Here is a 54413-nt window from a genome sequence, read left to right as displayed (position 1 = left end):
CCTCGTCACCTCGCCGGCCGTCACACGCGTCCGCGAGTGCGCCGGCCCGCGCTGCGGGGCGCTGTTCCTGGACGGCTCACGGCCCGGCACCCGCCGCTGGTGCTCGATGGGGACGTGCGGCAACCGCGCGAAGAAGACGAGCCTGCGCGCGCGGCGAACGGGGTCCGAAGCCGAGGTTTGACCTCCTTCCTCCGGGAGATCACTTGGGCGTCTCGGGGGACGGGATCAACCTCAGGAGGCACTCATCATGTTGGCCATCGTCGCGGCGATCTGCTTCGCGGTCGCTCTCATCGCCGACTGGCTCGGAGCCAGCTCGGACTTCTTCAACTACCCCACGCTCGACACGCTCGGGCTGCTGCTCCTCGCGCTGCACTTCGCCGGGTTCGGCGCCGGGTACGACTGGCGGGCGCGCGGCCGGTCCTGGCGGGGCAGGCGCCGCTGAGTTCACTCCCTTCCGGCACGGCGTCCATGACGCCGTGCCGGGCTCGTCCCAGGAGCCCCGTACGACGCAGATCGGCCGCCGCACCCCACAAAAAAGGCAAAGGCCGGCCGGTGCGGCACTAAACTGCATGGGGTGATCTTCAAGGCAGTAGGCGAGGGGCGCCCCTACCCGGAGCACCGGTTCAGCTCCCGGGACTGGGCGAACGTTCCCCCGCGCCAGGTCCGCCTCGACCAGTTGATCACCACCAAGGCCATCCTCGACCTGAACTCCCTGCTGGCGGAGGACTCCACCTTCTACGGCGACCTGTTCCCCCACGTCGTCCAGTGGCGCGGCCAGCTCTACCTCGAGGACGGCCTGCACCGGGCGCTGCGGGCGGCCCTGCACCAGCGTCTCGTCCTCCACGCCCGCGTCCTGGACATGGACGAGGGAACGGCTCAGTAGCAGGTCGCGCGGCCGGGGGTCCGCGTGCACGGCACCGCGCTCCACAGCCGCGGCGTCGCCCACATGAACATCTTCGGGAACGCCTCCCGCCAGGCCCCGTAGTTGTGCTGACCGCCCTTGACGATCAGGAACGGCACGTCCGGCTGGTACCGCTTCACCAGGTCGACGAACGCCTGCGCCTGCACCAGGTCGACCTGCACCCCGTTGCCGGTCATCACCCAGAAGTGCGGCAGCCGGCGGCCGACGCCGGGCTTGGCCAGCACCTTCAGCGGGGAGTTCGCGTCCCGCAGCGCCTTGTCACCGCCGAACGGGTCCACCGGCTGCGGCAGCCTGTTGTGCCGCAGCGGCTCGTAGTAGCCGCTCAGTGAGGCCGCGATGCCGTACCGGTCGGGATGGCGCAGCGCGAGGTTGGCCGCGCAGTACCCGCCTTCGGAGAACCCGGCGATCGCCCACGCGGGACCGGGCGGCTGCACGCGCAGCCGGGCGGCGACGAGATCGGGGACGTCATAGGCGGTGTACGTCTCGTCCTGCTCGCCGCGCACCGTGTCCAGGCACTGCGTGGCCCGGTCCCGGCCGCCGCCGACGTCGGGGATGACGAGCACCGCGGGCTTGGCCTTCCCGGCCGCGATCAGCCCGCGGAACATGCCGGAGATCTTCAACCGGCCCTCGTAGTCACCCGGGTTGCCGGGGGCGCCGTGGATCAGCTCGATGACGGGGAACCGCTCCGCGGCGTACTGCCGCTGGAAGTACTGGGGCGGCAGGTAGATCATGCCCTGGCGGACGATGTGACTCTTCGCGCCGGTCAGCACGGTCTCCATGGCGAAGCCGTTCTTGCGCGCCTGCCGCTTCTTCACCGCCTCGCCGAGCACCTGGTCCAGGCGGTCGCCGAGGTCGGGCACCCGCGCGACGCTCGCCGGGGCCTGGTTGGTGAGGTCCCGCCACGCGTCGTCCCAGCTCTGGTAGTAGCCGTAGAACTTGTTCACCAGCGCCACGCCGAACAGCATCGCCGGGGCGAACGCGACCGCTCCGGCGACCATCTTCAGGGCGAGCATCCTGGTCTTGACCAGCCAGTAGAGCGCACCCATGAAGCCGATCACGAGCACGGTGAAGGTCAGGAAGCCTTGCGGACCGAACACGCCCCTCCCTACCCGTGGCCACCTCTCCAGGCCGGATGTCTCCGGTCAGTAAGCATGACGTCTGCGGCAACGCGATAGATCCCGCTGGAGGCGGGCCGAACACCAAGTTTCCTTTACCCGCTCACCGTCGGCTCAGCCGCGCGTGGCCGATCTCCGCCACACTCCCGGCCGCGGGCGGTCCCGCCCTCAGGACGTCACCCGGGCGGCGAGCAGGCCCAGCACGCCCTTGACGGCGTCCTCGAACGGCTCGACGGAGGCGGCCGCCCGGGCGAGCACATAGCCGCCCTGCAGCGTGGCGACGATCGCCGCCGCCGTGGCCACGGGATCGAGGTCGCTCGCCAGCTCGCCCCGCTCCCGCCCCTCCGCGAGAACCCGGCCCAGCCGTCGCCGCAGCCAGTCGAAGGTCTCCTCCAGCGGCTGCCGGAGCACCGCATCGGTGATCACGTCCGGATCCTGGGTCAGGCGCCCGACCGGGCACCCGCGCAGCACTTCCCGTTCGCGGAGCAGGTAGGCCTCGATGCGCTCGTACGCGGTGCCCGGCCCGGACAGCTCGCCCTCCGCCTTGTCCCGCATGTCCTCGGCGGTACGGCGCACGGCCACCAGCGCGAGGGCCGGCTTGCCGGTGAAGTGGTGGTACATGCTGCCCTGACCGACGCCGGCCCGCTGCTGGATCGCCCGCGGGCTCGTCCCGACGTACCCGCGCTCCCACAGCAACTCACGCGTGCTCTCGATCAGACGCTCCCGGGTGTTGTCCATGCGGCCATCGTACAAACCAGTAGGTACAGCGGCTTCCGATCGAGCCTCATGGCTGATAGATCTGCTCCAGGTAGGTGATCCGCCCGTCCGCGCCGACCCGGATCTGAAAGCCGATGCTCGGCAGTTGGCTCTTGTTCCGCGCCAGAGCGGCCACGAAGGTCGCCGGGGTCACCGAATCGGCGGTCGGGTCGAGCCCGTGGAGCGGCACCCGCAGCAGGATCCGGGCATCAGGCCGCAGTTCGAGGGTCGTCGGCGGCCCGGTGACCGTGACCTTGAAGTACTCGGAGTAATCGTCCACGACGTGCCTGACCTTGGCCGGTCGATACGTCACCCGCGTGCGCCCGGCCGCACTGTCCGCCCCCACCATCACCCCGGTAAGGCTCCTCGGTCGCGCCGTGGGCGAGGTCCGGGTGGCCGACGGACCGACCGCGGGCCGATGACCGGGCCGGTCGTGGCCGCAGCCACCGCACAGGACACCGGCGACCGCCACGAACGCCGCGAACCGGAGACGGATGACGCGCACGCTCCCCCTCGATCGTCCGGGTGATCCCCGGGGAGACCCTGAGGGCCCCGGCCGCTTCCACAACCTGGATCACGATCGAATCACGCGCACGACTCGGGCTGCCAGCCCAGAAGGAATCCCGAAGCCCCGTAAAGGGACCACCGAACCCCGCGGAGCGCGCGGCGAAGCCGCGCACCGGGGGGTCCGGGGGGGTCGTCCCCCCGGAAGGAAGCAGAAAAACGGGAAGGTGGCCCCCGAAGGGGGCCACCGAACATGGCGGTGGAGGTGGGATTTGAACCCACGGATGAGTTGCCCCATCACACGCTTTCGAGGCGTGCGCCCTCGGCCACTAGGCGACTCCACCAAGAGGGCAGCCTACCGGAACTCGGACGGTCCTCGGTCACGTCGGGCGGTGAAGAACTCGGTGAGCAGTGCGGCGCACTCGTCGGCGAGGACGCCGGAGACGACCTCGGGACGGTGGTTGAGCCGCCGGTCGCGTACGACGTCCCAGAGTGAGCCGACAGCGCCGACCTTGGGATCGTGGGCGCCGAAGACGATCCGGTCCAGTCTGGCGAGGACGGCGGCTCCGGCGCACATGGTGCAGGGCTCGAGGGTGACGACGAGGGTGCAGCCGGACAGGCGCCACTCGCCTCGGCGCGCGGCGGCCTGGCGGATGGCGACGATCTCCGCGTGCGCGGTGGGGTCGCCGGTGCGCTCCCGCTCGTTGTGGCCGGCGCCGATGACCTGACCGTCGGGCGCGAGCACGATGGCGCCGACGGGCACGTCGGCGGCGGCCCGCCTCGCCTCCTTGAGCGCGAGCCTCATGGCCGCGGCCTCGTCCATCGTCGGGCCTCCGGCGTCCGTCCCGGCCGTGGTCACCGCAGCCGGTCGTACTCCTCGGCGAACCCGGCCCCTTCGGCGATGACCGACAGCGCGTCGCCCGGAAGGGTGCGCTCGCCGAGTGCGGTCAGGGCCGCGGGGGTGGTTCCGAGGTCGGCGAGGAGCTCCGGGTCGCCGATCGGCTCCTCGCTCGTCGTCTCCGCGGGGGCGTCGAGCTGCTCGCTGAGCATCTCGGCCAGCTCGCTGCCCTGGGGTGCCCTGCCGTCGGAGAGGAAGACGCGGGGGTCCTCGCCGTCGTCGAGGCGGACGACGGCGAACCACTCGTCCTCCTGCTCGACGAGGAGGACGACCGTGTCGGCCGCCGTCTCGACGCCGGTCTCCCGCATGATGTCGGCGATGTCGTCAAGGCCGGTGACCTCGGTGAGGTCCGGCTCGGTCCCGATCCATCCGGCGTCGCTGCGCGCGAACACCCCGCAGAAGTACGGCACGGTTCCATTCTCTCCCGAAACCGGCGCTACTCGATCGCCCGCTCGAAGGCCACGGCGAAGCCGAGTCGTTTGGCGATGCTCGACAGCATCTCGTCGGGATACAGGTCGAGGTCGCCGGAGAGGGCGCCGAGCTCCATCTCGTCCAGGCCCAGGTCCGCGAAGATCGACATGTCGCCCGCCGGGAGGACCTGGTCGAGTTCCTCGTCGTCGGGGATGTCGAGCTCGAGGAACTCGACGATCTGCCTCGCCAGCTCCCAGTCCACGGACGCGGTGACGTCGGACAGGAAGACGATCACCTCGTCGCCCAGCACCCGTAGTGCCGCGAAGAAGTCGTCGCCGACCGCGACGAGCCCGATGGTGCCGCCCAGGCTGGGCTGTTGTCGGAGGGCGTGGATCAGCCCCTCGAGGTCTTCCGTCAGTGCGATGGGAAGCTGCTCCACCTCCCACGCGTCGTCCTCGCGATAGACCACGACAGCGAAGTCCGCCGTGTCCAGTTCAGTCATCTTCCACCCCACCCGCGCGCGTCCTGCTCGGGCATCTTGGCAGATGCGGGGGCCGAAGGATCGCGGCACGGGAAAACCCGGGTTCGGTCAGTTGGCTCGGAAGGTGCGCATGCGGACCGCCTCGCGAACGCGTTCATGGCGTGCTCGGCGCGGGGTCACGCGCTTGCGGAGCTCCCGCGCCTCGGCCAGCTCGCGGAGGAAGACCGCCCTGCGGCGCAGTCGGTCACGGATCTCCTCGGGGCTCATTCGGTCGTCGGGGTTCGTCCCTTCGCTCATGGCCGGGTACGTTCCCAATGCTCAGACATCCATTCAGATACCGTTTCGGACATGAAGACCCTCGTCGTCGATCACCCCCTCGTCGCGCACAAGCTCACGACGCTCCGCGACGCGACCACCGACTCCCCCACCTTCCGCCGGCTCGCCGACGAGCTCGTCACCCTGCTCGCGTACGAGGCGACCCGTGACGTCCGCGTCGCCGATGTGACAGTCACCACACCCGTCGCCCAGGCCGAAGGCGTACGGCTGACGCGCCCGCAGCCGCTGGTCGTGCCGATCCTGCGCGCGGGCCTCGGGATGCTGGACGGGATGACGCGGCTGCTGCCGACCGCCGAGGTCGGTTTCCTCGGCATGGTCCGGAACGAGGGCACGCTCCAGGCGACGACGTACGCCACGCGGTTGCCGGACGACCTGTCGGGCCGGCAGTGCTACGTCCTGGACCCGATGCTGGCCACCGGCGGCACATTGGCCGCCGCGATCCGGCTCCTCATGGGCCGGGGCGCCGACGACGTCACCGCGATCTGTCTGCTGGCGGCCCCGGAGGGCATCGCGCACATGGAGGAGAAGCTCGCGGACTGTCCCGTTCCGGTCCGTGTCGTCACCGCCGCGATCGACTCCCACCTGAACGAGAAGGGCTTCATCGTGCCGGGCCTCGGCGACGCCGGGGACCGCCTGTACGGCGTGGTGTGAGCTCTCGACAGGCTCTCGACAGGCTCTCGACGCGCGGCTCTTTGCTACTGGATCGCTGCGTGGTGTACAAATTTAATGGGTCAGTGTGTCGGCCTTCGGGAGGCGGGGTTTCCTTGAAGAAGTACCTCACTCGGACGGGCGGGGCCTTGACGGGCCCGTGCTCGCCGAAGTCCCATGATGCGCCGCAGCTCCCTCGGAACGCACACGGCGGCCCCGCGTCGGCGGGCGTTTCGGTGGCCGAATTCGTGACCGCGCCATGAGACTGGTGACGCCGGGCGATTCGGCGCCCGCATCCATCCACCGCTACCTCCTGCCGCACGAGCATCAAGTGATCACCGTTCGGCGCCATCCCGCGGTGCTGATGACCCCCATCGGCTTCGTGCTCGGCGGCCTCATCATCGCCGGCGTCCTCAGCAACCTGCTGGCGAAGCAGGGCGGGGCCGTCGTCAGCTGGATCTGGTGGGCCTGGCTCCTGCTGCTCGCCTGGTTCGTCCTGAAGGTCGCCGAGTGGTCCGTCGACTACTTCGTGATAACGAACCAGCGCATGCTCCTGACCACGGGCCTGGTGACGCGTAAGGTGGCGATGATGCCGCTGTCCAAGGTCACCGACATGAGCTTCCAGCGGTCCATCACCGGGCGGATGCTCGGCTACGGGGAGTTCGTCCTGGAGTCCGCGGGGCAGGACCAGGCGTTCCGCGTCGTCAGCTTCCTCCCGTACCCCGAACAGCTCTACCTCGAGGTCTGCAGCATGATCTTTCCGAGCAAGGACGACGCTGACGACTGATTCGACCCACACCTTGACCAAAACTTATCCATGTTGTCCTTGTTGTTTGGGTTACTCTCCATGTGTGAGGTAGTGCACCCCACAAACAAGACGTAACCCATTACGGGTGAAGCCCTTCGGTAAGTGAGTCGAGATGCCGGGTCAAGGAAGCGTCGGGGAGCGGGTCCGTAACCTACGCCTGAGTAAACACCTCTCTCAGGCGCAGCTTGCCGGGACAGAGCTGTCCGACAGTTACATCTCATTGATCGAGTCGGGGAAGCGCACCCCGACGCCCGCCGTGGTCCGGCTGCTCGCGAGCCGACTGGGCTGCCTCCCCGAGTACCTCTCCGAGGGCATCGAGCCGGAGGAGCGCCTCCACCTGCAGGTGCGCGTACGCCACGCGGAGCTCGCCCTGCTGGCCGGAGACGCCGACCAGGCGCTCAGCTTGTTCACGGACATCCTCTCCGCCATCGACAACGACCCCGACCTGGCCAAGCGCGCCCGCTGGGGACAGGCCCGCGCGCTGGAGGCCCGGGGCGACGGCGAAGACGCGATCAAGGCGCTGGAGGAGCTTCGCGAGGAGGCCGCGCGCGACCGCGGCCGGGCGGGCTGGCTGCCGGTGATCGTCGTCCTCGCCCGGTGCTACCGCGCCGCCGGCGACCTCGGCCGTACGATCGCGCTCGGCGAGTCCGCGCTCGAGCGGCTCGCGGAGCTGGGTCTGTTCGGCGGGGAGGAGGCGGCCGAGGTCGGGCGCACGCTCATCGCCACCTACCTCGACCGCGGTGACACGGCGCAGGCGCAGGCGCTCTCCGACCGTCTGCTCGCCGCGTCCGAGTCGGACCCCAACGTCATGATCACCGCGTACCGCAAGGCCAGCCAGCGCGCGCTGGAGGAGGGCGCGGGCGGGGAGTCCCTCTACCTCGCCGACCAGGCCCTCGCGCTGCACGCGGGCGAGACCCTGGCCAGGGCGCAGGCCCGGCTCCGGGTGGCGTCGGCGCGCAGCCTGCTGCCCGGCGACGCCTCGGCGGAGTCCGCCGCCAAGGCGCTGGAGCTCCTGCGCGCGGCGGAGGAGTCGCTCAGCGGCGTCGACGCCGCCGAGTGCCTCATCGAGACCGCCCGGTCGAAGATGGTGCTCGGCGAACCCGGTGCGGCGGTCACGATCGCCCAGCGGGTCCTGACCGAGCTGAGCGCCCACCCCGGCGGCTCGGTGACCGGCATCCGGGCCCGGCTCATGCTCGCCCAGGCGTTCGTGGCCACCGGGGACCGCGAGGAGGCGCTGACCGCGCTGCGCGCCACCGGGGACCAGCTCCGCATGCTCACCCCGTCGCGCGCGACGGCACGGGTGTGGCGCGAGCTGGGCGACCTGTTCGGCGCCGCCGGCGACAGCGAGGCGATGATGGACTCCTACCGGACGGCGCTCGAGTCCGCCGGTCTGCGTTCCAGCCCGCAGCACTCCAGCGTCGTCGCCAACCTCGGCAGTCACTGACCCGGCGGGCCGGCCGACTCCGAACGGCCGGCCCTTCGGAGTCAGCCGGTGGTGACGAGGCCGACGCCGACGACCGCGATGAACAGGCCCACGCGCTGGACGCGCCGCAGCCGCTCCCCGTACACCACGCGGGCGAGCAGCACGGTGCTGGCCGGGTAGAGGGAGCTGAGGACGCCGGCGACGCTGAGCGTGCCGGCCCGGGCGGCGAAGACGTACAGCGTGTTGCCGAGCATGTCGAGGCCGCCGGCCAGCAGGGCGATGCCGAACGTCCCGCGGTCCCGGATCAGCGCGCGGGGACCACGGCGGTTCACGGCGGCGACGATGACGACGACCAGCAGGCCCGACACCTTGGAAGCCGCCAGCGGCCAGAGGGTGCCGTCGTCGCCCAGCTTGAGGATCACGAAGAACAGGCCGAAGCTCGTCCCCGCGAGGGCCGCGAGGACCGGACCGCCGGTCAGCCGGACCGGCCCGGACCCGCGCTCGACGCTGACGAAGCAGATGGCGACGAGGCACAGGACGATCCCGGCGACCGTCGTGAGGCTGAGCCGGTCGCCGCGGGCCACCCCGACGGCCGCCGGGACGACCGCGGCCATCAGCCCGGACACCGGCGCGACGACGCTCATCGGCCCCATCGCCAGCGCGCGGTAGAAGACCAGCAGTCCGCTGCCGCCGGCGAGTCCGGCGGCCGCGCCCCAGGCGGCCTGTACGGCGTGCCAGTGCCCGGAGAAGACGGCCACGGGCAGCAGCAGGCACAGTCCGGCCGGGAGGCTGGCCAGCAGGACCCTCAGGTCGTCGGAACGACGTGTCGCCGATCCTCCGCAGAAGTCACCGGCGCCGAACGCGATCGCGGAGGCGAGGGCCAGGAGGATGGTCACGGTTCGAGCAGGCGCGTGCGGATGACGACGTCGGGGGAGATCTCGGCGAGCATGCCGCTCAGCGCCTCGCCGGCCGCGCGCAGGCGGTCCAGCGGGTACGGCTCCAGCCGCTCCAGGATGAACAGGGCGTTCTTCGTGTCCTCGGTGATGCGGGTGCGGGTGCACTGGCGCCAGTTCCAGCGGCGGCAGGTCACGCCCGTGTCGTCCCGCCAGATGACCTCGCCGGGCTCGGGGTGCTCGACGACGGCCTCGCCGTTCTTCACCGTGTCGAAGGGCTCGTCCCCGGTCGCGCGCACGAGCCGGGCCGGCCCGTCGTACGCGTCGAGGTCCTCGCCGCCGATGGGCAGCTCGAACCGCACGCTGACCACGTTGTAGGCGTCCACGACCCGGTTGATCTCCGGCAGGTCGCCGCGGCGCAGCAGGGCGTCCACCGACGGCCGGGCCCGCTTGGGATTGACGCCGAACCCGCGATAGGCCTCACGCCAGGCCTCCACGTGGCCGCCGGCCACGCCGTCCGCCTCCGGCGTGACGTCACCGGTACGGCCGTCCGAGGGCCCGTTCGCGAGCCCCTCCGCGGTCAGCAGCAGGACCGCGAAGTCGGGACGCAGGGCCTGAACCGCCTCATCGATGACGATCTGGTCGAGCATCGGACAACTCCCTCTCCTCATCGGTCGGTTCAGCATACCGTGCGGTGCAATGTAATGACCCTCTAGGGTGTCCTCCGTGACGGACAAGGTCGGCGACGCGGTCGCCCGCACCGTACGCTCCCTCCGCGCGGCCCACGGCTGGAGCCTCGATCAGCTCGCCGCACGAGCGGGGGTGAGCAAGGGTGTCCTCGTCGCGCTCGAACAGGCCCGCGGCAACCCCAACCTCGGCACGCTCATCCGCGTGTCCGAGGCGCTCGGCGTCCCCCTCACCAGGCTCGTGCAGGTGGAGGAGGAGCCGCCGATCCAGTTCTTCCCGGCCGCCCGTCAGGTCGTCCTGTGGCAGGGCCCGTCCGGCGGCACCGGCACACTGCTCGCGGGCAGCGACCCACGCCCCTCGGTGGAGCTCTGGCGCTGGGTGCTGCGCCCGGGCGAGTGCCGCGACAGCGAACCGCACACTCCCGGCACCCGCGAGATCGTGACGGTGGACTCCGGGCGGCTCGCCCTGACCGTCGACGCCAGCCGTACGGAGATCGGGGCGGGCGACACCGCCGTCTTCCACGGCGACCGGCCGCACTCGTACGCCAACGAGGGCGACAACGACGTCCGGTTCGTCCTCGCCGTCATGGACCTGTGAGCGCGGCGGACGCTCAGCAGCGGCCGCCGACCGGCGGGGGCAGGGCGTCGAGGTCGGCCAGGTCCTCCTCGGTGAGGTCCACACCGGCCGCCCGGGTGTTCTCGTACAGGTAGCGCTGCCGCCGCGTCCCCGGGATGGGGATGACGTGGCCGCCCTGGGCGAGCGTCCAGGCGATCGCGACCTGCGCCGGGGTGACCGCGTGCCGCGCGGCGACCTTGCGTACGACGTCGACGATGCGCAGGTTCTGCCGGAGCGCGGTCGGCTGGAAGCGCGGAAGCCTCCGGCGCAGGTCGCTCTCCTCGAACTCGGCCGTCGCGACGGCGCCGGTGAGGAAGCCCCGGCCGAGCGGCGCGAACGGCACGAACGCCGCGCCGTTGGCGGCGCACCAGCCGACGACGTTCCCCTGGCCGTCCGCGCCGAGCGCGTCCCGGGTCCACAGCGACAGCTCCGACTGGATCGCCGCCACGGGGTGGAGGCGGTGCGCCTCCTCGGCCTGCGCGACGGTCACCTCCGACAGGCCGAGGTACCGGACCTTGCCCTCGGCGACCAGGTCGGCCATGGCCCCCCACGTCTCGGCCAGCGGCACGTCCGGGTCGACGCGGTGCAGGTAGTACAGGTCGATGGCGTCGACGTTCAGGCGCCGCAGGCTCGCGGCGGCGCCCGCGCGAATGTGCTCCGGCGTACCGTCACGGGCCGCCCGGCGCGTCTCCGGGTCCACGACCAGGCCCACTTTGGTGCCCACCACGACGAGGTCCCGGATCCCGCGCAGGGCCCGACCAACGAGCGTCTCGCCCCGCCCGGCGCCGTAGACGTCGGCGGTGTCCAGGAACGTCACGCCCAGGTCCACGGCCTCCCTGATCAGCCCGACCGATCGGCGATCGTCCCGCTCGGACTCGGTGTACGCCCCGCTCATCCCCATGCAGCCGAGCCCGACCGCGCCCACCTTGCGGTCCGCGAATCTCCTCATCCCGGGTCCCTCCTGGGGTCAGGCCACGGCCTCCCGCACGGGCACGGCCGCATCGGGCGCAGGGAGTCTCGGTATACCCGGGGCGCGCGGATTCGACGCCGAGAGCCACGCCGAGCGGGAGGTCCGCCGGACGGAAGCCCGCCGAGCGAGAGACCCGCCGGACGGGAGGCCCGGCCGTTACCTCCCACGTAATCGATCTTCTGCCGTCGCACCGGCATTGTTGGGGCCATCGGATCCGACGGGGGTCGGATCCACGAGGGAGAGGGAACACCATGAGCGACATCAACGAGCTGGTCGGCCGCTACATCGACACCTGGAACGAGAAGGACCCCGCCGCCCGCCGCGCCGCGGTCGAGGGCCTCTGGACGGAGGACGGCACCTACGTGGACCCGCTGGCCGACGTCGCGGGCCACGACGGCATCGACGCGGTCATCGGCGCGGTGCAGGGGCAGTTCCCCGACTTCGTCTTCCGGCTCGGCCCGACGGTCGACGCCCACCACAACCTGGCGCGCTTCACCTGGGAGCTCGGCCCGGAGGGCGCCGAGGCGGTCGTGATCGGCTTCGACGTGGCGGTCATCGCCGAGGACGGCCGGATCCAGCACGTCCACGGCTTCCTGGACAAGGTCCCCGCCGTCTGACCCGTGAACCGTGACAGGGTGGCCGGTGCCGACGCGTCCGACGCGCATGCCATGGGCGGCCTGCGGATCGCCTACGCTTCTCGAACATGCGCATTCTCGTGACCGGCGGCGCCGGCTTCATCGGCTCTCACCTGACGGACGCCTTCCTCGCGAACGGTGACGAGGTCGCCGTTCTCGACGACCTGTCCCGGGGCCGGCCGGGGCGTCTCGACCCGTCGATCACCCTCCACAAGGTGAACATCACGGACGCTCCGGCGCTGCGAGCGGTCGTCGAGAGCGTACGGCCCGAGCTGATCTGCCATCTCGCCGCGCAGATCGACGTCCGGGTCTCGGTGGACGCGCCGGCCGACGACGCGGTCGTCAACGTCGTCGGCACCGTCAACGTGCTGGAGGCCGCCCGCGCGGTCGGCGCTCGGGTGCTGTTCGCCAGCACCGGTGGCGCGATCTACGGCGTGGACGCACCGGTGCCGACGTCCGAAGACGTCCTGCCGGGTCCCGAAGCGCCGTACGGCACCGCGAAGTACTGCGCCGAGCAGTACCTCGGCCTGTACAACCGGCTGTACGGCACCCGGCACGCGGCGCTGCGGCTCGCCAACGTCTACGGACCCCGGCAGGACCCGGCGGGCGAGGCGGGCGTCGTCGGCATCTTCTGCGGGCGCGCGTTCCGCGGCGAGCGGCCGACGGTCTTCGGCGACGGCCACCAGACCCGCGACTACGTGTACGTCGGCGACGTCGCCGACGCGTTCGTCGCGGCCGCGCGTACGGACCGGCCGGGCGTCTGGAACGTCGGGACGGGCCACGAGACCAGCGTCCGCGAGCTGATCGACCTGCTCGGCCGCGCCTCGGGCCGGGACCTGGACCCGGAGTACGCGCCGGCCCGCCCCGGCGAGCTCCAGCGCAGCGCGCTGGCGAACGACAGCGCGGCGCGAGACCTGGGCTGGACGCCCCGCACGACGGTCGCCGACGGCCTCGCGGCCGTCTACGCCTGGGTGGCGGACGGCTCCCCCGACCGCGCCGGCCGCTGACCGGTCAGGGGGCGTCGCCAGGACGAAGATCCACCAGGCGCCCCTAGGGTGCGATCCGGTAGTGGTAGCCGTACGACCGGGTGAACCCGGCCTTCTCGTAGAGCCGCCGGGCCGCGTCGTTGTCCATCTCGACCTGGAGATACATCCGGTGCGCGCCCTGGCGGGCGGCCCAGCGGGCGCCCGCCCCGAGGATGGCGGCGCCGAGGCCCTCGCGCCGCCGCTCCGGATGGACGGCCATGCAGAAGGCGCCGGCCCAGCCGGTGTCGGCCACGAACAGGCCCATGCCGGCGGGCCTTCCGTCCCGCACCGCGGCCGCGAACCCGGCCGGTGCGGCGATGCGCGAGATCACCTGCCGGCCGACCGCCGCCGAGTCGGCGTGGTCGTCGAGTTCGGCGAAGACCGGGAGCCACGTCTCGGGGCTCTCGTCGATCCGGACCCGCGCCGCGGCGTCCTCCGTCGCGGCGACCACGTCCTCGGTGAACGCCGTGAGCACGGCCACCGGCGCCTCGCGTCGGTACCCGCGATGGTCGAGCAGGGCGTCGACGCTCTCAAAGCCGGTGGGGATCTGCACGATGACCGGCCGGGAGCGTTCCCGGTAGAAGCGCTCGACGTCGCGGACGGCCGGCTCCGCGTCGGCCCGCGGCGGCACGGCCGAGTTCGAGCGGCGCCGCCGGACATCCGACGTGTGCCGTAGCAGCCAGCCCGCGCGTTCCTCGACGAACTCGGCCGGCCAGGCCGCGCGGGCCCGGCGTTCGACCAGGTCGACGACGGACGAGCGGCAGGCGTCCGCGATCGGCCCGACCAGGCCGGCGAGGAGGTCCTGATCCTCCGGCCGCGCGGGCTCGTACTCGGTGATGCCGAGACCGGCCACCTCGAACCGCCGGGCGAGGGCGCGCACCATCGCGAGCAGCCGGTCGGGGGTCAGCCCTCCTGGGGTGGGCAGGCCGACGGAGCGGAAGACCGACGGGTCGAGGACGTCGAGGTCGATGTGCACGTACACGGCCGACGCGTCGCCGACCGCCTCGACGAGCGCCTCCGGGTCGTCGACGACGGGGATGCCGGCGGCGGTCGCGTACTCGTGTTCGGCCGGGTCGAGGTCCCGGACGCCGGCGAGCACGACCTGGCCCGGTTTCAGCGGGCGGCCGGGCACCAGGTCGGCCGGGCCGTCGCCCAGCAGGGTGCGCAAGACCATGCCGTGGAAGGCGTCGGAGGGCGACGAGGCCGGCGTGTTGAGGTCGCCGTGCGCGTCGAACCAGACGACGGCGAGCCGGTCGCCGTACCGGCGTGCCGCCGCGGCGACCGGCTCGAGTTCGACGCCGCAGTCGCCGCCGAGTGTGACGGCGAACCGGCCGCCGGCACGTTCCAGGGCGGCGCGGATCCGCAGCGCGTTGCCGGTGAGTGCCGCCGCGCCCGCGCCGTCCACGATGTCGACGCTCACCCGGTCGGCGGTGGGCAGGAGGTCGGCCAGGAGACGGGCCCCGGCGCGGAGCCGGTGCGCCCTCGCGGAGGACGACCCCTGCCACTGCGGCACCTCGATCACCGTCGTCTCGGGCCGCGTCGGCTCATCGTTGTCCATCGGAGGCAATCCTAGGGAGCCGACCGGCGCCGGGCCGAGCGAGTTCCTCGCATTGGCCCAATCGATTGCCGCCCTATTGGTCCTTACGGCCCGGCCATTGCGCTCCCTACGCTGACGGCGTGATCGATGCTGAGATGTGGTTCGACCCCAAGTGCCCGTGGGCGTGGATCGCCTCCCGCTGGCTGCTCGAAGTGGAGAAGGTGCGTGACGTCCGCGTGCGCTTCCACGTCATGAGCCTGGCGATGCTCAACGACGGCCGCGAGGGCCTCGAGGAGTGGTACGCGGAGTGGCTGCGGGACACGTGGGGCCCGGTGCGCGTGGCGATCGCGGCCGAGCAGAAGTACGGCGGCGAGGTGCTGCGCGACCTGTACACCGCGCTCGGCACCCGGATCCACCACGACAAGGCCCCGGTCGGCCGCCCGCTGTACCTCGACGCGCTGGCCGAGGTGGGCCTGCCCGCGGAGCTCGCCGACGCGGCCGACGTCACCGACTACGACGAGGCCCTGCGTGAGAGCCAGCACGCGGGCCTGGACCCGGTCGGGGAGGACCTCGGCACGCCGGCGATCCACGTACCCGGCCCGAACGGCGAGCGGATCGCCTTCTTCGGGCCGGTCGTCAGCCCCATCCCGCGCGGTGAGGAGGCCGGGCGGCTGTGGGACGGCGTACTCCTGGTGGCGGGCACCGACGGTTTCTTCGAGCTGAAGCGGGCGCGGACCCGCCGCCCGATCACCCGGTGACGGTGACCGGACTCGCCCGGCGCGGCGGCGTCCCCGCGACGCGGCGATGCCCGGCGAACTCCGACAGGAACACCCCCTCCCCTCGGGTCTGCCCCGGCAGCCGCCGCCCGAGCTCGTGCACCCGCCCGAGGGGGAGCACACCGGTCACGTACGTGATGTCGGATCGAACGGCCAGGTCCTGCGGGGTCCCGGCCAGCTCCGCGAGCGTGGCCAGCACCCCGCTGACGACGTCGGACGGCACCTCCAGTTCGAAACGGACGACCGGCTCGTACACGTGGGTTCCGGCCCGGCGCAGCGCCCGCTCCACGAGCCGGGACGCCAGCGTCCGGAAGTCACCGGCGGTGGTGACCGGGCTCGCGTAGCCCGAGTGCGTCAGCGTGACCACGCAGTCCGTGACCTCCCAGCCGTACGGCCCGCGCAGCAGGGCGGCGCGCACGCTGTCCTCGATTGCGGTGTGGAACGCCGCGGGCAGCGATCCCGGCTCGACCTCGAGGCGGTACCGCACTCCGGCGCCCGCCGCGGCGGGCTCGATCCGCAGGCCGGCGGTCGCCCACACCTCATGGTCGCCGTGCCGGTCGATCTCGTGGACCGCCGTACCGACGCCGGCCGGCCGTTCGAGGTAGACGACCCGCGTCTCCGCGAACGCGACGGCGATGCCCTCCTGCTCCTCGAGCTGTGCCTTCAGCACCTCCTTCTGCACCTCCCCGTACAAGAGCACGGAGAGCTCGCGGCTCCGGTCGTCGAAGCGGACGCCGACCAGCGGGTCCTGTTCGGCGAGCCGCTGCAGCGCGGCGTGCAGCAGCGGGCCGTCGGACGGGCGCACGCTGCGGACGACGGTCTCGAGGCTCGGCGGCGCGAACTGCGCCTCGTCCGGCTCGTCTCCGGGACCACCGCATGGATCTCCGGGATGGGCGAGCCGGTCGCCGATCCCGACGTCCTTCAGCCCCCAGAGCCGCACGATGTCGCCCGCGCCCGCCCGGTCCGCCGGCACCGCCCCGCCCTGGTCGAACACCTCCAGCGCGGTGATCTTCCCCGGCCGCTCCTCCCACCCGGCGGCGTCCGACCGTCCGCCGACGCGGCGGTGCACGGCGACGTGCTCCCGGACGCCGACGGACCCGGTACGGAGCCGCGCGTACACGGTCTTCCGGCCGGAGGAGTCATGCTCGATCTTGAACACGGTGCCGGAGAGCGGTTCGTCCCGGCCGCCGCCGGCCGGCGGGAGGAACGCGCGGATGCCGCGGACCAGATCGGCGACGCCCACGCCCGTCACGGCCGAACCGAAGAACACCGGATGCGCCGCCGCCCGGCCGGTCCGCTCGACCAGCCGTCGCCGGCAGTCCGCCGCGTCGACCCGGCCGTCGGCGCGGACGTAGGCGGCCAGGAACGAGTCGTCGCCGTCGGCCAGCACCTCCGCCACCCGTTCGAGGTGCGGCGGATCCGCCGGGGCGTACGGCCGTACGGCGGCGTCCCGGGTACCCAGGCCGGTGACCGTGCTCATCGGCACGGCGCCGGGCGTCAGCCGGCGCGTGATCTCCGCCAGCAGGTCGTCGTCCCTGGCGCCGGTCCGATCGACCTTGTTCACGAAGATCAGGGTGGGGATGCGCAGCCTGGTCAGCACCCGCATGAGGATTCTGGTCTGCACCTGAACGCCCTCGACGGCCGACAGGACCAGCACCGCGCCGTCCAGGACCCGTACCGCGCGTTCGACCTCGGAGACGAAGTCGGAGTGGCCGGGAGTGTCGATCAGGTTGACCTTCAGGTCGTCGATGGTGAACGACACCACCGCCGACCGGATGGTGATGCCGCGCCGCCGCTCCAGCTCCATGGAGTCGGTCTGGGTCGTGCCCCGGTCGACGCTGCCGGGCTCGTCGATTACCCCCGCGTCGAACAGCAGCCGCTCGGTGAGCGTCGTCTTGCCCGCGTCAACATGCGCGAGCACCCCCAGGTTCAGGGTCGTCATGGAGTGTCGTCCTCAATGCCGCCGAGTGATCTTCCGTCGTGATGACCTCTGACCACTGGCGCATCGCAAGCCCCCTGACTCGTTCGGACGACGGCGTCCGCTCCGACGCCGATGCGGCCGGACACTAACAGGGGAGGCGGGGGACGGCACCTCATTTTCCGGCGGCCGATCCGGCGCGCCGCGTCCCGGAGGATCTGCAGCTCCTCCGGGCGGCCTGCTCAGCTCAGCCGGGCGCGGGCGTACGCGGCCATCGCGTCACGCTGGAACTCGGCCAGACCCGCGGTGATCTTCTCGTAGTTCTCGCGGAACCTCGGGTCGTTCACGTACATCTCCCCGAGCTTGGTGAACGCGCACGCGTCCGGCTGCCAGAACCGGCTGACCGCGCGGTAGTTCCAGTCCACCTCGTCCAGGACGACCGGGTCGTCGGGCGCCGCGCCCGCGACCTTCAGCTCGGCCATCCGGACCATCTGCGCGGTCAGGTCCCGCTGCCAGGCCTCCACCTCCTCCGGCGTGAACTCGTTCACGGCCTGCCGGCTCTGCTCGTACTGCTCCGGCCAGCGCTCACGGGCCTCGTCGTCGTACTGCGCGGAGTCCAACCCGGCGAACAGGTTCTCCGGTCGGTTGATCTTCGGCGACACGGTGTCACCTCCTTCTCCCTCGAGTTCGGCGATGGTGCGGGCCACGGTGTCGGCGAGCACGCCGAGCCGCTGACGCTCGGCCAGCAGGCGGGCGTGGTGGCGGCGCAGCGCCGCGACCGTGCTCGGCTCCGAGTCGATCGCCTCCGCGATCTCGGCCAACCCGACCCCCAGCTCCCGGAGGACGAGGATCTGCTGCAGCCGCAGCAACTGCTCCTGCTCGTAGTAGCGGTAGCCGTTGTCCCCGACGTACGCCGGGGTGAGCAGGGCGATCTCGTCGTAGTGCCGGAGGGTCCGCGAGGTGATCCCCGACATGCGGGCCACCTGAGCGATCGACCAGGCCATGACCGTCCCATCCACCGGTGCGGCCGGGCGTTCCGGCCACGGCTCCGACGATAGGAGTTGACGTAACGTCAAGGTCAACCGCGGTCAGGCCGAGGCCGTGTCCCAGATCTTCCGGGCCGCGACCCGGCGGATCCGCCAGCCGTCGGGCGTACGGGCGGCCTCGAGCCGGTACCGCTCGCCGAGGACGCGCCGGTCCGTCGAGGACGCGAAGACGACGAGCAGGTTGGCGTCGATGGTGGCGCGGTCGCCGTCCACCTCGATGAGGGGGTTGGTGATGAAGTGCTGGGTCGCCACGTCGGCCGGGTGCGACCGTCGCGCCTGCGCGGCGAGCGCGTCGATCCCCTGCACCGAGCCGCCCAGCGTGTCGGCCGTCGCGTCCTCGGTGAAGACCGTACGCGCCTCGTCGAACCGTTTCTCGTCCAGCCAGAGGCCCAGACGATTGACCAGGTCGGAGAGCAGGGCGTGGTCGTTCCGTTCCATGACTTACCTCATTCGTTGGCAGTTCCAACATTGGCACGGCCAACGATACACAGAATCGTGGGCCCCGCCAACGGTTAGACTGCGGCCATGCCGGTCGACGACACGACGCCCACGCGCCTGAAGGGCACCCCCAGCTGGCTGCTCGGCCAGGCCGCGATGCACGGTCACCGAATCCTGACCGAGCGGTTCGCCGCCGCCGACGCCCGGGGCTACCACTACCGGCTGCTCGCCGCGCTCCAGGAGTTCGGCCCGGCCAGCCAGGCCACGCTCGGCCGCTGCACGAGCATCGACCGCAGCGACGTCGTCGCGGCACTCAACGAGCTCGCCGCCAAGGGCCTGATCGAACGCTCGCCCGACCCCGCCGACCGTCGGCGCAACATCGTCACGCTCACTCCGGCCGGCGCCGACCACCTCGAGGACCTGACCGCCGTGCTGGTCGAGATCCAGGACGCCCTGCTCGCCCCGCTCTCAGCCCCCGAACGCGAGCAACTGACCCATCTCCTGGCCCGCATCGTCGCCCACCACACCACCCGCCCCTGACCAGCCCGGCAGCGACCTCAGGCGTCGCGCTGCGCGCGGCCGCTCGTCCGTCCTTCACCAACCACAGCCACCTCGACGCAGTTCTCCCCGTTCGAGCTACTACGGGACGACTTCCACCAAATCACGCTGTCCATCGCTCTACTGCCTTCGCTATCAGCTCAACTGAAGCTGCCTGAGGAAGCGCAACTGCTCGGATATTCTCCCAGACTTGCGACATCGCGGACACTTGATCGACGTCTTCAAAGACGTGCCCTTTCAATGTTCCGTCCTGGTAGGCAACCTCCATCCCATCGAACCTCGCGATCATGAAGGCTCCGGCAAGCCCAGGGTGGTAACCGGCTTCACCAGCGGGAATGATATGAACGATCACCTTGGGTCGCATCGACACCTGTATCAGGCGCTCAAGTTGATCTCTCATTACCTTTGGACCTCCGACCGACCTCAGCAGGACTTGTTCGTCGAGGACGAAGACGGCCATCGGCGGATCGGCACGCTCGAGTACGGCGCTCTGGCGTCGCAACCGTTCCTGCACCTGCGCTTCTACGTCGATCGGAGAGTGGTGGTTGTGCCGGAGAACCGCGCGCGTATAGTCCTCCGTCTGCAACAGCCCCGGCACGATCGAATGCTCAAAGGAGAGCAGCGTGTTGGCCTTCGCCTCGACGGCGAGCCACTTCCCCGTCCACTCCGGGGAGACTTCACCGCTCACCAGATCCTCTAGACGAGTAGTTCCGATGTGGTCAGTGATCGAAGGCGGTCAGTGATCTGGTGACCGGTGCGCCGGTGTGGTGGTTGTGCCAGATCGCGGTGGCCATCGCCAGGATGCGCTGGGCGATGCGGACGGCGACGCCCTCGAAGGTCCGCCCTCCGTGTTGTTCCAGGCCGAGCTGGCCTTTGAGGGTGTCGTTGACCGACTCGATCAGCTGCCGGACCGACTTCAGCAGCGGTTCGCCCGGCCGGGATTTCTCGCGTTTGAAGGACGGCCGCAACAACGTGATCCCGCGCATCGCCAGGTCGGCCTCGAGTCGCCGGGAGGCGAAACCCTTGTCGGCGATCAAAAGCAGGCCGGGGCGGTCGGTGGCCAGGTGCGGGTCGCGGTCCAGCATCGCGGTCAGCACGTCGCGTTCGTCGATCTTCGGGCTGGCCAGCGCCCAGGTGATCGGCATCCCGGCCGGGGTGGCGACCAGGAACAGGCGCAGGCCCCAGTAGAACCGCGAGTGCGAGCGGCAGTAGCCGTAGTTCGCCCACCCGGCCAGGTTCGAGCGCATCACCGTCGGCCGCGAGCGCCCGCATTCGACCGGGGTGGAATCGGTGATCCAGACGTTGTCGAACCAGAACGCGGTGTCGGCGGCCAGCGCCTGGATCGCTTGTTTGACCAGCGGCAGCGCTGCCCGCAGGCGTTTGTTGTAGCCGGGCCGTTTGGGCAGGTAGGGGAACATCCCGGACAGATGGGTCCGGGCGAAGCGCAGCCAGCGGGCTTCGGAATGGAAGCCCAGCAGTACTTGGGCGACGGCCAGGCAGATGAGTTCGGAGTCGGTCAGTTTCGGTGGCCTGCCCAGCCATCGCACACCTTCCAACTCGTCATCGATCTTCACGTACAGTGCGGTCAGGAGGGTGTTCAGGTCTTGCGTCACAACATGATCTTGAACGCCCTCTCTTCATGCCCGCACACCGGCACGCCTTCGGAACTACTCGTCTAGCAGGCGACTGACGATCTCCGGCCGGAAGTCCAAGAGGCCGATCATGGAGGCGAGGTGCTCAGGCCGTGGGATCGATCGGCCGGTCTCCCAAGCCGCCACCAACTCGCCGGACACGAAAAGCGCTTTGCCCAACGCAGCCCGACTTATCCGTTTGGTCTCACGGGCAAGCCTGATCTCTCTAGCAAGGAACTGCCGTGCCGACATGCCATTTCCCACCATGATCTTGTAATCCCTCGTAATCGACTGAAGGAGATCCGCGTAGGCCCTTTCACTCTCGCCAGACCTTCCAAGCCTAATCGTGGTACGCGACTCTGGAAATCCACCGCCGATTCCGATGGAGGCATATCCAGATGTCAGCGAGCAGGGCGAACGAAGCGGAAGACGTTCACGTACTGACCGAACGGCTCACGAAGGCATGCCGGGCGGTCGGTCGGTCTGGAGGCGGAGCAGCATGGACCGACACGCGTCTACGTGCACGCTCCGAACACCAGCAACCACCTCGCCGAGGTCGTCACCATCAAGCCGGACACCACCGAACGCCTTCACTGGTGGTGGTCATGGGACAAACCAATCTGCGCCGCAGACGAGATCGACAAGGCCGTAGCAATGATCACCAAAGTCGTCTCCGTTCCGCTCGACTCACGATCGTGACGATCTCAGAGGACCCGTTCGCGAAGCAGCTTCGGGAATCGATCGCCGCGTTCTACAACGCCATCGACCGTCTCGGCCTACCGGCCATGACGTCGGCCTGCGAGTTACTGCAACTCGACCGCCTCGTACGCAGGTACCCGCAGGCGGCAAGAAAGAGCCTGGAGCTCCACTACCAGGACGAAGGCCGGAAGCAACAGCGCCTTTGAGTCAGGTCGGGGCGCGTGGCCGTCGGTCGTGGGAGGTGAGGGACCTACGGCCGTCGGCCTCGTCAGGCTGCGTCGGGGGTGATGAACACGCGTCGATGCGTACGGAAGGCTCGGTAACTGCGACGGGAAAAGGGGCCAAAGCGTACAGATCGGCACTGCAGGCGGAGCTTCTCCGAGCATTCGGCACGCCCCGGCCTGGGAACACGACGGACAAGCACCCCAAATTGCATTCCGGAGCGACTTGTCTCCCCCAGGGGTCTACCAAAAGAAGACGTTCTCTTCTGCCAGTAGACAGCGCGGGACGCAACGCCTTGCCCAGGAGCAGGATGCTCCGCTATGCACGATCCTTTCGCCCGGGCAGCGTTACCGGCACCGACCCGTGCGCGGAGGGTATTCGTGACGACTCGGCGGCCCTCCACCGTTCCCTCCGCGGCCGTGTGCCGCACGGAGTGAGACGGAGGCCGCCTTGGCGGCGGGCGTTCTCCGCCTTTTCGGCCGTCACCCCAGAGGTTCTGGTGATCGATGACGCGTCGGCATATCGGCTCGTTCAGCGGATGGGCGAGGTGCAGCAGGCCGCCATTGTCGGGAGTCGGGCACGCGTACGGCAGCAGGGGAACCCGTTGTAGCGATCGCCATGAGCGCCGACCGCGCGAACCGAGACCGGGCGAGTTCCACGCCCGCCTGTCACGCGCACGCGCTCCCACCCAGATGTCCCGGCCGATTCAGGTCGGGGCGCGAGGCCCCGGTCGCAGGGGGTGAGGGACCTGCGGCCGGCGGCCTCGTCAGGCCGCGTCGGGGGTGATGAGCACTCGTCGATGCGTACGGAAGGCTCGGTAACTGCGGTCTGGGAAGGGGCCAAAGCTCGCAGATCAGCACCGCGCGCGGAGCTTCTCCGAGCATTCGGTACGGCCTCACCTGGCACATACCGGGCAAGCGTCTCAAATAGCACGCCGGAGTGGCCGCTCGCCTCTCCTGGGCGTCTACTGGGGTGACACGTTTTCTCGCGGCAGTACACGGAACGCCGACGCCTGCCCCAGGAGCGGCCGGTCAAGGTCGCGGTACGACTCGGCGGCCTCCGTCATTCCCTCCGTGGCTGTGGGCCGCGCGGAGGGAGACGGAGGCCGCCTTGGCGTGGTGCTCCTATCGCCCGGCGATCAGCTCGCCTTCGTGGCGGTCTTGGCCGTGGGCGGGCAGGCCGGCGTTTCGAAGGTCACGCCGTCGATGAAGTTGCCGAGGTTCGGCTGTCCACCTGCGGCCGACACCGACTCGAAGGAGAAACGTGTGACGGTCTGTCCCGGCGGGACGACGTACACCCCGGTGTAGTGGCCCCAGGCGGTGTTGCCGTCGGAGATGTCCGGGGAGGAGGCCCCGGTCGGGGTCTGCGCCACGGTCGAGCCGGGGGCGCCGATGAGCACCCGCATCACGTCGGTGCCCAGGCGGCCTCGGTGGTACAGCGACCAGGTCAGCCGTGTTCCCGGCACGGTCGGCAGGTCCTGGTACAGCGTGGAGACCTGGTTGGCGTTGAGTTCGGCGAACTGCTGCCCGTCGGCCGCCGGGACCCCCTGGAAGCCGGAACGCCAGAACTCCAGCAGGTGGTCGGTGGCGGTGGTGTGCCAGCCGATGCTCGGATTGGTCGAGGCGTCGGGGAGCAGCTGGTACCCGGTCACCGGTGGCGCTTCGAAGCTGCCGTTGACCAGGTGGACCGGTGCGTCGGTGCAGGGAACGGCGACGGTGACCTTGGCGGTGCTGGTTCCGCAGTCGGTGGTGATGGTGTAGGTGAAGGTGTCGGTGCCGACGAAGCCCGGAGCGGGTGTGTAGACGATGTTGCTACCGGAGATCGTCGCGGTGCCCGCCTTGGGCTGGGTGACGCCGGTGATCGTCGGTGCGTTTCCGGTGTCGTTGGCCAGGACGGGCACGCTGACGGCCTTGCCCTGCGTGGTGGCGGTGTCGTCGGCGGCGTTGGTGGGCGAGATCGACTGCCCGTTCACGATCTGGATCGGTGGAGCGGGCGCGTTGTTGCCGAGCTGACCCGGAGCGGAGTTGTTGCTCCAGATCCCGACCGGCCGGATGGTCATGCTGCGCCCGATGGTGCCTTGCCTGACCCGGAAGGTGATGACCTGCGGGGGCGCGTCGGCCTTGCCGCCCGGTGAGGGGATCGTCAGGGTGGTGCCGCTGATGGAGCCGGCCCCCGACTGGCCGACGACGTCGGCGCTGGCCAGCAGCGACGACAGGTCCCACGTGGTGCGGTACTGGGAGACCACCCACGGCCACTGGGCCGTTTGGTGCCTCAGCGTGACGGTGAAGGTGCTGCCCGGTGCGATCTGCCCACCCCACAAGGATGGGGAGGTGGTGACCGACACCGACCCGCGACCCAGCCGCATCCCGATGAGGTTCTTCCAGTAGTACTCCACGGGGTAGTTCGCCTGCCCGTGCCGGACACACGGCGCGTAGACCGTCCGGGTGACCGCGTGCCGTGCCCCGGCGGCGGCGTGCGCATCGACGCCGGCCGCCACCTGCGCGCCCGCGGCCAGCAGCGCCGACAGGGCACAGGCCGACGCGGTGAGTGCGGATCTGGATCGCTGTGACATCTGCATTGAACTCCCGCTCTGCCGTGAGGGATCTCCTCGTAGATCGACTTCACGGGCGACGTTACCCTCCGCACTAAAATAGTTACGCTAAGCATCGGCGAGCCGATCTCCGTGTCGTACCCCGGGCGTGTCGCCTGCCGGCCGTGCGCCTGGCAAGCCGGCCGGTCCTGGCTTTCACAACCGGCCGGTGGGCTCGTCAGGCCGGGTCGAGGACGGTGATCGCTCGGCCGAGTGCGGTCTGGTCCTCCTCCGGGAGCCAGCGGGCGGCGTGCACCATGTGCAGTGCCGTCGCGAGGCGGGCCCGATCGTCGTCGGTGCCGAGGTCGCTCAGGTAGGCGGGCAGGATGAGGCCGAGCGCCTTGAGGTCCCGGCGGGCGCAGAGCCCGGACAGCAGGTCCGCCAGGAGGTCGTCGGCGGGGCGACGCGCCAGGCCGCCGGTCGAGCGCAGGCCCTCCGCGACGGCGAAGCGGTTCCAGTCGCCGTACTGGCCGGCCGGGACGTCGTCGAGGCACGCGGCGGCGCGTTCGAAGTGGGCTCGCGCCTCCTCGAGCCGGTCGAGGTCGCGGTACGCCGTGGCCAGGTTGAGGTGCAGGGACGGGTAGAAGCCGCGGACGCGTTCGTCACCGACCCGGTCGGCTCGGGTGAGACATTCGCGGTTCCAGTGGAACGTGTCCTCGGGGGTCGGCTGATGGCGGGCCAGGTAGTGCGCCGCGACGCAGGCCTCGTAGTCGTCGGTCGCCGCCCCCCAAGCCTGCTGGAAGAGGTCGCGCGCGTCGGCCGGCCTGCCCTCGGCCTCCGCGCGCATGCCCTCGGAGCACAGCCGTACGACCGGGTTCGCGGGATCCATCTCTCTCCTTCAGCCGAGGACGGGCATGACGAGGGTGGTGAAACCGCCCTGGTCCGCGGAGCGGACGACGACCGGGCGCGTGATCGAAGAGATCTCCAGCAGCACGTCGGGGCCCACGCTCGCCTCGACCGCCGGTAGGAGCACCTCAGGGGCGAAGGCGATCCGCACCGGTGGTCCCGTGTCGATCGCGGGGACCTCGGTCTCGGCCGTCCCGCAGGACACGAGGAGACGGTGCCGTTCGTCGGTCCGGAGGGTGGCCGGTCCGCCCTCGTGGTCGGCGAGCACCGTACGGAGGGCGTCGCGATCCGCGATCAGCCGGTGCCGGGCGGCCGGGAGGTCGTCCAGGACGATCCGATAGTCGGGGAACGTCCCCCCGGCGGTGGGAAGCGACCGCTGCTCGCCGCCGCCGTGGACGCGGGCGCCCTGGTCGTCGATCTCGATGACGACCTCCGGCAGGCGTACGGCCCACGATGCGAGCTCCTTCATCGTGTCGGCGTCGACCAGCAGGTCACGCGGGACGCCGGTGATGTCGCCGGGGCGCAACCCTCGCACGGCGAGCCGGTAGCGGTCGGTCGCCACCAGCCGTACCTCCTGGTCGGTGAGCTCGACGAGCACGCACCCCAGCACGGGGAACTCCTCCCGTACGGCGTCGCGGGCGACCGACGGCGTCACCTGCCGGACCGCGCCGGCCAGCTCCGCCCCGCCGACGCGGGCCGCCGCCCTCTCCCCGTCCCCGGAGAGATCGCGCAGGAGGCCGTCGATCGCGGCCTGGGTCGCCGCGGCGGTGTCCCGGGTCCGGCGCGCGTGCGCCGCCAGCACCGCGCGGGCCTCCTCGGGATCGCCGTCGAGCACCACCGACGCGTCGACCAGCGGCAGCCCGGCCTCGCGGAGCCGTCGTACGAGGACGGCGCGCGGCTCCTGGTCCGGGGCGTAGTACCGGTAGCCGGTCGCGCCGTCCACGTGGGCGGGCCGAAGGATGCCGCAGTCGTCGTAGAACCGCAGGGCGCTCGGCGTCAGTCCCACGCGGCGGGCGAAGGTCCCGATGCCGGCCAGCGCTTCGGTGTCGTCCATGCCGGACATCGTGCGCCTTCGAGCGGCTTGAAGGTCAAATCCCGGGTCAGTCGGCGGAGCCGGTCAGGCGCTCGTACGTCTCGATGGTGCGGACGAACATCGCGCGCTCGTCCGGGGACAGCGGGTCGAACGCCGCGCGCCAGGCCTTGGCCCCGCCGGCGAGCCAGCTCTCGATCGCGGCACGGGTCTCCGCGTCCTCGGTGAGGTCGACGATCGTACGCCGGGCGTCGGCCGGATCCGAACGCCGGACCAGGACGCCCTGCTTGGTCAGGTCGCTGACCATCAGGCTGACCGTGGTCGGGGCGACCTGCAGCCGGGAGGCGAGCTCGCCGACCGCCATGGGCCCGTCGAACAGCAGGGACGACAACAGGGACAGGTGCCTGGGCGCCAGGTTGAAGGAGCGGAGCCGCTCGGGGATCGGTGTGCGCTTGAGCCTGGCGGCCAGCCGAGGCATCAGCAACAGCATGGCCCGTACCGCCTCGTCCGCGCGCAGGCCGGGCTCTGGGAGTTGCTCCGTTGACATCCCCGAGATCATCCCTATACGTTTGCGATCAAATTATTTTTGCTTTTAAAGCAAAGCCTTCTCTTCGTCGCTTCACCGTACCCGGAAGGGGTCGCCCGTGCCCGCTCCACGCCCCTCGCCCGACGAGTACGACCCGCGCCGGTGGGCGGCCCTGGTCGTGACCATGGCCGCCACGGTCATGGACCTCATCGACGGCACGGTGCTGCAGGTCGCGCTCCCGTCACTGCGCGGCGAGCTCCACGCGTCCTCCGCCCAGCTCGAGTGGACCATGGCGGGCTACACCCTCGCCTTCGCCGCCGGGATGATCACCTCCTCCCGGCTCGGTGACCGCTACGGCCGCCTGAGGGTCTTCCAGGGCGGACTCGCGGCCTTCGTCGTCACCTCAGTGCTCACCGGCCTGGCCACCGGCCCGGCGATGCTGGTGGTCACCCGGATCGCGCAGGGCGCGTCCGCCTTCGCTGATGGTGCCGCAGGTACTGTCCATGCTCCGCACAGAGCACCGTCGGATTCTCCCCGATGCACACCGCCGTGACGCTGGTTCCGGCCGCGGTCGGCGTGGGCCTGATCGCCACGGTCCTGGCCAAGACGCCGGGCCGGCATGTGGGCTCGGCCGCGGGGCTGGTGAACACCGCACTCCAGATCGGTGCCGCCTCAGGCGTGGCGCTGATCGGGACCGTCTACTTCGGCCTGCTCGACGGCGGTCATCCGCCCGTCCGGTCGGCCGCCATCGGCCTGCTGGTCGTCACCGGACTCTACCTGCTGGCGGCGCCCGCCACCCTGATCCTGCCCGCCGGACGTTCGCACTTCACCGCCGCTCGGCCGCAGCGGCCGTCGCCGCAGGCGACAGCGGCCGATCCTCATCCATCCGGGCCCGACTCTCACCCGCGGAGGTATCACCCATGAACGCGACACCCTCGGACACGAACCCGAACATCCCGATCATCAGGGAGTTCCGCGCGAACAACGGAAAGGTCGGCGGGATGTTCGACGGCGTCCCGCTCCTGCTGCTGACCACGGCCGGCCGGAAGACGGGCAGGCCGCACACCACCCCCGTCGTCCACCTGCGCGACGGCGACCGGTACCTCGTGTTCGGCTCCAACGCCGGTCGGCCGCAGCAGCCCGACTGGTACGAGAACCTCCTGGTCAGCCCGCAGGCGACCATCGAGATCGGCACCGAGAAGGGCCACGTCCGCCCCTTCGCCGCCCGCGCCGTGATCCTCGACGGCGACGAGCGGGACCACTGGTACGAACGCCAGTGCGCCGTCAACCCGGCGTTCCGTCAGTACCAGGAGCAGACCCCCCGGAAGATCCCCGTGGTGGCCCTGCACCTCCTCGACCTGGCCGCCGACACGACGCGCGCCCGGCTGATCGGCGAGCAACTGGTCCACCACCACGACGAACTCCGCGCCCACCTGCGCGACGTACGGGCACGGCTCGACGACCTCCTCACCGGCGAGCCGGGGCCCGTCGCCCCCGCCGTTCCGGCGGACCTGACCGCCCAACTGCGCGGCCACTGCCTGACCTTCTGCCACGGCCTGCAGCTACACCACACCCGCGAGAACGGCGCGTTCTCCGCCTTCGAGGACGAGTTCCCGCACCTGGTTCCCGTCATCGAACGGCTGCGCGCCGAGCACCACGTGGTGGAGAAGGCCCTGGCGGACTTCGAGGCCCTGCTGCGGGAGGCGCCGTCCGGCGACGACGTCGTACGGTTCCGCGCCGAACTCGACCGCGTGGTCACCGGCCTGGAGGACCACTTCGCCTACGAGGAGGCTCACCTTCTTCCCGCGGTGGGCGCGACGCCTCCGGAGCGGTGAGCGCTTCCCCGCTTTGATCATTTTTCTCGGGACTCCGAACAACCTTCGCTGAGGCCGAGTCGTATAACCACTGACGGAAAGAATCTGGAGCCGGGCTTTCGGGGGGTCCGCCGGAGTCAAAGACGCGCCGCGGGTGCGATCCGCGTGGCCGCCCGGCACCGGGCGGCCACGCGCCCCGTCACGCGAACCGTCGCATGCAATCACCGAGAGGTACCGCCTGACCAGACGCCGGTCTAAGCTGCACGCAATCGATCAAGGAAGTCGGAACATGCTCATGGAGGACTCCGCGGTGCAGCGGGTCGGCGGATATCGCCTGGTGGCAGCGCTCGGCAAGGGCGGGATGGGCGTCGTCTACCGGGCGACCGACGCGGACGGCCACGACTTCGCGCTGAAGCTGCTGAAGCCCGAGCTGGCCGAGGACGCCGCCTTCCGCAGGCGGCTGGCCCGCGAGGTCGATGCCATGCGCCGCGTGCGCAGTCCACGCGTCGCGGAGGTGGTGGACGCGGACGTCATGGCGGAACGCCCGTACATCGTGACCCGCTTCATCGACGGCCAGCCGCTCGACACCGTCGTCCAGGCGGTCGGGCCACTACACAGCGACCTGCTGGTACGGCTGTCGGCGGGCCTGGCCGAAGCGCTCATCGCCATCCACGAGGCGGGGATCGTTCACCGCGACGTCAAGCCGAACAACGTCATGCTCGTCGACGGCGACCCCGTTTTGATCGACTTCGGTATCGCACACGCGGCCGACTCCACCCGCCTCACCCAGACCGGCATGTTCATCGGCACGCCCGGCTACCTGGGACCCGAGGTCCTCGGCGGCAACCCGCCCGGCCCGGCGATGGACGTCTACGGCTGGGGCGCGACGGTCGCCTTCGCGGCGACCGGCCGGCCGCCGTTCGGCACCGGATCGCTGCAGGCCCTCCTCGCCCGCGCCATCTCCGGCGAACCCGACATCGATGGCGTTCCACCGCACCTGAAGACGCAGGTCAAAGCGGCTCTCGCCCGCGATCCACACGACCGCCCGTCGGCGACGCAGATCGCGAGCTGGGCGCGCCGGGTCCGCAGCGATCCGCCCGTGCCTCCCACTGCGCTCGCTCCGGTCGGCCAGGACGGTCCGGCGGCATGGCCGGCCGCCGCCGCGGACGCCGGTGTTGCGGATGGCCGCTTCTCGGCGGACCGGCCGGTGCCCGACTCGGGCCGATCACCGTCCACGAACCCGAAATCGGCGACGCCTCGGTCAGCAGGGAAACGACGCCACTCCTCCCCGACACATCGCCCAGCGGCGGACGCCGAGCGGGCGAAGGTGGCCGGGACGGCACCGGCGCCGGCCGAGCCGACAACGGTCGGACGGCGGGCAACGGCGCCGCCTCGTAGGGGGACCAGGCGCCGTAAAACGCCACCTTGGTATTCCAGGAAGGCGGTGTGGACCGGGCTGATCGTCCTTCTCATCGTGACGGCCTCCTGGCTTTTCTGGACGCTTACTCCGCCGGCCTGGGACTATGAGCCGATCGACGGTCCGTCCGCCTTCCTGCACGTTCTCTGGTTCAAGGTCGAATCCCTGCTCAGCCGCTGAGCCGACCGCGATTCGTGAACCTGTTCCGGATCGTTGTCTCCCAGAACCTGTCTCAAAGCCGCAGTAGGACAGCGGGGCTTTGAGACAGGCCTTAAGCGCTGAGGTACGTCAGGACGGCGAGTACCCGGCGGTGGCCGCTGCCATCGGGGTACAGACCGAGCTTGTCGAAGATGTTGCCGATGTGCTTGTTCACCGAGCCATGGCTGATGGAAAGGTGCTCGGCGATTTCCGCGTTGGCGTGTCCCTCGGCCATGAGAGACAGCACCTCGCGTTCGCGGGGGGTGAGGGCGCGCAGCGGATCGTCGGCCTTTCGGCGGACCAGCAGTTGGGCGATCACCTCGGGGTCCATGACGGTGCCGCCATCGGCGACCCGGCGCAGCGCATCGACGAACTCGGCGACCTTGCCGACCCGTTCCTTGAGGAGGTAGCCGACACCGGCGCCGCCGTCGGACAGGAGGTCGGCGGCATGACTGTCCTCGACGTGCGCGGACAGGACGAGCACCGGCAGGCCCGGGTGGATCCGGCGCGCCTCCACCGCGGCGCGCAGCCCTTCGTCACGATGGTCCGGCGGCAGCCGAACGTCCATGACGAGCGCGTCGGGGCGGTCCCCGGCGATGATCGCCAGCAGGTCGTCGGCGTTGTCCACCGCGGCGGCCACGTCGATGCCCTCGGTCTCCAGCAGCAGGACCAGGCCTTCGCGCAGCAGCGCGTCGTCCTCGGTGATCACGACCCGCATGGCAGCTCCACTCGTAGTGCGGTCGGCCCGCCGGGCGGGCTGATGAGTTCCGTATGGCCGTCGAGGGCATCGACCCGGCGACGGATGCCGGCCAGCCCGCTGCCGCCTCGCTCGTCGGCGCCGCCGCGGCCGTCGTCGGTCACCTCGATGACCAGTGTCCCGTCGCGTCCGGTCAGCCGTATGACGGCCTGCCGGGCTCCGCTGTGCTTGGCGACGTTGGTCAGCGCCTCTGCGATCGAGAAGTACGCCGCCGCTTCCACGGCCGCCGGGGCACGCGGAACATCGGCGCTCTCCACGACACAGGGGATCGGGCAGTGCGCGGCGAGCGCCGCCACGGCGCCGTCCAGGCCACGTTCGTCGAGGATGGGAGGGTAGATGGCGCGGACGACCTGGCGCATGTGGGTCAGTGCGTCACCGGCGGCCTCTTGGGCTCGTGCCGCGAGTGCGCGCTGGCTTTCCGGTGCGGATTGCAGGGCCCGATCCAGGATGCCCAGATGCATCACGACGGCCACCAGGCGGTTCTGTGTTCCATCGTGCAGGTCGCGTTCGAGACGCCGGAGTTCGGCCGCGTGCGCCTCGAGCGCCGCCGCGCGCGTGGCGGTGAGTTCGGTGACCCGTTCGCTCAGCCGTACCCGGTCGGTGGGCCGCAGCAGGGCCCGGCTCATCCGCGCGTCGAGGCGGGCGAGGCGAGGTAGCACGACCAGGCCGAGAGCCGCGTAGCCGACGGCGACGAACGGCGTGGTCAGCGCCGCCGGCCATGAGTCGACCGGGAGCCCGATGACGGACGGCGCGCTGCCCGGTACGGCCCACCACCACAGTGGCATCGTCGCGGCGTTGAGCGCGGCGAGCGGCAGGCCGAGCGCGAGATAGCCGCCCACCGTCCCGGTGAGGCCGTGGATCGCGAGCCAGGCCAGGTCACGGCCGGTCGCCGGATCGCCCAGCACGCTTCGCAGCCGTGTCGTGAAGCCCCCGTCCAGGCTCCGGTACTGATCGGGTACAGGGGTGCCCAGGAACGCGGCGGCGCGGCGCCGTTCGGTTCCGGCCAGACGCCGTACCCCGGCCACCGCTGCCGGCAGCGCGGGCAGGCCGATGCCGATCAGCGACAACGCCCCGACCACCAGGAGGCCGATCAGGGCGAACAGCGCCAGCATGCCGGTCCCGAAACCGACGAACAGGTACCGCGTCGTGGATCGGATGGACTTCGCGGTCACCGGCCACCACGAGGCCGATCGCCAACCGTCGATGCTGATCACCGGTTCATTCTCGCCGCCGAGTCCAGGGTGGTGCCGACTCCACCCTCGGTCCCCCCACGGGCCGTACCCGGAAGACACCCGCCCATCGGCTGTCCGGGCCCGTCCCCCGAACCGTACGTTCATGCAGGTGGTCGAGGTTTCAACGGGGAGGGCGGATGAGGAGCGACGCGTCGGCGACGCCGATGCACGAGGAGAACGTGGCCGCCGTGCGGATGCGAGACGTACGAAAGGTCTACGGCCGCGGCGACGGAGCGGTCACCGCCCTGGCGGGCGTCACGTACGCCGTCGCGCGCGGCGACTTCATCGCGATCATGGGACCGTCGGGCTCGGGTAAGAGCACGTTCCTCAACTGCGCCGCGGGCCTCGACCGTCCCACCGCCGGTGAGGTGCTGCTCGGAGAGACGGACCTGTCGGACCTGGATGAGACCGGGCTGACCGCGTTGCGCCGGGAACGGATCGGCTTCGTCTTTCAGGCCTACAACCTGATCGAGGCGCTCGACGTCGCGGACAACATCACGCTTCCGCTGCGGCTGGCGGACCGGCCCACCGACCGGCGGTGGCTGGCGGAGATCCTCGAGCGGGTAGGACTGGCCGACCGGCGACGCCATCGCCCCGCGGAGCTGTCCGGCGGTCAACGACAACGTGTCGCGGTCGCCCGGGCGCTGATCACGAGACCGGACGTGGTCTTCGCCGACGAGCCGACCGGCGCGCTGGACACCCGGTCCGGACGCCAGGTGCTGACTCTTCTCCAGCACCTTGTGGACGATCTCGGCCAGACCGTGGTGATGGTGACCCACGATCCGGTTGCCGCGTCCTACGCCCGGCGCGTCGTGTTCCTGGCCGACGGACGACTGGCCGGGCACCTGGACGCGCCGTCTCCCGAACGTGTGGCCGCCGCGATGACCCGCCTCGGGGAGTGGTGACCGTGCTGGACCTGGCCTGGAAGATGATCCGGGCGCACCGCGGCGGGCTCATGGGCGCGTTCGTCGCCCTGGTCGGCGCTTCGACCCTGATCACCGCCTGCGGGATCATTCTGCAGTCGGGGCTGAGCGCCGGTGTCGCGCCCCAGCGGTACGCGGGCGCGGCGGTCGTCGTCGGCGGACCGACGAACGTCGCGGTGACGCGGGGCGGCAAGACGAAGCACAAGCCGCTGACCGAGCGGGCCGCCCTGCCCACCGCCCTCGTGGACCGGGTGGCGCACGTCCAAGGCGTGCGTACGGCGATCGGCGACGTGAGCTTCCCCGCCGAGGTCATCGACCGGAAGGGGAAACCCGTCAACGCTGGGGACGGGTCACTCGGACACGGCTGGGCCTCGGCGGCCCTGACTCCCCTCACGCCAGCCATCGGGCGCCCGCCGGCCTCCGCCGGGGAGGTCGTGCTCGACGCGGTCCTCGCCCGCCGGGCCCACGTGACGGCCGGTGACCGGGTCCAGATCATGGCGGGCGGCGCACCGGCGACCTACCAGGTGAGCGGGGTCACGGCGCGACACGGCGCGGACCGGCACCCGGCCCTGTTCTTCTCCGACGCCGAGGCCGAACGGTTCGCCGGTCGTCCGGGAACCGTCGATGCCATCGGTGTGCTGACCGCGCCGCATACCGACACCGGGGATCTCGCCGCACGCATCGGCAGAGCACTGCGCGGCACCCGGGCGAACGTCACCACGGGCGCGGCACGCAGCCGCGTCGAGTTCCCCGACGTACGGCGGGCCCGCAGCGACCTGCAAGAGATGGCCGGAGCGCTCACCGGCACGATCATCCTCGTCACGGTACTGGTCGTCGCCGGCACGCTCGCCCTCACCTTCCACCGCCGGCGGCGCGAGATCGCGTTGCTGCGTGCCATCGCGGCCACTCCACGCCAGATCAGCAAGATGATCGCGGCTGAAATGCTCGTCGTGTCGCTCGTGGCGGCGGCACTCGGCTGGCTCCCGGGTGTCGTCGTGGCGTTCGCGTTGAAGAGCGCTTTGGGCGCCGTCGGTCTGATCCCCGCCGACTACGCGTTCTCGGCCGGTCCGCTGCCCGCACTGGTCGCACTGGGGGTCTGCGTCGGCGTCGCCGAACTCGCCGCGTGGGCCGCGAGCCGCCGCGCCGTACGTGTCCGCCCCGTCGAGGCGCTCGGCGAAGCCGCGTTGGAACGCCGCAGCACCGGCGGTGCCCGTGTCGCGGCCGGCCTGGGACTCCTGCTGATCGGCGGCGCCGCCTCCCTGCTGCCTCTGTTCTTCGGAAGCGTGTTCGCGGTGGCGGGGGCCGGATCGGGCGGGCTCATCATGATCATCGCCGTGGTCCTGCTCGGCCCGCCCGTCGTCAAGGCCATGACCCGGCTGCTGGCCGTACCGCTGCGACGCTCATTCGGCACGCCCGGATACCTCGCGGCGGCCGGCGCGCGGGCCTCGTCGCGACGGCTGGCGGCGGCGATCTCACCGATGATCCTCATCGTCGGCTTCGCCCTGATCCAGCTCGGTCTGCCCACGACCATGGCCGCCGCCGCCCACCGGGACGCGACCCGCGGGGTCCTCGCCGACCGGACACTCGCGCGGGCCGGAGGGGTGCCTCCCGATGCCCTCGAGGCGGCCCGGAACACTCCCGGCGTGCTGGCGGCGACACCGATCGTCCACTCCACCATCTACGCGGCGATCACCATGCTGGGCGACCCGGAGGTCTTCGAGTACCAGGCACAGGGCATCGATCCGCGTGGACTCGACCGCACACTCGACCTCGGCGTGCTGTCCGGGAACATCGGTGACCTCGCCGGCGGAACGGTCGCGATCAGCCGAGCCGCCGCGGGCACTCTCGGCGCCCGCGTCGGTTCCACCGTCCGGCTCTACCTCGGCGACGGCACACCCGTCACCCCACGCGTCATCGCCGTCTACCGCCGCGGAGCGGGCTTCGGCGACATCACGCTGCCCCATTCGGACCTGCTGCCCCACACCACCCGCCGAATCGACGAGACGATCCTCGTCCGCGCCCGCCCTGGCACCGCACTCGGCGAACTCGAACGACGATACCCCGGCCTCACCGTCCACGACCGCGACGGCATCGCGGCGGCGCAGCGATCACAACAGACCGGCGCCATCCTCACCAGCGCCCTGCCACTCCTGATGATCTTCGGTTACATCGCCGTGGCCGTCGCGAACGCCCTCGTCCTGTCCGTCACCGAACGAACCCGCGAGTTCGCCCTGCTCCGCCTCGTCGGTGCCACCCACCGCCAGATCATGCGGATGATGCGCGCCGAAGCCGTGCTGGTCGCCGTGATCGCCGTCGCCACCGGGACCGCCGTGCCGCTGCTGCCCCTGGCCACGATCAGCTACGGCCTCACCGGCAACCCCATGCCCTACCTGCCGCCGTTGCTGTACGTGGCGATCACGGGCGGTGCGTCCCTGCTCGGAACCCTCTCCATTCTCGTCCCGGCCCGAATCGCCCTGCGATCCCACCCGAAGGAGTCACTGTGAACGAAAGAAAGCACACGGACGGCCGCTCCGACCGCACTGAGTGGACGCCGCCCAAGGAACGCCGGGTATGGCCCTGGATCCTGCTCATCGTCCTCGTCATCGGCGTGATCATCAACGTCGCCCTCTCCGTCGGCTGACCACGGCCGCGTCGGCCGAGGACGGACCGGTCCTGCCCTCCGGAGAGAGCGCAGGGCCGGTCTGTAGGGTCCCCCGCGAAGTGGGCTTAGCACCACCCCCATCGACGTCCTGGCTCTACTGCCCGGCGGGTGCCCCCGGCCCGAGCATTGATGGCATCAGCCGCCGGGAAGCGCCCGGCCCGGCCGCACGAAGGAGTGACACATGAGCGGGTCCAGGACTCGAACCACGGCGCTGTGCGCCGCGCTCGCCCTCGCCGGGACGTTGGCCCCCGCGATGCCGGCCCACGCCTTCGCCGGGCGCCGGCCCGCCGTGCAGAGGATCCGGTCCTCCGGGACCACGGAACTGACCTCCGGCTGGGCGATCCGGTCGTCCGCCGACACCCGCGACACCGGCGCCGAGATCTCCAAGCCGGACTATTCGACGAAGGGCTGGCTGCCGCTGTCCCGGCCCGAGACGCTGATGGCGGGCCTGCTGGAGAACGGCCGGTACCCGAACATCTTCGACAACGACAACATGGCGAAGGTCCCGGCCAAGCAGTTCGACGTGAACTGGTGGTACCGCGAGCAACTCACTGTCCACCCCCGGAAAGGCGGCCGCACTTTCCTGGTGTTGAACGGCGTCTCCGGGAAGGCCGACCTCTGGAGCAACGGGAAGAAGATCGCCGGAGGCGCGCAGCTCCAGGGCTCGTACGCCCGGCTGGAATACGACATCACGCCCTACGTCCGGGACGGGGCGAACGCCATCGCGCTCGACGTCTCCCGCAACGACGCCGACATCACCAAGTTCGACACGCCCATGCGGTACCTGACCCAAAACCAGGTCGACTGGAACCCCATGGCACCTGACCAGAACACCGGGCTGCACTACGCGCCGCAGATCGTCCAGGAGGGCCCGGTCTCGGTCCGCAACGCGCACGTCCTGCAGGACGACGCCCCCGACCTGTCCAGCGCCGACCTGACCGTCAAGGCCGACGTGCGCAACAACACCGGGTCGGCGCAGCGGGTGGTCGTGTCCGGCACGGTGACGCACGGCTCCACCCGCGTCGCCTGCAAGGCCACGGTCACGGTGCCCGCGCACGCGACCCGCACCGTCGCGATCACCAAGGCGGACTGCCCCGGCCTGCACCTGGAGCACCCGGCCGTGTGGTGGCCCTACCAGATGGGCGACCAGCCGCTCTACCACCTCGCGCTGGACGCGTCCGTGGGCGGAACGGTGTCCAGCGCCGCCGCCGAGGACTTCGGCATCCGGACGGTTACGTCGCGGCTCACCAAGCCCGTCCCCGGTAAGACCCACGGCAAGGACGGCTACCGGCAGTTCATCGTCAACGGCAAGCCGCTGGTCATCCGCGGCGCCGGATGGTCGCCGGACCTGTTCTTGCGCTACTCCCCGTCCAACGTCTCCGACCAGATCTCCTACATCCGCAACATGGGTCTGAACGCGGTCCGGTTCGAGGGCAACTTCCCGCCCGACGACATGTTCGCCCAGCTCGACCGGGCGGGCGTCCTCGCCATGCCGGGCTGGCAGTGCTGCGCCCTCTGGGAGAGCAAGTCGTCGACCTGGTCGGACGACGTGAAGGCCAACGCGTCCAACCAGGCGGGCACGATGGCGGAGCGGCTCCGCGACCACCCGAGCGTCTTCACCTTCTTCCAGGGCAGCGACGACGCGCCCGACCCAGAGAAGGAGGCCCTCTTCCTGAAGGCGTTCGAGCAGGCCGACTTCCGCCTCCCACAGGTCGCCGCGGCGGAGTACAAGTCGTCGCCCAAGCTCGGGCCGGCCGGCACCAAGGAGGGCGGCTACAACTACTTCCCGCCGGGCGCCCTGTGGAACAACAGGCGGGAGACCGTCAACACCAACGACCCGACGCTCAGCATGACCGGCAGCGCCTGGGGGTTCGACACCGAGGTCAGCACGGGGAACACCATCCCGACGCAGGACTCGCTGAACCGCTTCCTCACCCCGGACGAGCAGAAGAAGATCTGGGACCCGGCGACCGCACAGGGCCAGACCGCCGGCCAGGACATGTACCACACGTTCTTCTACGCCGACTACACGCGCCTGTCCCGGATGGGCGTCTACAACACCCCGCTGTGGCACCGGTACGGCCCCTGGAAGGACGCCGGCTCATACCAGAAGACCGTCCAGATCGGTGAGTACGAGGTCACCCGCGCGCAGTTCGAGTCGTACATCGGCAACTCCACCGACAAGGCGAACCCCAGCACCGGGATCATCTACTGGATGCTGAACAAGGCGTGGCCGTCGCTCCAGTGGAGCATGTACGGCTCCGACTTCGACCAGCCGGGCGTCTACTTCGGCGCGAAGAAGGCCAACGAGCCGGTGCACGTCATGTACTCCTACGACGACGGCTCCATCAAGGTCGCCAACCTGACCGGCGCCCGCCAGGACGGCCTGCGCGCCACCGCGCAGATCATCGACCTCGACGGCAAGGTCCGCGCCACCGCCACCGCGCCCGTCGGGGCGCTGGGCAGCCAGGACGTGCGGACCGTCCTGCACCCGAAGGTCCCGGCCGGGACCTCGAAGACCTACTTCGAGAAGCTCACCCTCACCCGCGGGTCCGAGGTCGTCAGCCGCAACGTGTACTGGCTGTCCACCAAGGCCGACCAGGTCGACTGGCCGAAGACGCACGCGCCCGGCCAGTACACCCCGTCCAACGGGTTCGCGGTCTTCCAGAAGAACGGCTACGCCGACCTGACCGGCCTGCGCGCTCTCAAGCCCGCCGACATCCAAGTCAGCGCGACGACCCGCCGCGAGGGCCGCGAGGGCCGCGAGGGCCGCGAGATGGTGACGAGCGTGACCGTCCGCAACGTCGGCCACGGCGGCACCCCGGCCCTGTTCACCCGGGCCGACCTGTTCGCCGGCGGCAAGCAGGTGCTGCCGATCCGTTGGAGCGACAACGACGTCACGCTCTGGCCCGGCGAGCAGCAGACCATCACCGCCCGCTACTCCGCCACGCCCGCCAAGCCCGACGTCCGCGTCAACGGCTTCAACGTCCCCGACCAGACCCGCCACACCGGCTGACCCCGCACGAAGGCCGGATGGGGGCCCGCCCCCATCCGGCCATTGCGGCTCTGGAGGAGGTCAGTCGCTGTGCAGGGCGGTGCGCCAGATGACAAGATCTTTGAGATTACGACACCAAAATTGAAACGCTACAGGTCGCCCGGCTCAGTGGGCCATGTCGACGAAGCGGCTGTAGTGGCCCTGGAAGGCGACGGTCACGGTGGCGGTGGGGCCGTTACGGTGCTTGGCCACGATCAGGTCCGCCTCGCCCGCCCGCGGGGACTCCTTCTCGTAGGCGTCCTCGCGGTGCAGCAGGATGACCATGTCCGCGTCCTGCTCGATGCTGCCCGATTCGCGCAGATCGGACACCATGGGCTTCTTGTCGGTTCGCTGCTCCGGGCCACGGTTGAGCTGGGAGAGCGCGATGACCGGGACCTCGAGCTCCTTGGCGAGGAGCTTGAGCGACCGGGAGAACTCCGAGACCTCGACCTGGCGGCTCTCCACCCGCTTGCCGGACTGCATGAGCTGCAGATAGTCGATGATGACCAAGCGCAGGTCGTGCTGCTGCTTCAGCCGCCGACACTTGGCGCGGATCTCCATCATCGACATGTTCGGCGAGTCGTCGATGAACAGCGGCGCCTCGGCGACCTCGCTCATCCGCCGGGCCAGCCGCGTCCAGTCCTCGTCGTTCATGGAGCCGGACCGCATGGCGTGCAGCGCGACCCGCGCCTCGGCCGACAGCAGACGCATCGTGATCTCGTTGCGCCCCATCTCCAGCGAGAAGACCACGGTCGCCAACTGATGCTTGATCGCGGCCGCCCGCGCGAAGTCCAGAGCGAGGGTCGAGTTATGCGTCGGGACCATTCGCCGGCCGGCCAGATACATCTGCGAGTCGTTGTCGACCTGCACGCATCGCACAGGGCGTGACTCGACAGGCCGGACATCAACAACATAACGCCAGCGGGTCCGCTGTGGATCGTGCTTCAGCCGCTCAGCATGCACCTTCTGCTTGCGAGAGAGCCGGAACACCTGATCCGTGGTCGTGAAGTTGACCATGTAACACGTTGATGAGTCTTCGGTACGTCCCCGAACTGCCTTGGTCGTTACCGAACAGCGGTATCCGAGGCTGAGGACCAACTCTCGGACGTCCTCTGCGAGACGCTGGGACGTCACCGCGAGTTGAATCGCGCCACTGTTGGTCACGGTTCCGTCTGTATCGAGAACGCCCGCCAAGAGATCGCGTCGCTGCTGGATGGACGCCCGAAGATATGAAGCGGGGATGTGCTTGTTCTCCAGAACACCGATCGTTCGAAGAACGGATTGGAGGCTCCCGTGCTTCTTCCAGCAATCAATGCAAAGGTCGGAGCCAGCCGATGCGCCCGTCATCGGAGAACCACACCGTGAGCACGTCGGCTGAGCTGCGGGAGGACTGACGAAACGAGCCTTCCCTCCGCAGGATCTGCCACAGGTGCGCACCTGGGCGGTCTTCGGCTTGAAGATCTTGCCGCACACCACAAACGCGCGGTCTTCAGCGGTCCGATACTCCTGAGGAAATCTCAGCCTATAGGTGAGACGGGCACCCTTCGTGACCTCGACTCCGCATGCCCCCAGATGAACGGCGATCTCCGGGTCTGCAGAGGTTATCCGGGCCCCCGCTGAATGGCCGTCACCTAGCCAGACCCCGAGAGCGTACGGCGGTATGGGCAGGTCTGCGATGGGAAGGTCGAGGGGCGCATGGATCTCCACGGCGTGATTCGGCCGCTGATCCGCGGTCGGGCACCGCAGAGTCGCGGCGATCTGTTCGGTCGTGACGACACTCGGGGTCACGGGCCGTGCATAGTCCTTTCCCAGCCCACGCTCCTGAGCGTCAAATCTGCGAGCCGCTCGGGTCCAGGTCAGCCACTGATGAGCAGCGTCCGCAACGATGATCTCGCCATCGGAGAATTCAACTTCGTAGCAGGGCCGTCCGTGCATGACCTCCGTAGCCGCCACCACACGGGTTGGAATCCCATCCGCGCCGAGCAAGAAGTCTCCGACGGCGACGTCGCCCATGGTCGTCCACCCTGTCGGCGTCGCCAATGGCGTGTCCAAAGCGAGGGCCTTACCAATTGCCGGCCTTGCGGCGACGATAATCATTTGTCCGGAATGGAGGCCGTTGGTGAGGGCGTCGAGGTCGGTGAAGCCGGTGGGGACGCCGACCATCTGGCCGCCACGGCTGCCGATCGCCTCGATCTCGTCCAGGGCGCCGGGCATGATGTCGCTGAGCGGCGCGTAGTCCTCGCCGGAACGCTTGTCGGCGATGGCGTAGACCTCGGCCTGGGCCCGGTCGAGGAGGTCGTCGGCGTCGGCTCCGTCGGTGCTGTAGCCGAGCTGGGCGATGCGGGTGCCGACCTCGACCAGCCGCCGCAGCACCGCCTTCTCCTGCACGATCTTGGCGTAGTAGCCGGCGTTGGCGGCGGTGGGCACCGAGGCGACCAGCGTGTGGAGGTACGGCGCGTCGCCGACGCGGCTGAGCTCGCCGCGCTTGAGCAACTCGTCCTTGACGGTGATGGCGTCGACCGGGTCGCCCCGGCCGTACAGGTCGAGGATCCGGTCGAAGATGGTCTGGTGCGCCGGCCGGTAGAAGTCGCGGCTCTGGATCATCTCGATGACCTCGGCGATCGCCGCCTGGGACAGCAGCATGCCGCCCAGGACGGACTGCTCGGCGGCGAGGTCGTGCGGCGGGGTTCGCTCGAACTCCTGCTCGTGTGAGGGCATATCGGTGACGCTCATGTCGACACCCCCAACCGTCTCAGTCGCTCACGTCTTCCACGTCTATCCCACAGGTCTGACAGTCTGCGGCCGGTCCGGGAGGGAAGGCAAAATGATCTGTGGAGGGCACTGTGGACCACCTGTGCATACACGCCGAGCCGGCTGTGCACATCACCTGTGGATAACTTGTGGATACTCGGATCGACCCGTCGAATCAGCCCGCTGACCTGGGGATACTTCGTCCACCACCTGTGGGTGCGAGAAAGTTCGGACGGTGGTCATCCACAGGGTCGCCCACAGGAGCAGGTAAGCGTTAACTCCCATTTGCCGGTTACAGTGGCACATCATGACGTTCCGGCACCCCCATGACCGGGAGATCCTCCGCCTCGCGATCCCCGCGTTCGGCGCGCTCGTCGCCGAGCCGCTGTTCCTCCTCACCGACTCGGCGATCGTCGGTCATCTGGGGACGGCCTCGCTCGCCGCGCTCGGGGTCGCCGGGCAGATCCTCAACACGCTGGTGAACCTGTGCGTCTTCCTCGCGTACGGCACGACCGCGTCCGTCTCCCGCCAGGTGGGCGCCGGCAACCACCGCGCCGCCGTACGGCAGGGCGTGGACGGGATCTGGCTCGCGGCCCTCATCGGGATCGCGCTGATCGTCGTCGGGCGGCCGCTCGTCCCCGTGGTGGTCCGCGCCTTGGGCGCGTCGGCGGCCGTCGCGCCGCAGGCGGAGACGTACGTGCACATCAGCCTCCTCGGCGTCCCGGGCATGCTGATCGTGCTGGCCGGCACCGGGGTGCTGCGCGGGATGCAGGACACGAGGACGCCGCTGCTCGTCTCGGTGGGGATGTTCGTCGTCAACGCCGGGCTGAACGCGCTGTTCGTCCTGGTGCTCGGGGCGGGCATCGCGGGCTCGGCGTGGGGCACGGTCCTGGCGCAGACCGGCGGGGCCGTCGCCTATGTCGTCATGGTCCTGCGTGGCGCGCGGACGTATGGCGCGCCGCTCCGCCCGGACCTCAGCGGGCTGCGAGCGTCGGCGACGGCCGGCGTCGGCCTGCTGATCCGCACGCTCAGCCTGCGCGTCGTCCTCGTCGTCGCCACGATGGTCGCCGCCCGTCTCGGGGACCCGCAGATCGCCGCGCACCAGATCGCGGCGAACGTCTGGACGCTGACGGCGTTCGCCCTCGACGCCATCGCGATCGCCGGGCAGGCCATCACCGGGCGCCAGCTCGGCGCGGGCGACGTCGCGGCCGCGCGCGCCGCGACCCGCCGGATGGTCGCGTGGGGCGTCGCCTGCGGTGTGGTGCTCGCGCTCCTGCTGCTCGCGGTACGCCCCTGGCTGCCGGACGCGTTCACGGCCGACGCCGCCGTACGGTCCCAGTTGCTCGGCGCGCTGGTGATCGTCGCTTTGTTGCAGCCGATCGCGGGGGTGGTCTTCGTGCTCGACGGCGTGCTCATCGGCGCGGGCGACATGGCGTACCTGGCGGTGGCGGGCGTGCTCCAGACGGCGGCCTTCCTGCCGGTGGCCTGGCTGGCGTACGCACTGGGCGGCGGCCTGGTGTCGCTCTGGCTGGCGATGGGCGTGTGGATGGCCGCCCGGCTGGTCACGCTGGGCCTGCGGGCCCGTACCGACGCGTGGTCGGTCGCGGGCGCCGTCCGCGGCTAGTCCTCCCGGGCGGCCATACGGGCCGAACCTGCGGCGCGGCCGGACGCGGGAGGCCGTACCCGGCCGAACCTGCGCGCGGCCATGCGCGGCCCGGCCTGGGGGCGGCCGTAAGCGGCGATCCGGGTCGGCGACCGTACGCGGCTAGTCCTGGCGGCGCGTCCTGCACAACACGCGAGCCCAGGTGGCGCTGCTGGCCCCCGGCCCGCGCGTCGACGCGCTGCGCGACATCTTCACCGCCCTCGCCTCGACCGCGGAGGCCAACCGCCTGCTCACCGACCTCATGGCCGATCTCGACCTGCGGTACGACGTGGCCGCCGACCACCCGCTCGCGGGCCGTTACTGCCCCGACCTGGTCCTGACCGTCTCCGGTACGGCGACGAGCGTGGCCCGGCTGGCGCGGAGCGGGCGCGCGCTGCTGCTCGATCTCGACGACCGGCCCGGCGTACGGGACGCGGTACGGCCGTGGGCCGGTCGCGTCGAGGCCGTGACGGCGCGGACGGACGACGCCCCGGCCGCCGCCGTGCTCGTACGGCCGGACGGGTACGTGGCCTGGGCCGGTGAGGATGTCGGTGGCCTGCGGGAGGCTTGCGCCCGGTGGTTCGGCACGGCGCGCGAGTGACGAAGTACGGCGGAAATCCGCTCCCCTGTCGGCCCGGGGCGCTAGACTTCGAACATGTGTTCTACACAAGGGGAGCGTCTGGCTCACCTCACCCGAGCGATCGACGACCTGGCCGCCGAAGGCCTCGGCGGCCTCCCGCCGGACGCCTGGGCGGAGCGGGTGGCCGGCATCTGGGCCCTCGTCGAGGGGCTCGATCCCGAACTCGCCCGCCGCCGCGCCTGCTACTCGACTCTGGAGTCCTGAACGACGCCCGCGCGCGGACGTCGCCGTCCCGGCGTTCGCGCGCGGAGGCCTTACGGGCGCCCCGCACGGGCCGCCCACCGTGGGAGCCCACGCGTCACGCCGGTCCACACGCGAAGGCCTCGCCCGGAGCGCCCGCAGGCGGAGACATCGCCCCGGGCGCCCTCGCGCCGGTCGCCGGCGGCCGGAGGGTCTACTTCTCGTGGTCGTGCAGCCGGCGGTGGTGGCGGGACGTCAGGCGACGTCGCGCGTCGGACGGCGAGTCCCCATGCGGTGGGTCCCGGTGCGGTGGGTCCCCGCGCGATGGGTCCCCATGCGGCGGGTCGGCGTGCGACGCGGCGTCGTCCAGGGCCCGCGCCACCTCGGCGCGCAGGCGTGGCAGCCGGCGGTAGAGCACATCCCCCGGGCAGTCCGTGTCGTTGTAGTCGCGGTGACCGATGATCGCCACGGACGGATCGAGCCGGTAGGCCGTGCACAGCCAGAAGCAGACGCCGACCAGCGCGTCCCACAACCGGCCGGGCACGTCCTCCTTCTCGTACGTGCCCTCGTTCTCGATGCCGATCGTGTGGTCGTTGTGGTGCAGCGACTGGGCGCCGACGACGAGCCGGCCCTGCTGAATGGTCGGCAGGGAGCCCGCCCGTCCCTCCATGACGTGCCCGCCACGGCTGATCGTCAGCTGCTCTCCGATGTCGTCCCAGCCCTGGTTCTTCATGTGGTAGCGCTGGATCTGCCGGGAGAGCTCGAACGCGTGCGAACGGGACAGATCGGAAGCATTGGGCGAGGCGGTGTGGTGCACGATGATGTGGTCCGGCGCGCGGTCCAGCACCCTCGGTGGCCGCCTCGGCGGCACCGCGCCCCACTCTCTGCGCGTGTACACCTTCGGTGTCACGTCGGCGTTCGCCCACATCATCCCGCCGGCCATCATGACATCGGCGGCCACGATGCCCAGCATCCCCCGCAGCACATCCCGGCGCAGCGTCCCCTCACGCACGATCGCGGCCACCCCCCGTGGACGACTGATCGCTAAGCGTAGTGATCGCGACGCGGAATGCGAGGAGGCCGGATTGGGTGTTTCACGTGGAACGCCACCGGACCCGCCCGGATACGCGAAGGGCCGGGTCTCACCGGACCCGGCCCTTCACCTGCGCTGAAGCAACGTCAGCCGGCGAGAACCTCAAGGGAGATCTTGGCGCTCACCTCGGGGTGGAGGCGCACCGCCACCTCGTGGGAGCCGACCGTCTTGATCGGGTTCCGCACCTCGATGCGGCGCTTGTCCAGCTCCGGGCCGCCGGACGCTTTGACGGCGCCGGCGATGTCGGCCGGGGTCACCGCGCCGAACAGCCGACCGCTCTCACCGGCGCGCGTCCGCAGCCGGACCTTGAGCTTCTGCAGGTCCTTGCTGATCGCCTCGGCCTGCTCGACGCTGGCGATCTCACGGGCCGCGCGGGCCTTGCGGATCGAGTCGATCTGCTTCTCCGCGCCGCGCGTCCACTGGATCGCGAAGCCGCGCGGGATCAGGTAGTTACGGCCGTAGCCGTCCTTGACCTCGACGACCTCGCCGGGAGCGCCGAGGCCGGAGACCTGCTGAGTCAAAATGAGCTTCATGAACAGTGACTCCTTTCTCAGCGGGCCGTGCTGGTGTACGGCAGCAGCGCCATCTCGCGCGCGTTCTTGATCGCGGTGGCGACGTCACGCTGGTGCTGGGTGCAGTTGCCCGTCACCCGGCGCGCGCGGATCTTGCCGCGGTCGGAGATGAACTTGCGCAGCAGCGCCGTGTCCTTGTAGTCGACGTAGGAGAGCTTCTCCTGGCAGAACAGGCAAACCTTCTTCTTCGGCTTGCGTGGTGCCGGTTTCGCCATCGTGGTGCTCCTTAGAAGAGAGCCCCGCTCACGCGGGAATGGTCGGTCGGATGATGAGTGATGCCCGTACGGGCTTAGAACGGCGGGTCGTCGGAGAAACCGCCGCCCCCGGTCGCCCAGGGGTCGTCGGCCGGCGCGTTGCCGCCACCGAAGCCGCCGCCTCCGCCGCCCGATCCGCCCTGACCGCCACCGAAGCCGCCGCCCTGGCCGCCGCTGTAGCCGCCCTGGCCGCCGCCGCCGTAGCCGCCGCCTCCGCCACCGCCGAAGCCGCCTCCGCCGCCACCCGAACGCTGGGACTTGTTCACCTTGGCGGTGGCGTTCTTCAGCGACGGGCCGACCTCGTCGGCCTCAAGCTCGAAGACGGTGCGCTTCTCACCCTCGCGGGTCTCGTACGACCGCTGCTTCAGACGGCCCTGGACGATGACCCGCATGCCGCGCTGGAGGCTCTCGGCGACGTTCTCCGCCGCCTGCCGCCAGACGTTGCAGGTGAGGAAGAGGCTCTCGCCGTCCTTCCACTCGCCGGACTGCTGGTCGCGGAAGCGAGGGGTGGAGGCCACGCGGAAGGTCGCGACCGGCTGCCCGTTCGGGGTGAAGCGCAGTTCGGGATCGGCGACCAGGTTGCCGACGATCGTGATCTGGGTGTCGCCTGCTGCCATGCGGCTCTCCGGTTACAGATCGGTGCGTGTCGTGGGCTGACCGGGGAACGGTCAGTGGGCCTCGGGGCGGATGACCTTGGTGCGCAGGATGGACTCCTGCAGGTTCAGCTGCCGGTCGAGCTCTTTGACCGTGGCGGGCGTGGCCGTCAGGTCGATGACCGCGTAGATGCCTTCGGACTTCTTGGCGATGTCGTACGACAGGCGCCGGCGGCCCCAGACGTCGACCTTCTCCACGCTGCCACCGCCGTCCTTCACCACGGTGAGGAACTGGTCGAGCGACGGCTGGACCGTGCGCTCCTCGGTGTTCGGGTCGAGGATGACCATGACTTCGTAACGACGCATGCTGGTCCCAACCTCCTTTGGACTGGTGCGGTCACGGTCTCTCCGTGACAGGAGGGCTCTTGCGTCGTCCCGCGTCTCGGATGCGCGGGACCGACAAAGGCTATCAACAACCGGCAGCTCAATCGGCCGGAAGCCGTGGACCGGGACCCGCGCTAGCGGCCTCGGCGCCGGTCCAGCTCGGACATGATGTCGGCCATCCGCGACCGCATGCGGGCCGTCTGGGTCGTCAGCATGGACAACTCCTCGATGAGCTCGGCGTCGTCGATGGCGGCCAGGTCACGAGTGATCATCGTCATGGCATCCTCCATTCGAAACCACGTTCGACCATACCGGTGGGGACCGACAGAACGCTCGTCGCCCCGTGGCCCTCGACCAGGGTCTTGACCTGCCCGGCGGCAGGGAACGACTCTGGGAGAACACCACCCCGTGTAGGAGGTGACGAATCGTCATGTCACCACTGGCCATCCCGCGACGTCTGCTGGAACGGCAGGCCCACCCCCTGGAGAACTCCCTCGCGCTCGTCACCGTGGCCGCCGGCCTCGCGACCTTCGTCCTCGGGGCCGTCCACGCGACGCACTTCGTCGCCGTGTGCCTGGGATTCGTGACGTTCCTCTTCGGCCTGTACTCCCAGTTGGTCTCCGCGACCACGGTCGAGCGCTGGCTGAACGTCCTGGGCATCGGCATGGCCTTCGTCGGCCTCGGCCTGGGTCTGTCGCATGGCGGCTTCACGGTCTGACCGGCCGAGGCGGTCGGAGGAGCCGGAGCGGCCGGAGCGACCGATCCGCGGTGGTGGATTCTCGTCGGTCACCGTTCTGGTCGGACCGCGCGCGTAGGCTCGTCGCCATGCTGCGAATCGGAGCCCACGTCGACCGAACGGACCCGCTCGCCGCCGCGGCCGCGAAGAAGGCCGAGGCGGTCCAGTTCTTCCTCGGAGACCCGCAGGGCTGGAAGGCGCCCGTCCTGCCCGAGGGGTACGAGGCGATCCGCGACTCCGACGTCGACGTGTTCATCCACGCGCCGTACATCGTGAACGTCGCGTCGTCCAACAACCGCATCCGGATCCCGAGCCGCAAGATCCTCACCCAGCAGCTCGAGGCCGCCGCGAAGATCGGCGCGAAGGGTCTGATCGTGCACGGCGGGCACGTGCTCAAGAACGACGACCCGCAGAGCGGCTTCGACAACTGGCGCAAGGTCTTCGAGCGGATGGAGGATCGCCCGATCCCCGTCCTCATCGAGAACACCGCCGGCGGGGACAACGCCATGGCCCGCAAACTGGACCGGATCGCCCGGCTGTGGGAGGCCCTCGACGGCTTCGACGTCGGGTTCTGCCTGGACACCTGTCACGCGCACGCGGCGGGTGAGGACCTGGTCGACGTGGTCGAGCGCGTCAAGGCCATCACCGGCCGGATCGACCTGGTGCACTGCAACGACAGCCGCGACGCGTTCGGCTCCGGCGCCGACCGGCACGCCAACCTCGGCGACGGCCGGATCGACCCGGAGCTGATCCTGGCCGTCGTACGGGCGGCCGGGGCGCCGGTGATCGTGGAGACGCCCGGCGACGGGCAGGCCGCCGACATCGCCTGGCTCCGCGAGCACCTCTGACCCGCCTCCCGCCGTACCGGGCACGGGAGTTGTCCACAGGCTGTGGACGGCGTCGCGCCGTGGTGGGCCCCTGATTCGCCGGACGCCGAGCGGCCGGCTGTCCACAGGCTGTGGAAACCGGACCGCGACTCAGGCGTCGGGGAGCCCCACGGGTGCGTTCTCCCGGTCCTCCTCCGTCACCAGGATGAGGACGGACAGGGGCGTCGAGGTGTCCCGCCAGTGCTCGACGGCGGCGGTGAAGACCTCCAGCAGCGTCTGGTGGACCGCCGGGTCGGCGCCCGCCAGCTCCCGCCAGTGGTCGTACATCACCAGGTAGCCGCAGTTGGCCGGCGCCCAGGACAGGTCCCGTAGGCCGTCCTGGAGGGCGTCCCAGTTGTGCCCGAAGTACGACGGCATGAGGAACTCCTCGGCGCACCGATCGAGGAGCGCCCGCTTGTCCCGCACGTCGTGGACGTCGAGCCAGAAGACTCTCCGGCCGGCGCGTTCGGCCTCGGCGGCGCCACGGGCGGCCTCCTTCCGGTCGACGGGCCAGGTGTACACGCCCGGTGGCCGGCGTCCGGTCAGAAGCTCCGCGATCATCTCTCACCCGTTCGACGCGTTCGAAGGTCCGGCGGTCCGCCGCTCGCTGTACCTACCTTCGATGGTCCTCCGTACACCCACCCGGCGTCAGCCCGCCCAGCCTCCGGAGTTGTAGGTCACCACCTCGGCCGTCATCAGCGGCACGAAGACGACGATCAGGATCACGTACGCCGGACGCCGGCACCGCCCGACCGCCAGCCACAGCGGCCACCACAGCAGTGTCGCCCGGCCGATCGACAGGTAGTACGCCGAGGTCAGCAGCGAGATCAACGGCAGTCCGACGTACACGCTCTCCGCCCACTGCCGCCGCCACAACAGCCAGCAGGTCAGCGCGACGCCGACCGCGGCCGCGATCAGCTCCACCCGGAAGGCCGTCGTGAACTGGTCGTGCGTGCCGAAGGCCGCGTTCCACGTCGTCTCGAAGGAGGTCCACGGCCACACCGTCGAGCGTCCCCAGCCCGCCTCCTGTGCGTGCTGCCACGCCGACCAGTCGCCCGTACGACGCCAGAGGTACGCGGCGTAGCCCAGCACCGGCAGGAACGGCACCGCCAGCCACGGCGCCGACCGCCATCGCCGGTCGGCGGTCAGGAACTCCACGATCAGCGCCGCGGCGAGGAAGAGCCCGGTCACCCGCACGCAGGACGCGCCCGCGGCGCACAGTACGGCGGCCGGCCACCGCCGCTGCCTGGCCAGCAGCCAGGCCGGCAGCGCGAACGCCAGGAAGAGGCTCTCGGAGTAACCGGCGAACAGGAACACGGCGTACGGGCTGACGAGCAGCGCGAGCACCGCGCGCGGCCCCGCGCCGCCCAGGTGCGAACCGGCGTGCGCGCCGAGCCTGGAGTGGCCGACGTGCGCCCCGCTCCCGTCGGCGTGGACCCCGCTTCCAGCGGTGCCCGTCACGGCCTGCTCGCCGAGCCGGGCCAGGGCGACCGACGCCACCGCGCCGGCCACGAGGCTGACCAGCAGTGCCAACAGTTCCCAGTTCGGGATCAGCGGATGGAGGATCCGCAGCACGACCGGCAGGCCGGGGAAGAAGGCCGGCAGCCCGGCGTCCGGCGGGTGGGCGGGATTCCCTCGGTAGCCGTACTGGGCGATCTCCACGAAGTGGTCGACGTCCCACTGGGTCCACCGGCCGAGGAAGGAGTCGTGCAGGTCGCCGTACGACCACAGCGCCGAGGCGAGGAGCGAGATCCCCAGCACGGCCGCCCGTGTGCCGAACCAGGCGTGCAGCGCGAGCCGGTCGCCGACGCGGAGCCACGCCGCGCCGACGCCGTCCGAGCGGCCTTCCTCGACCATGGCTCAGGCGGGCCGGGGAACCCGGCGGCGCAGCAGGACGAAGCGGTCCTCGGCGTCGTCCAGGACGCCGCCGGCCGGGTCGTCGGCGCCGCCGGCCCGTACGGTGTCGAGCCGGGGCACGAGGATGTCGATCACGACGAGCACCGCCAGCAGCAGGACGGTCAGGAACCGGGCCAGCAGCGCGATGAAGTAGACGCCGTCGCTGATGCCCGCCGTGGGGGCGTGTCCGGAGAGGACGGCGGACAGGGTGGCGGACAGCCCCACGCCGGGATGCTGCTTGGCGCCGGCCATGAGGTACCACCAGATGCCGAAGAAGTAGACGATCTCCCCCGCCTGCCACAGCAGGAACGCCGGGAGCTTCGGCCGGGCCAGCGCCACCAGCGGCAGCAGCCACAGGACGTACTGCGGCGACCAGACCTTGTTGGTCAGCAGGAAGGCCGCGAGCGTCAGGAACAGCACCTGCGGCAGCCGGGGCCGGCGCGGGGCCAGCAGCACGAGCAGCGCGATGCCCAGCGCGAGGACCACGAAGCCGGCCTCGCCCATGAGGTTCAGCGTCGACACCGTGTCGACCGACGACAGGCCCTTGCGCTCGGTCAGGAAGAAGATCGAGCCCCAGTCGACCGGGCGTTCCTGGTTGAACGTGTAGAACCGGCCCCAGCTGTCCCATGCCGCCAGCATGATCGGCACGTTCACGACCAGCCAGGCGACGACCGTACCGGCCAGCAGCCGGCCGAACTCCCGCCACCGGCCCGCGCGCAGGCACAGCAGGAACAGCGGGCCGAGGAAGATGAGGGGATAGAACTTCGCCGCGACCGCGAGGCCGAGCAGGACGCCCGCGACGCCGGGGCGACGGCGCGCCCAGGCGGCCAGCGCCAGCGCGGACAGGACCACGGCGAGCAGGTCCCAGTTGATGTACGAGGTGAGGAGGAGCGCCGGCGACGCGGCGACCATCAGCCCGACCCGGCGGCTCTGCCCGCCGGCGACCAGCGCGGTCGCCAGCACGGTGACCACCGCGCACAGCACGAGCATCACCGCGGTCAGGTTGAAGAACCACATGCCGCGCGAGACGGCGTCATCCCCGCCGAACCAGCGCGCCGCCGTCGCGGCGACCTGCATGAACCCACCGGTGAGCACGGGGTACTCCACCGGCTCGGGGATCTTGTCGAGGTACGGGACCTTCCCGTCGGCCAGGCCCCGCCCGAAGTACAGCGGATAGATGTCGGTGTAGCAGGCGTTGCGCACCGTCGGGATGAAGTCGAAGCCCACCTGCTTGCACGGGACCTTCTGGAGGTACCCCAGCACCGAGACGGCCGCGGTCGTGGACACGAGCAGCGGCAGCACCTGCCGGAGGCCCGTACGGACACCGGCGGGGCCGGGGGAGTTCGCGGCTCCCCCGGCCCCATCGATCAGCTGTGACTCCGGCATGCCAGCAGGTTAATCCTTGAGCGGCCGGGCGGCCCGGCCCTGGACGTCCTGGGCGTTGTTGCCGTGGTTACCGGGCCCACCCGGTTCCGTCGAGGGCGACGTGCAGGTCATGTCCCACGGCTTGCAGGTGGTGCCCGGACCCGGGCTTTTCGAGTGGTCCGGGCAGTCCGGCGTCGGGACTCGGTCGCAGTGCTTCGTGTCGTTCGGATTCGGCGTCTTGCGCGGCTTGCAGTCGTCGACCGCCGGCTCCTGGTCCGGCCGGCAGGTCGGCGTCGGCGTCGAGGACGGCGTCGTCATCGTCGGGCTCGGCGTCGCGTACGCCTTGTTCTCACCGACGTACGCCGGCGGATCGAATGACCCGGTGGTCTTGCCCTCCAGTGCCTGGCTCATGTAGTCGTGCCAGATCTGGGCGGGTAGGTCACCACCGTTGATGTGGCCGTAGTCGCCGACGTGCTGCAGCAGACCGTACGAGCCGGCCCGCTTGTGCTTACCCTTCGTGATCGGGTCGTGGTAGATCCACATGCCGACCGTGGTGACGTACTGCACCGGGTCGGAGCCCGTGGTCGGCGGGGTGAAGCCGGAGAACCACGCGGACTTGTTGCCGTTGGTCGTACCGGTCTTGCCGGCCACCTGGTGGTCCCCGAGCTGGGCCCGGACACCGGTACCGCGCTTGACGACGGCCTGCATGGCGTACTGGACGTCGTGCACGAGGGGCGCCTCGAGCACCTGTCGCCTCTCGAGCGTCGGCTTCTTGATCACCTTGCCGTGTTGGTCCTCGACCCTGATGATGCTGTGCGGCGTGATGAACTTCCCGTCGTTGGCCAACGTGACGTATCCACCGGCCAGGTCCAGCGGGCGCATGTCCGACTGCCCCAGGAAGAAACCACCCTCACCGGGATGCCCACGCTGCAGAGCCGTCTTGGGAAGGCCTGCGTCCTCCGCGACCTGAAGGACGTTCTGCCACTTCGCCTTGAACCCAAGGGGCACGTACACCGTGTTGTAGGACTCGGCCGTCGCGTCGATCAGGTTGACGACCTTGTCGGTGTTGCCCTCGTCGTTGCTGAAGGGGGCGGCACCGACCGTGTGGGGAGCCACGCGGTCGCCCTCGGTGTTGATCCACGCGGGCGCGGCCGCGTTCATCGTGGTCTTCAGCCCGATGCCCTCCTTGATGGCGGCGGCGAGCACGAACGGTTTGAACGAGGAGCCGATCTGCGCGGTCGAGAAGTAGGCGTCGTCCACGGCCCGTTTGGTGAAGTCCTTGCCGCCGTACGCGGCCTTGATCTCACCGGTCTTCGCGTCGATGGTGACCAGGCCCACGCGCGTGTCGTTCGGCATGTTGTGCGCCCGCAGCTTCGCCTGCACCGTGGCGGCCGCCTTGGCCTGAAGCTTCGGGTCCCAACTCGTGTAGACCTTCAGCCCGCCGGTCTCCAGTTTGGCCTCGTCCACGCCCAGGGAGGTCAGCGCCTGCCGCACCCGCTCCAGGAGATAGTCCTTCTGCCCGCTGGTCTTGGTGGACTTCTGCTTCACGAACTTCGGCGGATGGTTCTTGTACTTGTCCGCTTCGGCCTGGGGGAGCGTGCCCATCGTGACCTCGCCCTGAAGCACCCAGTTGTATCGCGCGACCGTGTCCTGTAGCCGCTGCCCCGTGCTGCTCGGGTCGTAGTGGCCCGGCCATTTGACGTTGGCGGCCAGGACCGCCGCCTGCGGCACGGTCAGCTTGTCGGCATCGGTGTTGTAGTAGATCTTGGCGGCCGCCTGGATGCCGTTCGCTCCGCGGCCGAACCAGATGGTGTTGAGGTAGTCCTCGAGGATCTGGTCCTTGGAGTGCGACTTGCTGATCTTGATGGAGACGAACAGCTCTTTGAACTTCCGGGTGAAGGTGCGCTCCTGGTTCAGGTAGGCGTTCTTCACGTACTGCTGGGTGATGGTGGAACCACCCTGCGTGTCCCCGCCGGAGAGGTTGTTGACCACCGCGCGGGCGATGCCCGTCGGTGAGATCGCGGCCTCGTGGTAGAACTTACGGTCCTCGGCGGCGAGCACGGCGTTGCGGACGTTCGGCGACATCTTGCTGAGCGGAACGATCCGCCGCGAGGTGCCCATGACGCCGAGGACGGTCTTCCCGTCGGCGTAGTAGATCGTCGAACCCTGGGTACGAGTGCTCGCGTTGACCTTCGGCACCGGGGTCATCGCGTAGGCGACTCCGACCAGGCAGATGCTCGCGAGCGTGCCGATGCCGAAGACGGCGAGCCACAGCTTCCACGACAGGAGGCGGCGCCAGCCCTTCCGCTTCGCCTTCTTGCCGGAGCCGCGCCGCGTGCCGTCACCGTCGCCGGGACGCCGGCGGCGCCGTCCACGGGGTGCAACGCTGGCAGCTGTTCGCCTACAACGCCGCCACCGGACGCATCGACGGGTACAACGTCGAGCAGGGCACCCAGGGCC

General features: G+C 70.4%; 61 protein-coding genes and 1 tRNA gene (1 of these 62 running past the window's edge). 26 read left to right on the top strand and 36 right to left on the bottom strand.

The genetic code is table 11. The annotated features are described in order from the left end of the window. The 3 genes from AB0K82_RS09540 to AB0K82_RS09530 all read left to right on the top strand — a co-directional run. Positions 1–181 carry the 3' portion of an ABATE domain-containing protein gene (locus tag AB0K82_RS09540; protein WP_364394756.1) on the top strand. The gene continues 407 nt to the left of window position 1, outside the view, so 181 of the gene's 588 nt are visible here — the last part of the coding sequence; its start codon lies beyond the left edge, outside the window; its stop codon occupies positions 179–181. Positions 182–247: 66 nt separating this feature from the next. Further along, entirely contained in the window at positions 248–442 is a 195-nt protein-coding gene (locus AB0K82_RS09535; RefSeq protein ID WP_345366127.1) for a hypothetical protein, read from the top strand. 132 nt (positions 443–574) lie between these two features. Then, a complete protein-coding gene (locus tag AB0K82_RS09530) occupies positions 575–883 on the top strand; it encodes a type II toxin-antitoxin system VapB family antitoxin (RefSeq protein ID WP_345366129.1) in 309 nt (102 codons plus the stop codon). On the opposite strand, the gene AB0K82_RS09525 is transcribed toward AB0K82_RS09530, so the two are convergent. From AB0K82_RS09525 to AB0K82_RS09490, 8 genes are all read right to left on the bottom strand, one after another. Beyond that, positions 877–2019 carry an alpha/beta hydrolase-fold protein gene (locus AB0K82_RS09525; protein ID WP_364394754.1) on the bottom strand — a complete coding sequence of 381 codons (1143 nt, stop codon included), beginning with the start codon at positions 2017–2019 and terminating at the stop codon, positions 877–879. The genes AB0K82_RS09530 and AB0K82_RS09525 overlap by 7 nt on opposite strands. A gap of 186 nt (positions 2020–2205) precedes the next feature. Next, positions 2206–2775, bottom strand: a complete 570-nt coding sequence (locus AB0K82_RS09520; RefSeq protein ID WP_364394752.1) for a TetR/AcrR family transcriptional regulator — start codon at positions 2773–2775, stop codon at positions 2206–2208. Positions 2776–2821: 46 nt separating this feature from the next. Beyond that, entirely contained in the window at positions 2822–3298 is a 477-nt protein-coding gene (locus AB0K82_RS09515; RefSeq protein WP_364394750.1) for a hypothetical protein, read from the bottom strand. A gap of 253 nt (positions 3299–3551) precedes the next feature. After that, positions 3552–3641: transfer RNA gene (locus AB0K82_RS09510), tRNA-Ser, on the bottom strand. Between the two features lie 11 nt (positions 3642–3652). Beyond that, positions 3653–4120 carry a tRNA adenosine(34) deaminase TadA gene (gene tadA / locus AB0K82_RS09505; protein ID WP_364395048.1) on the bottom strand — a complete coding sequence of 156 codons (468 nt, stop codon included), beginning with the start codon at positions 4118–4120 and terminating at the stop codon, positions 3653–3655. A 32-nt stretch (positions 4121–4152) separates the two neighbouring features. Further along, the gene (locus AB0K82_RS09500) at positions 4153–4605 is read right to left on the bottom strand and encodes a tRNA adenosine deaminase-associated protein (protein WP_364394748.1); all 453 of its coding nucleotides are present in this window, start codon (positions 4603–4605) and stop codon (positions 4153–4155) included. 26 nt (positions 4606–4631) lie between these two features. Continuing rightward, the gene (locus AB0K82_RS09495) at positions 4632–5108 is read right to left on the bottom strand and encodes a tRNA adenosine deaminase-associated protein (protein WP_364394746.1); all 477 of its coding nucleotides are present in this window, start codon (positions 5106–5108) and stop codon (positions 4632–4634) included. 87 nt (positions 5109–5195) lie between these two features. Then, positions 5196–5384 (bottom strand): hypothetical protein, encoded by a 189-nt coding sequence (locus AB0K82_RS09490; protein ID WP_345366142.1) that lies wholly within the window; start codon positions 5382–5384, stop codon positions 5196–5198. Between the two features lie 51 nt (positions 5385–5435). Between AB0K82_RS09490 and upp the strand changes: the two genes are divergently transcribed. The 3 genes from upp to AB0K82_RS09475 all read left to right on the top strand — a co-directional run bounded on the left by upp (position 5436) and on the right by AB0K82_RS09475 (position 8323). After that, the gene (gene upp, locus AB0K82_RS09485; RefSeq protein ID WP_364394744.1) at positions 5436–6074 is read left to right on the top strand and encodes a uracil phosphoribosyltransferase; all 639 of its coding nucleotides are present in this window, start codon (positions 5436–5438) and stop codon (positions 6072–6074) included. Between the two features lie 256 nt (positions 6075–6330). Beyond that, positions 6331–6858, top strand: coding sequence for a PH domain-containing protein (locus AB0K82_RS09480; protein WP_364394742.1), 528 nt, complete (start codon positions 6331–6333; stop codon positions 6856–6858). 133 nt (positions 6859–6991) lie between these two features. After that, complete coding sequence (locus tag AB0K82_RS09475; protein ID WP_364394740.1) at positions 6992–8323, top strand: helix-turn-helix domain-containing protein; 1332 nt, start codon at positions 6992–6994, stop codon at positions 8321–8323. Between the two features lie 41 nt (positions 8324–8364). On the opposite strand, the gene AB0K82_RS09470 is transcribed toward AB0K82_RS09475, so the two are convergent. Next, the gene (locus AB0K82_RS09470; protein WP_364394738.1) at positions 8365–9198 is read right to left on the bottom strand and encodes a DMT family transporter; all 834 of its coding nucleotides are present in this window, start codon (positions 9196–9198) and stop codon (positions 8365–8367) included. Next, positions 9195–9845 (bottom strand): phenylalanine--tRNA ligase beta subunit-related protein, encoded by a 651-nt coding sequence (locus AB0K82_RS09465; RefSeq protein ID WP_364394736.1) that lies wholly within the window; start codon positions 9843–9845, stop codon positions 9195–9197. Before AB0K82_RS09465 ends, AB0K82_RS09470 begins: the two co-directional genes overlap by 4 nt. 76 nt (positions 9846–9921) lie before the next feature. Between AB0K82_RS09465 and AB0K82_RS09460 the strand changes: the two genes are divergently transcribed. After that, positions 9922–10479, top strand: a complete 558-nt coding sequence (locus AB0K82_RS09460) for an XRE family transcriptional regulator (RefSeq protein ID WP_364394734.1) — start codon at positions 9922–9924, stop codon at positions 10477–10479. A 13-nt stretch (positions 10480–10492) separates the two neighbouring features. On the opposite strand, the gene AB0K82_RS09455 is transcribed toward AB0K82_RS09460, so the two are convergent. Continuing rightward, the gene (locus AB0K82_RS09455; RefSeq protein WP_364394732.1) at positions 10493–11446 is read right to left on the bottom strand and encodes an aldo/keto reductase; all 954 of its coding nucleotides are present in this window, start codon (positions 11444–11446) and stop codon (positions 10493–10495) included. Between the two features lie 272 nt (positions 11447–11718). Between AB0K82_RS09455 and AB0K82_RS09450 the strand changes: the two genes are divergently transcribed. Next, positions 11719–12084, top strand: coding sequence for a nuclear transport factor 2 family protein (locus tag AB0K82_RS09450; RefSeq protein ID WP_364394730.1), 366 nt, complete (start codon positions 11719–11721; stop codon positions 12082–12084). A gap of 86 nt (positions 12085–12170) precedes the next feature. After that, positions 12171–13109, top strand: a complete 939-nt coding sequence (locus AB0K82_RS09445) for an NAD-dependent epimerase/dehydratase family protein (protein WP_364394728.1) — start codon at positions 12171–12173, stop codon at positions 13107–13109. A 43-nt stretch (positions 13110–13152) separates the two neighbouring features. Here the strand turns inward: AB0K82_RS09445 and AB0K82_RS09440 are convergent, their stop codons facing one another. Continuing rightward, a complete protein-coding gene (locus AB0K82_RS09440) occupies positions 13153–14685 on the bottom strand; it encodes a GNAT family N-acetyltransferase (protein WP_364394726.1) in 1533 nt (510 codons plus the stop codon). 134 nt (positions 14686–14819) lie between these two features. Between AB0K82_RS09440 and AB0K82_RS09435 the strand changes: the two genes are divergently transcribed. After that, positions 14820–15422, top strand: coding sequence for a disulfide bond formation protein DsbA (locus tag AB0K82_RS09435; RefSeq protein ID WP_364395046.1), 603 nt, complete (start codon positions 14820–14822; stop codon positions 15420–15422). Here the strand turns inward: AB0K82_RS09435 and AB0K82_RS09430 are convergent. The 3 genes from AB0K82_RS09430 to AB0K82_RS09420 all read right to left on the bottom strand — a co-directional run bounded on the left by AB0K82_RS09430 (position 15412) and on the right by AB0K82_RS09420 (position 18842). After that, positions 15412–17382, bottom strand: coding sequence for a translation factor GTPase family protein (locus AB0K82_RS09430; RefSeq protein WP_364394724.1), 1971 nt, complete (start codon positions 17380–17382; stop codon positions 15412–15414). The genes AB0K82_RS09435 and AB0K82_RS09430 overlap by 11 nt on opposite strands. Before the next feature lie 218 nt (positions 17383–17600). Then, the gene (locus tag AB0K82_RS09425) at positions 17601–18362 is read right to left on the bottom strand and encodes a MerR family transcriptional regulator (protein ID WP_364394722.1); all 762 of its coding nucleotides are present in this window, start codon (positions 18360–18362) and stop codon (positions 17601–17603) included. An 84-nt stretch (positions 18363–18446) separates the two neighbouring features. Then, positions 18447–18842, bottom strand: coding sequence for a nuclear transport factor 2 family protein (locus AB0K82_RS09420; RefSeq protein ID WP_364394720.1), 396 nt, complete (start codon positions 18840–18842; stop codon positions 18447–18449). An 87-nt stretch (positions 18843–18929) separates the two neighbouring features. On the opposite strand from AB0K82_RS09420, the gene AB0K82_RS09415 reads away from it, so the two are divergent. Further along, positions 18930–19382 carry a MarR family transcriptional regulator gene (locus AB0K82_RS09415; RefSeq protein ID WP_364394718.1) on the top strand — a complete coding sequence of 151 codons (453 nt, stop codon included), beginning with the start codon at positions 18930–18932 and terminating at the stop codon, positions 19380–19382. 17 nt (positions 19383–19399) lie between these two features. Here the strand turns inward: AB0K82_RS09415 and AB0K82_RS09410 are convergent, their stop codons facing one another. Genes AB0K82_RS09410 through AB0K82_RS09395 form a run of 4 tightly spaced genes read right to left on the bottom strand, consistent with a single transcriptional unit; the run spans position 19400 to position 21283 of the window. Continuing rightward, positions 19400–19516 carry a DUF397 domain-containing protein gene (locus tag AB0K82_RS09410; RefSeq protein ID WP_364394716.1) on the bottom strand — a complete coding sequence of 39 codons (117 nt, stop codon included), beginning with the start codon at positions 19514–19516 and terminating at the stop codon, positions 19400–19402. Next, positions 19504–20088, bottom strand: a complete 585-nt coding sequence (locus tag AB0K82_RS09405) for a DUF5753 domain-containing protein (RefSeq protein ID WP_364394714.1) — start codon at positions 20086–20088, stop codon at positions 19504–19506. Before AB0K82_RS09405 ends, AB0K82_RS09410 begins: the two co-directional genes overlap by 13 nt. A 31-nt stretch (positions 20089–20119) precedes the next feature. Beyond that, positions 20120–21013, bottom strand: a complete 894-nt coding sequence (locus AB0K82_RS09400; protein ID WP_364394712.1) for an IS982 family transposase — start codon at positions 21011–21013, stop codon at positions 20120–20122. Positions 21014–21067: 54 nt separating this feature from the next. Beyond that, a complete protein-coding gene (locus tag AB0K82_RS09395; protein ID WP_364394711.1) occupies positions 21068–21283 on the bottom strand; it encodes a helix-turn-helix transcriptional regulator in 216 nt (71 codons plus the stop codon). A gap of 267 nt (positions 21284–21550) precedes the next feature. Here AB0K82_RS09395 and AB0K82_RS09390 point away from each other — a divergent pair, with 267 nt between their 5' ends. After that, positions 21551–21730: a hypothetical protein gene (locus AB0K82_RS09390; RefSeq protein WP_364394710.1), complete on the top strand. Its 180-nt coding sequence runs from the start codon at positions 21551–21553 to the stop codon at positions 21728–21730. Next, on the top strand, positions 21727–21936 hold the full coding sequence (locus tag AB0K82_RS09385) for a hypothetical protein (RefSeq protein ID WP_364394709.1): 210 nt from the start codon (positions 21727–21729) through the stop codon (positions 21934–21936). Before AB0K82_RS09390 ends, AB0K82_RS09385 begins: the two co-directional genes overlap by 4 nt. A 1154-nt stretch (positions 21937–23090) precedes the next feature. On the opposite strand, the gene AB0K82_RS09380 is transcribed toward AB0K82_RS09385, so the two are convergent. The 4 genes from AB0K82_RS09380 to AB0K82_RS09365 form a co-directional block, all read right to left on the bottom strand. Then, a complete protein-coding gene (locus tag AB0K82_RS09380; protein WP_364394707.1) occupies positions 23091–24524 on the bottom strand; it encodes an Ig-like domain-containing protein in 1434 nt (477 codons plus the stop codon). Between the two features lie 196 nt (positions 24525–24720). Further along, a complete protein-coding gene (locus tag AB0K82_RS09375) occupies positions 24721–25371 on the bottom strand; it encodes a hypothetical protein (protein WP_364394705.1) in 651 nt (216 codons plus the stop codon). 9 nt (positions 25372–25380) lie between these two features. Continuing rightward, positions 25381–26442 (bottom strand): MerR family transcriptional regulator, encoded by a 1062-nt coding sequence (locus tag AB0K82_RS09370; RefSeq protein ID WP_364394703.1) that lies wholly within the window; start codon positions 26440–26442, stop codon positions 25381–25383. Between the two features lie 46 nt (positions 26443–26488). Continuing rightward, on the bottom strand, positions 26489–26965 hold the full coding sequence (locus tag AB0K82_RS09365; protein ID WP_345366180.1) for a MarR family transcriptional regulator: 477 nt from the start codon (positions 26963–26965) through the stop codon (positions 26489–26491). Between the two features lie 97 nt (positions 26966–27062). Here AB0K82_RS09365 and AB0K82_RS09360 point away from each other — a divergent pair, with 97 nt between their 5' ends. The 4 genes from AB0K82_RS09360 (at position 27063) to AB0K82_RS09345 (ending at position 30355) form a co-directional block, all read left to right on the top strand. After that, a complete protein-coding gene (locus AB0K82_RS09360) occupies positions 27063–27497 on the top strand; it encodes an MFS transporter (RefSeq protein WP_364394701.1) in 435 nt (144 codons plus the stop codon). Next, positions 27494–27868 carry a hypothetical protein gene (locus AB0K82_RS09355; protein ID WP_364394699.1) on the top strand — a complete coding sequence of 125 codons (375 nt, stop codon included), beginning with the start codon at positions 27494–27496 and terminating at the stop codon, positions 27866–27868. The genes AB0K82_RS09360 and AB0K82_RS09355 overlap by 4 nt, the downstream gene beginning before the upstream one ends. Then, positions 27865–28779, top strand: a complete 915-nt coding sequence (locus AB0K82_RS09350; protein ID WP_364394697.1) for a nitroreductase/quinone reductase family protein — start codon at positions 27865–27867, stop codon at positions 28777–28779. Before AB0K82_RS09355 ends, AB0K82_RS09350 begins: the two co-directional genes overlap by 4 nt. 268 nt (positions 28780–29047) lie before the next feature. Next, entirely contained in the window at positions 29048–30355 is a 1308-nt protein-coding gene (locus AB0K82_RS09345) for a protein kinase (RefSeq protein WP_364394695.1), read from the top strand. Positions 30356–30446: 91 nt separating this feature from the next. Here the strand turns inward: AB0K82_RS09345 and AB0K82_RS09340 are convergent, their stop codons facing one another. After that, positions 30447–31091 carry a response regulator transcription factor gene (locus AB0K82_RS09340; RefSeq protein WP_364394693.1) on the bottom strand — a complete coding sequence of 215 codons (645 nt, stop codon included), beginning with the start codon at positions 31089–31091 and terminating at the stop codon, positions 30447–30449. Next, on the bottom strand, positions 31079–32344 hold the full coding sequence (locus AB0K82_RS09335; protein WP_364394691.1) for a sensor domain-containing protein: 1266 nt from the start codon (positions 32342–32344) through the stop codon (positions 31079–31081). The genes AB0K82_RS09340 and AB0K82_RS09335 overlap by 13 nt, the downstream gene beginning before the upstream one ends. Positions 32345–32499: 155 nt before the next feature. Between AB0K82_RS09335 and AB0K82_RS09330 the strand changes: the two genes are divergently transcribed. The 4 genes from AB0K82_RS09330 to AB0K82_RS09315 all read left to right on the top strand — a co-directional run bounded on the left by AB0K82_RS09330 (position 32500) and on the right by AB0K82_RS09315 (position 38963). After that, the gene (locus AB0K82_RS09330; RefSeq protein ID WP_364394689.1) at positions 32500–33267 is read left to right on the top strand and encodes an ABC transporter ATP-binding protein; all 768 of its coding nucleotides are present in this window, start codon (positions 32500–32502) and stop codon (positions 33265–33267) included. Beyond that, a complete protein-coding gene (locus AB0K82_RS09325; protein WP_364394687.1) occupies positions 33264–35789 on the top strand; it encodes an FtsX-like permease family protein in 2526 nt (841 codons plus the stop codon). The genes AB0K82_RS09330 and AB0K82_RS09325 overlap by 4 nt, the downstream gene beginning before the upstream one ends. After that, positions 35786–35926 carry a hypothetical protein gene (locus AB0K82_RS09320; RefSeq protein WP_364394685.1) on the top strand — a complete coding sequence of 47 codons (141 nt, stop codon included), beginning with the start codon at positions 35786–35788 and terminating at the stop codon, positions 35924–35926. Before AB0K82_RS09325 ends, AB0K82_RS09320 begins: the two co-directional genes overlap by 4 nt. A gap of 202 nt (positions 35927–36128) precedes the next feature. Beyond that, positions 36129–38963: a sugar-binding domain-containing protein gene (locus AB0K82_RS09315; protein WP_364394683.1), complete on the top strand. Its 2835-nt coding sequence runs from the start codon at positions 36129–36131 to the stop codon at positions 38961–38963. Positions 38964–39107: 144 nt separating this feature from the next. On the opposite strand, the gene dnaB is transcribed toward AB0K82_RS09315, so the two are convergent. Further along, positions 39108–41714 (bottom strand): replicative DNA helicase, encoded by a 2607-nt coding sequence (gene dnaB / locus AB0K82_RS09310; protein ID WP_364394681.1) that lies wholly within the window; start codon positions 41712–41714, stop codon positions 39108–39110. Between the two features lie 325 nt (positions 41715–42039). On the opposite strand from dnaB, the gene AB0K82_RS09305 reads away from it, so the two are divergent. The 3 genes from AB0K82_RS09305 (at position 42040) to AB0K82_RS09295 (ending at position 44218) form a co-directional block, all read left to right on the top strand. After that, entirely contained in the window at positions 42040–43356 is a 1317-nt protein-coding gene (locus AB0K82_RS09305; protein ID WP_364394679.1) for an MATE family efflux transporter, read from the top strand. A gap of 181 nt (positions 43357–43537) precedes the next feature. Then, the gene (locus tag AB0K82_RS09300) at positions 43538–43975 is read left to right on the top strand and encodes a hypothetical protein (RefSeq protein ID WP_364394677.1); all 438 of its coding nucleotides are present in this window, start codon (positions 43538–43540) and stop codon (positions 43973–43975) included. 54 nt (positions 43976–44029) lie between these two features. After that, on the top strand, positions 44030–44218 hold the full coding sequence (locus AB0K82_RS09295) for a hypothetical protein (protein ID WP_345366212.1): 189 nt from the start codon (positions 44030–44032) through the stop codon (positions 44216–44218). A gap of 190 nt (positions 44219–44408) precedes the next feature. Here AB0K82_RS09295 and AB0K82_RS09290 read toward each other — a convergent pair whose 3' ends face one another. The 6 genes from AB0K82_RS09290 to AB0K82_RS09265 form a co-directional block, all read right to left on the bottom strand. Further along, positions 44409–45206: a peptidoglycan recognition family protein gene (locus AB0K82_RS09290; RefSeq protein ID WP_364394675.1), complete on the bottom strand. Its 798-nt coding sequence runs from the start codon at positions 45204–45206 to the stop codon at positions 44409–44411. A 167-nt stretch (positions 45207–45373) separates the two neighbouring features. Continuing rightward, positions 45374–45820: a 50S ribosomal protein L9 gene (rplI, locus tag AB0K82_RS09285; RefSeq protein WP_364394673.1), complete on the bottom strand. Its 447-nt coding sequence runs from the start codon at positions 45818–45820 to the stop codon at positions 45374–45376. Between the two features lie 17 nt (positions 45821–45837). Next, on the bottom strand, positions 45838–46074 hold the full coding sequence (gene rpsR, locus AB0K82_RS09280; RefSeq protein ID WP_252781265.1) for a 30S ribosomal protein S18: 237 nt from the start codon (positions 46072–46074) through the stop codon (positions 45838–45840). Between the two features lie 74 nt (positions 46075–46148). Continuing rightward, positions 46149–46730, bottom strand: coding sequence for a single-stranded DNA-binding protein (locus tag AB0K82_RS09275; protein ID WP_364394671.1), 582 nt, complete (start codon positions 46728–46730; stop codon positions 46149–46151). A gap of 51 nt (positions 46731–46781) precedes the next feature. After that, positions 46782–47072, bottom strand: coding sequence for a 30S ribosomal protein S6 (gene rpsF, locus AB0K82_RS09270; RefSeq protein ID WP_345366221.1), 291 nt, complete (start codon positions 47070–47072; stop codon positions 46782–46784). A 152-nt stretch (positions 47073–47224) separates the two neighbouring features. Next, a complete protein-coding gene (locus AB0K82_RS09265; protein ID WP_345366223.1) occupies positions 47225–47368 on the bottom strand; it encodes a hypothetical protein in 144 nt (47 codons plus the stop codon). A 152-nt stretch (positions 47369–47520) separates the two neighbouring features. Here AB0K82_RS09265 and AB0K82_RS09260 point away from each other — a divergent pair, with 152 nt between their 5' ends. Both AB0K82_RS09260 and AB0K82_RS09255 read left to right on the top strand, forming a co-directional pair. Continuing rightward, positions 47521–47808: a hypothetical protein gene (locus tag AB0K82_RS09260; protein WP_364394669.1), complete on the top strand. Its 288-nt coding sequence runs from the start codon at positions 47521–47523 to the stop codon at positions 47806–47808. Positions 47809–47915: 107 nt separating this feature from the next. Then, positions 47916–48674 (top strand): deoxyribonuclease IV, encoded by a 759-nt coding sequence (locus AB0K82_RS09255; protein ID WP_364394667.1) that lies wholly within the window; start codon positions 47916–47918, stop codon positions 48672–48674. Positions 48675–48803: 129 nt separating this feature from the next. Here AB0K82_RS09255 and AB0K82_RS09250 read toward each other — a convergent pair whose 3' ends face one another. From AB0K82_RS09250 to AB0K82_RS09235, 4 genes are all read right to left on the bottom strand, one after another. Beyond that, positions 48804–49253 (bottom strand): barstar family protein, encoded by a 450-nt coding sequence (locus tag AB0K82_RS09250; RefSeq protein WP_364394666.1) that lies wholly within the window; start codon positions 49251–49253, stop codon positions 48804–48806. 87 nt (positions 49254–49340) lie between these two features. Beyond that, the gene (locus AB0K82_RS09245) at positions 49341–50549 is read right to left on the bottom strand and encodes a hypothetical protein (protein ID WP_364394664.1); all 1209 of its coding nucleotides are present in this window, start codon (positions 50547–50549) and stop codon (positions 49341–49343) included. Positions 50550–50552: 3 nt separating this feature from the next. Continuing rightward, positions 50553–51974, bottom strand: coding sequence for a glycosyltransferase 87 family protein (locus tag AB0K82_RS09240; RefSeq protein WP_364394662.1), 1422 nt, complete (start codon positions 51972–51974; stop codon positions 50553–50555). Positions 51975–51983: 9 nt separating this feature from the next. Beyond that, complete coding sequence (locus AB0K82_RS09235; protein WP_364394660.1) at positions 51984–54161, bottom strand: transglycosylase domain-containing protein; 2178 nt, start codon at positions 54159–54161, stop codon at positions 51984–51986. Between the last annotated feature and the right edge of the window lie 252 nt (positions 54162–54413).

Source organism: Actinoallomurus sp. NPDC052274 (assembly GCF_040679475.1).
GTDB classification, from domain to species: Bacteria; Actinomycetota; Actinomycetes; order Streptosporangiales; family Streptosporangiaceae; genus Actinoallomurus; species Actinoallomurus liliacearum.
Note: the sequence above shows the minus strand (reverse complement) of the source record. Positions and strands in the feature narration are given on the sequence as shown.

Bases quoted from the DNA above. Each gene is read 5' to 3' on its own strand.
- AB0K82_RS09535 (WP_345366127.1), top strand. From the start codon at position 248: ATGTTGGCCATCGTCGCGGCGATCTGCTTCGCGGTCGCTCTCATCGCC.
- AB0K82_RS09520 (WP_364394752.1), bottom strand. From the start codon at position 2,775: ATGGACAACACCCGGGAGCGTCTGATCGAGAGCACGCGTGAGTTGCTG.
- tadA (WP_364395048.1), bottom strand. From the start codon at position 4,120: ATGGACGAGGCCGCGGCCATGAGGCTCGCGCTCAAGGAGGCGAGGCGG.
- AB0K82_RS09495 (WP_364394746.1), bottom strand. From the start codon at position 5,108: ATGACTGAACTGGACACGGCGGACTTCGCTGTCGTGGTCTATCGCGAG.
- AB0K82_RS09490 (WP_345366142.1), bottom strand. From the start codon at position 5,384: ATGAGCGAAGGGACGAACCCCGACGACCGAATGAGCCCCGAGGAGATC.
- upp (WP_364394744.1), top strand. From the start codon at position 5,436: ATGAAGACCCTCGTCGTCGATCACCCCCTCGTCGCGCACAAGCTCACG.
- AB0K82_RS09480 (WP_364394742.1), top strand. From the start codon at position 6,331: ATGAGACTGGTGACGCCGGGCGATTCGGCGCCCGCATCCATCCACCGC.
- AB0K82_RS09475 (WP_364394740.1), top strand. From the start codon at position 6,992: ATGCCGGGTCAAGGAAGCGTCGGGGAGCGGGTCCGTAACCTACGCCTG.
- AB0K82_RS09465 (WP_364394736.1), bottom strand. From the start codon at position 9,845: ATGCTCGACCAGATCGTCATCGATGAGGCGGTTCAGGCCCTGCGTCCC.
- AB0K82_RS09455 (WP_364394732.1), bottom strand. From the start codon at position 11,446: ATGAGGAGATTCGCGGACCGCAAGGTGGGCGCGGTCGGGCTCGGCTGC.
- AB0K82_RS09450 (WP_364394730.1), top strand. From the start codon at position 11,719: ATGAGCGACATCAACGAGCTGGTCGGCCGCTACATCGACACCTGGAAC.
- AB0K82_RS09445 (WP_364394728.1), top strand. From the start codon at position 12,171: ATGCGCATTCTCGTGACCGGCGGCGCCGGCTTCATCGGCTCTCACCTG.
- AB0K82_RS09440 (WP_364394726.1), bottom strand. From the start codon at position 14,685: ATGGACAACGATGAGCCGACGCGGCCCGAGACGACGGTGATCGAGGTG.
- AB0K82_RS09435 (WP_364395046.1), top strand. From the start codon at position 14,820: ATGTGGTTCGACCCCAAGTGCCCGTGGGCGTGGATCGCCTCCCGCTGG.
- AB0K82_RS09430 (WP_364394724.1), bottom strand. From the start codon at position 17,382: ATGACGACCCTGAACCTGGGGGTGCTCGCGCATGTTGACGCGGGCAAG.
- AB0K82_RS09425 (WP_364394722.1), bottom strand. From the start codon at position 18,362: ATGGCCTGGTCGATCGCTCAGGTGGCCCGCATGTCGGGGATCACCTCG.
- AB0K82_RS09420 (WP_364394720.1), bottom strand. From the start codon at position 18,842: ATGGAACGGAACGACCACGCCCTGCTCTCCGACCTGGTCAATCGTCTG.
- AB0K82_RS09415 (WP_364394718.1), top strand. From the start codon at position 18,930: ATGCCGGTCGACGACACGACGCCCACGCGCCTGAAGGGCACCCCCAGC.
- AB0K82_RS09410 (WP_364394716.1), bottom strand. From the start codon at position 19,516: ATGGACAGCGTGATTTGGTGGAAGTCGTCCCGTAGTAGCTCGAACGGG.
- AB0K82_RS09395 (WP_364394711.1), bottom strand. From the start codon at position 21,283: ATGTCGGCACGGCAGTTCCTTGCTAGAGAGATCAGGCTTGCCCGTGAG.
- AB0K82_RS09380 (WP_364394707.1), bottom strand. From the start codon at position 24,524: ATGTCACAGCGATCCAGATCCGCACTCACCGCGTCGGCCTGTGCCCTG.
- AB0K82_RS09375 (WP_364394705.1), bottom strand. From the start codon at position 25,371: ATGGATCCCGCGAACCCGGTCGTACGGCTGTGCTCCGAGGGCATGCGC.
- AB0K82_RS09370 (WP_364394703.1), bottom strand. From the start codon at position 26,442: ATGGACGACACCGAAGCGCTGGCCGGCATCGGGACCTTCGCCCGCCGC.
- AB0K82_RS09365 (WP_345366180.1), bottom strand. From the start codon at position 26,965: ATGTCAACGGAGCAACTCCCAGAGCCCGGCCTGCGCGCGGACGAGGCG.
- AB0K82_RS09350 (WP_364394697.1), top strand. From the start codon at position 27,865: ATGAACGCGACACCCTCGGACACGAACCCGAACATCCCGATCATCAGG.
- AB0K82_RS09345 (WP_364394695.1), top strand. From the start codon at position 29,048: ATGCTCATGGAGGACTCCGCGGTGCAGCGGGTCGGCGGATATCGCCTG.
- AB0K82_RS09340 (WP_364394693.1), bottom strand. From the start codon at position 31,091: ATGCGGGTCGTGATCACCGAGGACGACGCGCTGCTGCGCGAAGGCCTG.
- AB0K82_RS09330 (WP_364394689.1), top strand. From the start codon at position 32,500: ATGAGGAGCGACGCGTCGGCGACGCCGATGCACGAGGAGAACGTGGCC.
- AB0K82_RS09315 (WP_364394683.1), top strand. From the start codon at position 36,129: ATGAGCGGGTCCAGGACTCGAACCACGGCGCTGTGCGCCGCGCTCGCC.
- dnaB (WP_364394681.1), bottom strand. From the start codon at position 41,714: ATGAGCGTCACCGATATGCCCTCACACGAGCAGGAGTTCGAGCGAACC.
- AB0K82_RS09305 (WP_364394679.1), top strand. From the start codon at position 42,040: ATGACGTTCCGGCACCCCCATGACCGGGAGATCCTCCGCCTCGCGATC.
- AB0K82_RS09295 (WP_345366212.1), top strand. From the start codon at position 44,030: ATGTGTTCTACACAAGGGGAGCGTCTGGCTCACCTCACCCGAGCGATC.
- rplI (WP_364394673.1), bottom strand. From the start codon at position 45,820: ATGAAGCTCATTTTGACTCAGCAGGTCTCCGGCCTCGGCGCTCCCGGC.
- rpsR (WP_252781265.1), bottom strand. From the start codon at position 46,074: ATGGCGAAACCGGCACCACGCAAGCCGAAGAAGAAGGTTTGCCTGTTC.
- AB0K82_RS09275 (WP_364394671.1), bottom strand. From the start codon at position 46,730: ATGGCAGCAGGCGACACCCAGATCACGATCGTCGGCAACCTGGTCGCC.
- rpsF (WP_345366221.1), bottom strand. From the start codon at position 47,072: ATGCGTCGTTACGAAGTCATGGTCATCCTCGACCCGAACACCGAGGAG.
- AB0K82_RS09265 (WP_345366223.1), bottom strand. From the start codon at position 47,368: ATGACGATGATCACTCGTGACCTGGCCGCCATCGACGACGCCGAGCTC.
- AB0K82_RS09260 (WP_364394669.1), top strand. From the start codon at position 47,521: ATGTCACCACTGGCCATCCCGCGACGTCTGCTGGAACGGCAGGCCCAC.
- AB0K82_RS09255 (WP_364394667.1), top strand. From the start codon at position 47,916: ATGCTGCGAATCGGAGCCCACGTCGACCGAACGGACCCGCTCGCCGCC.
- AB0K82_RS09250 (WP_364394666.1), bottom strand. From the start codon at position 49,253: ATGATCGCGGAGCTTCTGACCGGACGCCGGCCACCGGGCGTGTACACC.
- AB0K82_RS09245 (WP_364394664.1), bottom strand. From the start codon at position 50,549: ATGGTCGAGGAAGGCCGCTCGGACGGCGTCGGCGCGGCGTGGCTCCGC.
- AB0K82_RS09240 (WP_364394662.1), bottom strand. From the start codon at position 51,974: ATGCCGGAGTCACAGCTGATCGATGGGGCCGGGGGAGCCGCGAACTCC.
- AB0K82_RS09235 (WP_364394660.1), bottom strand. From the start codon at position 54,161: ATGACCCCGGTGCCGAAGGTCAACGCGAGCACTCGTACCCAGGGTTCG.